General features: G+C 70.8%; 48 protein-coding genes (2 of these 48 running past the window's edge). 19 read left to right on the top strand and 29 right to left on the bottom strand.

Translation table 11 applies throughout. The features are described from left to right. From JHE00_RS28235 to JHE00_RS28215, 5 genes are all read left to right on the top strand, one after another. A protein-coding gene (locus tag JHE00_RS28235) for a ribonucleoside-diphosphate reductase subunit alpha (RefSeq protein WP_307832153.1) crosses the window boundary here: on the top strand, positions 1 to 2,593 show its 3' portion. Its footprint begins 269 nt before the window's first position; only the last 2,593 of its 2,862 coding nucleotides appear in the window; its start codon lies off the left edge, out of view; the stop codon is at positions 2,591 to 2,593. A 13-nt stretch (positions 2,594 to 2,606) separates the two neighbouring features. Then, positions 2,607 to 3,656, top strand: a complete 1,050-nt coding sequence (locus JHE00_RS28230) for a ribonucleotide-diphosphate reductase subunit beta (RefSeq protein ID WP_200323856.1) — start codon at positions 2,607 to 2,609, stop codon at positions 3,654 to 3,656. Positions 3,657 to 3,778: 122 nt separating this feature from the next. Further along, the gene (locus tag JHE00_RS28225) at positions 3,779 to 5,230 is read left to right on the top strand and encodes a cytochrome P450 (RefSeq protein WP_200323854.1); all 1,452 of its coding nucleotides are present in this window, start codon (positions 3,779 to 3,781) and stop codon (positions 5,228 to 5,230) included. Positions 5,231 to 5,400: 170 nt separating this feature from the next. Continuing rightward, positions 5,401 to 7,269: an EAL domain-containing protein gene (locus tag JHE00_RS28220; RefSeq protein ID WP_200323853.1), complete on the top strand. Its 1,869-nt coding sequence runs from the start codon at positions 5,401 to 5,403 to the stop codon at positions 7,267 to 7,269. 2 nt (positions 7,270 to 7,271) lie between these two features. Further along, positions 7,272 to 7,721: a peroxiredoxin gene (locus JHE00_RS28215; protein ID WP_200323851.1), complete on the top strand. Its 450-nt coding sequence runs from the start codon at positions 7,272 to 7,274 to the stop codon at positions 7,719 to 7,721. 222 nt (positions 7,722 to 7,943) lie between these two features. On the opposite strand, the gene JHE00_RS28210 is transcribed toward JHE00_RS28215, so the two are convergent. Further along, on the bottom strand, positions 7,944 to 8,162 hold the full coding sequence (locus JHE00_RS28210; RefSeq protein WP_200323849.1) for a hypothetical protein: 219 nt from the start codon (positions 8,160 to 8,162) through the stop codon (positions 7,944 to 7,946). 738 nt (positions 8,163 to 8,900) lie between these two features. Between JHE00_RS28210 and JHE00_RS28205 the strand changes: the two genes are divergently transcribed. Further along, a complete protein-coding gene (locus JHE00_RS28205) occupies positions 8,901 to 9,926 on the top strand; it encodes a hypothetical protein (protein ID WP_200323847.1) in 1,026 nt (341 codons plus the stop codon). A gap of 4 nt (positions 9,927 to 9,930) precedes the next feature. Here the strand turns inward: JHE00_RS28205 and JHE00_RS28200 are convergent, their stop codons facing one another. The 3 genes from JHE00_RS28200 to JHE00_RS28190 all read right to left on the bottom strand — a co-directional run bounded on the left by JHE00_RS28200 (position 9,931) and on the right by JHE00_RS28190 (position 13,111). Next, a complete protein-coding gene (locus JHE00_RS28200) occupies positions 9,931 to 10,821 on the bottom strand; it encodes a 1-aminocyclopropane-1-carboxylate deaminase/D-cysteine desulfhydrase (RefSeq protein ID WP_200323845.1) in 891 nt (296 codons plus the stop codon). A gap of 72 nt (positions 10,822 to 10,893) precedes the next feature. Beyond that, positions 10,894 to 12,447 carry an alkaline phosphatase D family protein gene (locus JHE00_RS28195; RefSeq protein WP_200323843.1) on the bottom strand — a complete coding sequence of 518 codons (1,554 nt, stop codon included), beginning with the start codon at positions 12,445 to 12,447 and terminating at the stop codon, positions 10,894 to 10,896. 19 nt (positions 12,448 to 12,466) lie between these two features. Beyond that, positions 12,467 to 13,111 (bottom strand): SH3 domain-containing protein, encoded by a 645-nt coding sequence (locus tag JHE00_RS28190; RefSeq protein ID WP_200323841.1) that lies wholly within the window; start codon positions 13,109 to 13,111, stop codon positions 12,467 to 12,469. Positions 13,112 to 13,264: 153 nt separating this feature from the next. Between JHE00_RS28190 and JHE00_RS28185 the strand changes: the two genes are divergently transcribed. After that, on the top strand, positions 13,265 to 16,180 hold the full coding sequence (locus JHE00_RS28185; protein WP_307832151.1) for an AfsR/SARP family transcriptional regulator: 2,916 nt from the start codon (positions 13,265 to 13,267) through the stop codon (positions 16,178 to 16,180). A gap of 140 nt (positions 16,181 to 16,320) precedes the next feature. Next, a complete protein-coding gene (locus JHE00_RS28180) occupies positions 16,321 to 17,424 on the top strand; it encodes a DUF8814 domain-containing protein (protein WP_230425065.1) in 1,104 nt (367 codons plus the stop codon). Between the two features lie 148 nt (positions 17,425 to 17,572). Here the strand turns inward: JHE00_RS28180 and JHE00_RS28175 are convergent, their stop codons facing one another. The 3 genes from JHE00_RS28175 to JHE00_RS28165 all read right to left on the bottom strand — a co-directional run bounded on the left by JHE00_RS28175 (position 17,573) and on the right by JHE00_RS28165 (position 21,509). Further along, complete coding sequence (locus tag JHE00_RS28175) at positions 17,573 to 18,757, bottom strand: LCP family protein (protein ID WP_200323835.1); 1,185 nt, start codon at positions 18,755 to 18,757, stop codon at positions 17,573 to 17,575. Positions 18,758 to 18,933: 176 nt separating this feature from the next. Next, positions 18,934 to 19,629 carry an alpha/beta fold hydrolase gene (locus JHE00_RS28170; protein ID WP_372440503.1) on the bottom strand — a complete coding sequence of 232 codons (696 nt, stop codon included), beginning with the start codon at positions 19,627 to 19,629 and terminating at the stop codon, positions 18,934 to 18,936. 11 nt (positions 19,630 to 19,640) lie between these two features. Further along, a complete protein-coding gene (locus tag JHE00_RS28165) occupies positions 19,641 to 21,509 on the bottom strand; it encodes an ABC transporter ATP-binding protein (RefSeq protein ID WP_200323833.1) in 1,869 nt (622 codons plus the stop codon). Between the two features lie 176 nt (positions 21,510 to 21,685). On the opposite strand from JHE00_RS28165, the gene JHE00_RS28160 reads away from it, so the two are divergent. After that, on the top strand, positions 21,686 to 23,008 hold the full coding sequence (locus JHE00_RS28160; protein WP_200323831.1) for a glycosyltransferase 87 family protein: 1,323 nt from the start codon (positions 21,686 to 21,688) through the stop codon (positions 23,006 to 23,008). Here the strand turns inward: JHE00_RS28160 and JHE00_RS28155 are convergent. The 6 genes from JHE00_RS28155 to JHE00_RS28130 form a co-directional block, all read right to left on the bottom strand. Continuing rightward, complete coding sequence (locus JHE00_RS28155) at positions 22,995 to 23,204, bottom strand: helix-turn-helix domain-containing protein (RefSeq protein ID WP_110339417.1); 210 nt, start codon at positions 23,202 to 23,204, stop codon at positions 22,995 to 22,997. The two genes, JHE00_RS28160 and JHE00_RS28155, sit on opposite strands and share 14 nt — an antisense overlap. 191 nt (positions 23,205 to 23,395) lie before the next feature. Then, positions 23,396 to 25,024 (bottom strand): ABC-F family ATP-binding cassette domain-containing protein, encoded by a 1,629-nt coding sequence (locus tag JHE00_RS28150; protein WP_200323829.1) that lies wholly within the window; start codon positions 25,022 to 25,024, stop codon positions 23,396 to 23,398. Positions 25,025 to 25,163: 139 nt separating this feature from the next. After that, the gene (locus JHE00_RS28145) at positions 25,164 to 25,832 is read right to left on the bottom strand and encodes an acVLRF1 family peptidyl-tRNA hydrolase (protein WP_307832150.1); all 669 of its coding nucleotides are present in this window, start codon (positions 25,830 to 25,832) and stop codon (positions 25,164 to 25,166) included. 7 nt (positions 25,833 to 25,839) lie between these two features. Next, positions 25,840 to 27,405: a deoxyguanosinetriphosphate triphosphohydrolase family protein gene (locus JHE00_RS28140; RefSeq protein WP_200323827.1), complete on the bottom strand. Its 1,566-nt coding sequence runs from the start codon at positions 27,403 to 27,405 to the stop codon at positions 25,840 to 25,842. A 22-nt stretch (positions 27,406 to 27,427) separates the two neighbouring features. Then, positions 27,428 to 28,105 carry a response regulator transcription factor gene (locus tag JHE00_RS28135; RefSeq protein WP_307832149.1) on the bottom strand — a complete coding sequence of 226 codons (678 nt, stop codon included), beginning with the start codon at positions 28,103 to 28,105 and terminating at the stop codon, positions 27,428 to 27,430. Next, the gene (locus JHE00_RS28130) at positions 28,106 to 29,341 is read right to left on the bottom strand and encodes a sensor histidine kinase (protein WP_200323825.1); all 1,236 of its coding nucleotides are present in this window, start codon (positions 29,339 to 29,341) and stop codon (positions 28,106 to 28,108) included. A gap of 122 nt (positions 29,342 to 29,463) precedes the next feature. Between JHE00_RS28130 and JHE00_RS28125 the strand changes: the two genes are divergently transcribed. Beyond that, the gene (locus JHE00_RS28125) at positions 29,464 to 30,663 is read left to right on the top strand and encodes a sensor histidine kinase (protein ID WP_200323822.1); all 1,200 of its coding nucleotides are present in this window, start codon (positions 29,464 to 29,466) and stop codon (positions 30,661 to 30,663) included. Positions 30,664 to 30,836: 173 nt separating this feature from the next. Here the strand turns inward: JHE00_RS28125 and JHE00_RS28120 are convergent, their stop codons facing one another. The 7 genes from JHE00_RS28120 to JHE00_RS28090 are packed head-to-tail and all read right to left on the bottom strand — an operon-like array spanning position 30,837 to position 37,184. Further along, entirely contained in the window at positions 30,837 to 31,232 is a 396-nt protein-coding gene (locus tag JHE00_RS28120; RefSeq protein WP_200323820.1) for a metal-sulfur cluster assembly factor, read from the bottom strand. Next, entirely contained in the window at positions 31,229 to 31,675 is a 447-nt protein-coding gene (gene sufU / locus JHE00_RS28115; RefSeq protein ID WP_200324100.1) for a Fe-S cluster assembly sulfur transfer protein SufU, read from the bottom strand. The genes JHE00_RS28120 and sufU overlap by 4 nt, the downstream gene beginning before the upstream one ends. 2 nt (positions 31,676 to 31,677) lie before the next feature. After that, complete coding sequence (locus tag JHE00_RS28110; protein WP_200323818.1) at positions 31,678 to 32,967, bottom strand: cysteine desulfurase; 1,290 nt, start codon at positions 32,965 to 32,967, stop codon at positions 31,678 to 31,680. Between the two features lie 40 nt (positions 32,968 to 33,007). Further along, positions 33,008 to 33,778, bottom strand: a complete 771-nt coding sequence (gene sufC, locus JHE00_RS28105; RefSeq protein ID WP_200323816.1) for a Fe-S cluster assembly ATPase SufC — start codon at positions 33,776 to 33,778, stop codon at positions 33,008 to 33,010. 34 nt (positions 33,779 to 33,812) lie between these two features. Then, positions 33,813 to 34,985: a Fe-S cluster assembly protein SufD gene (gene sufD, locus JHE00_RS28100; protein WP_200323814.1), complete on the bottom strand. Its 1,173-nt coding sequence runs from the start codon at positions 34,983 to 34,985 to the stop codon at positions 33,813 to 33,815. Position 34,986: 1 nt separating this feature from the next. Then, a complete protein-coding gene (gene sufB / locus JHE00_RS28095) occupies positions 34,987 to 36,435 on the bottom strand; it encodes a Fe-S cluster assembly protein SufB (protein ID WP_200323812.1) in 1,449 nt (482 codons plus the stop codon). Further along, positions 36,432 to 37,184 (bottom strand): helix-turn-helix transcriptional regulator, encoded by a 753-nt coding sequence (locus JHE00_RS28090; RefSeq protein WP_200323810.1) that lies wholly within the window; start codon positions 37,182 to 37,184, stop codon positions 36,432 to 36,434. The genes sufB and JHE00_RS28090 overlap by 4 nt, the downstream gene beginning before the upstream one ends. Positions 37,185 to 37,285: 101 nt before the next feature. Here JHE00_RS28090 and mptB point away from each other — a divergent pair, with 101 nt between their 5' ends. From mptB to JHE00_RS28065, 5 genes are all read left to right on the top strand, one after another. Then, entirely contained in the window at positions 37,286 to 38,938 is a 1,653-nt protein-coding gene (mptB, locus tag JHE00_RS28085) for a polyprenol phosphomannose-dependent alpha 1,6 mannosyltransferase MptB (protein WP_372440508.1), read from the top strand. A 24-nt stretch (positions 38,939 to 38,962) separates the two neighbouring features. Further along, the gene (locus JHE00_RS28080; RefSeq protein ID WP_200323808.1) at positions 38,963 to 39,886 is read left to right on the top strand and encodes an ABC transporter ATP-binding protein; all 924 of its coding nucleotides are present in this window, start codon (positions 38,963 to 38,965) and stop codon (positions 39,884 to 39,886) included. 68 nt (positions 39,887 to 39,954) lie between these two features. Beyond that, positions 39,955 to 40,680 carry an ABC transporter permease gene (locus JHE00_RS28075; RefSeq protein WP_200324096.1) on the top strand — a complete coding sequence of 242 codons (726 nt, stop codon included), beginning with the start codon at positions 39,955 to 39,957 and terminating at the stop codon, positions 40,678 to 40,680. Between the two features lie 156 nt (positions 40,681 to 40,836). Beyond that, a complete protein-coding gene (locus JHE00_RS28070; protein ID WP_200323806.1) occupies positions 40,837 to 41,820 on the top strand; it encodes a COX15/CtaA family protein in 984 nt (327 codons plus the stop codon). Positions 41,821 to 41,976: 156 nt separating this feature from the next. Next, positions 41,977 to 42,918 (top strand): acyl-CoA desaturase, encoded by a 942-nt coding sequence (locus tag JHE00_RS28065; protein ID WP_200323804.1) that lies wholly within the window; start codon positions 41,977 to 41,979, stop codon positions 42,916 to 42,918. A gap of 66 nt (positions 42,919 to 42,984) precedes the next feature. Here JHE00_RS28065 and JHE00_RS28060 read toward each other — a convergent pair whose 3' ends face one another. From JHE00_RS28060 to JHE00_RS28035, 6 genes are read right to left on the bottom strand one after another with little or no spacing between them, the layout of a single operon-like run. Further along, positions 42,985 to 43,950, bottom strand: a complete 966-nt coding sequence (locus JHE00_RS28060; RefSeq protein WP_200323801.1) for a DUF6528 family protein — start codon at positions 43,948 to 43,950, stop codon at positions 42,985 to 42,987. A 60-nt stretch (positions 43,951 to 44,010) separates the two neighbouring features. Continuing rightward, positions 44,011 to 44,883, bottom strand: a complete 873-nt coding sequence (locus JHE00_RS28055; RefSeq protein ID WP_200323799.1) for an ATP-grasp domain-containing protein — start codon at positions 44,881 to 44,883, stop codon at positions 44,011 to 44,013. After that, positions 44,880 to 45,209 (bottom strand): hypothetical protein, encoded by a 330-nt coding sequence (locus JHE00_RS28050; RefSeq protein WP_200323797.1) that lies wholly within the window; start codon positions 45,207 to 45,209, stop codon positions 44,880 to 44,882. The genes JHE00_RS28055 and JHE00_RS28050 overlap by 4 nt, the downstream gene beginning before the upstream one ends. Then, positions 45,202 to 46,779 carry a phosphatase PAP2 family protein gene (locus JHE00_RS28045; protein ID WP_307832148.1) on the bottom strand — a complete coding sequence of 526 codons (1,578 nt, stop codon included), beginning with the start codon at positions 46,777 to 46,779 and terminating at the stop codon, positions 45,202 to 45,204. The genes JHE00_RS28050 and JHE00_RS28045 overlap by 8 nt, the downstream gene beginning before the upstream one ends. A 46-nt stretch (positions 46,780 to 46,825) precedes the next feature. Then, positions 46,826 to 47,506, bottom strand: coding sequence for a DUF3159 domain-containing protein (locus JHE00_RS28040; protein WP_200323795.1), 681 nt, complete (start codon positions 47,504 to 47,506; stop codon positions 46,826 to 46,828). A 38-nt stretch (positions 47,507 to 47,544) separates the two neighbouring features. After that, entirely contained in the window at positions 47,545 to 48,525 is a 981-nt protein-coding gene (locus JHE00_RS28035) for a DMT family transporter (protein WP_200323793.1), read from the bottom strand. Positions 48,526 to 48,691: 166 nt separating this feature from the next. On the opposite strand from JHE00_RS28035, the gene JHE00_RS28030 reads away from it, so the two are divergent. Beyond that, entirely contained in the window at positions 48,692 to 49,663 is a 972-nt protein-coding gene (locus tag JHE00_RS28030; protein ID WP_200323791.1) for a quinone oxidoreductase family protein, read from the top strand. Positions 49,664 to 49,709: 46 nt separating this feature from the next. Here the strand turns inward: JHE00_RS28030 and JHE00_RS28025 are convergent, their stop codons facing one another. From JHE00_RS28025 to JHE00_RS28015, 3 genes are all read right to left on the bottom strand, one after another. Then, on the bottom strand, positions 49,710 to 50,306 hold the full coding sequence (locus tag JHE00_RS28025; protein WP_200323789.1) for an FKBP-type peptidyl-prolyl cis-trans isomerase: 597 nt from the start codon (positions 50,304 to 50,306) through the stop codon (positions 49,710 to 49,712). A 22-nt stretch (positions 50,307 to 50,328) separates the two neighbouring features. Next, positions 50,329 to 52,689 carry an ATP-binding domain-containing protein gene (locus JHE00_RS28020; protein ID WP_200323786.1) on the bottom strand — a complete coding sequence of 787 codons (2,361 nt, stop codon included), beginning with the start codon at positions 52,687 to 52,689 and terminating at the stop codon, positions 50,329 to 50,331. Between the two features lie 91 nt (positions 52,690 to 52,780). Continuing rightward, a complete protein-coding gene (locus JHE00_RS28015) occupies positions 52,781 to 53,761 on the bottom strand; it encodes a heme o synthase (protein ID WP_200323784.1) in 981 nt (326 codons plus the stop codon). Between the two features lie 318 nt (positions 53,762 to 54,079). On the opposite strand from JHE00_RS28015, the gene tkt reads away from it, so the two are divergent. The 3 genes in view from tkt to JHE00_RS28000 are tightly spaced (at most 35 nt apart) and all read left to right on the top strand, a layout consistent with a single transcriptional unit that may run on beyond the window. After that, positions 54,080 to 56,170, top strand: coding sequence for a transketolase (gene tkt, locus JHE00_RS28010; protein ID WP_200323783.1), 2,091 nt, complete (start codon positions 54,080 to 54,082; stop codon positions 56,168 to 56,170). Positions 56,171 to 56,205: 35 nt separating this feature from the next. Beyond that, complete coding sequence (tal, locus tag JHE00_RS28005) at positions 56,206 to 57,321, top strand: transaldolase (RefSeq protein ID WP_200323781.1); 1,116 nt, start codon at positions 56,206 to 56,208, stop codon at positions 57,319 to 57,321. A gap of 7 nt (positions 57,322 to 57,328) precedes the next feature. Then, on the top strand, positions 57,329 to 57,671 hold the beginning of the coding sequence (locus JHE00_RS28000; RefSeq protein WP_200323779.1) for a phosphoglucose isomerase-related protein. It continues 1,277 nt past the right edge of the window; only the first 343 of its 1,620 coding nucleotides appear in the window; its start codon is at positions 57,329 to 57,331; its stop codon lies off the right edge, out of view.

The following is a 57,671-nucleotide window of genomic DNA, read 5'->3' as shown; positions in this document are numbered from 1 at the left end:
CCAGGACATCGTGGAGCTCACGCTCATGCGGGGCGAGCACCACAAGATCGCCCGCGCCTACGTGCTCTACCGCGAGGACCGCACCAGGGCCAGGGAGGCGAGGGAGACCGAGCGGCCCGCGCCCGAACCGGAGCCCGAGCTGTCCGTCAAGGCCGAGGACGGCACGCTGACACCGCTGGACTGGGCCCGCGTCACCGAGGTGGTCACCCAGGCCGTCGCGGGGCTGGCCGACACCGCCGCCGAGCCGGTGCTGGCCGAGACGCGCCGCAACATCTACGACGGCATCACCGCCGACGAGCTGGCACTGGCCCAGATCATGGCGGCCCGCACGCTGGTCGAGCAGGAGCCCGGTTACTCCTACGTCAGCGCGCGCCTGCTACTGGACAAGCTGCGCGGCGAGGCGCTCACCTACCTCGCCGGCACGCCGCGACTGGCCGACCAGGACGAGATGGCCGAGTCCTACGGTGCCTACTTCCGCGACTACGTGCGCCGCGCCGTGGAGCTGGAGCTGCTCGACCCCGAGCTGGAGCGCTTCGACCTCGACCGCGTCACCGCGGCGCTGCGTCCCGAGCGCGACCTCGACTTCGGCTTCCTCGGCCTGCAGACGCTGTACGACCGGTACTTCCTGCACCACGACGGCACGCGGTTCGAGCTGCCGCAGGCGTTCTTCCTGCGCGTCGCGATGGGCCTGGCCGTGCGTGAGGACGACCGGGAGGCTCGGGCCATCGAGTTCTACGAGCTGCTGTCGACCTTCCACTTCATGGCGTCCACGCCGACGCTGTTCAACTCGGGCACCACGCGCCCGCAGCTGTCGTCGTGCTTCCTGACCACCGTCGACGACGACCTGGACGCGATCTTCCAGGGCTACCAGAACAACGCGCTGCTGGCGAAGTACTCGGGCGGGCTGGGCAACGACTGGACCCCCGTGCGCGGCCTCGGCGCCCACATCAAGGGCACCAACGGCCAGTCGCAGGGCGTGGTGCCGTTCTTGAAGATCGCCAACGACACCGCGGTGGCCGTCAACCAGGGCGGCAAGCGCAAGGGCGCGGCGTGCGCGTACCTGGAGACGTGGCACGTCGACATCGAGGAGTTCCTCGACCTGCGCAAGAACACCGGCGACGAGCGCAGGCGCACCCACGACATGAACACGGCCAACTGGGTGCCCGACGAGTTCCTGCGCCGCGTCGAGGCCGACGCCTCGTGGACGCTGTTCTCCCCCGACGAGGTCGCCGACCTGCACGACCTCTACGGCACCGCCTTCGCCGAGCGCTACCGCGAGTACGAGGCCGCGGCCGACCGCGGCGAGATCAAGGTCTTCCGCCGGGTGCGGGCCGTGGAGCTGTGGCGGCGGATGCTCACCATGCTCTTCGAGACCGGGCACCCGTGGATCACGTTCAAGGACCCGTGCAACCTGCGCTCGCCGCAGCAGCACAACGGGGTGGTGCACTCGTCCAACCTGTGCACCGAGATCACGCTCAACACCAGCAGCGACGAGGTGGCCGTGTGCAACCTCGGCTCTGTGAACCTCGCCCGCCACGTCACGCGCGACGGACTGGACGTCGAGCGGCTCGAGCGCACCGTCACCACCGCCGTGCGGATGCTCGACAACGTGATCGACATCAACTTCTACACCATCGAGCCCGCCCGCAGGTCCAACCTGCGGCACCGCCCGGTGGGCCTGGGCCTGATGGGCCACCAGGAGGCGCTGTTCGAGCAGGGCATCGCGCTCGCCACACCGGAGGCCGTGGAGTTCGCCGACCGCAGTATGGAGCACCTGAGCTACTACGCCATCGCGGCGTCGTCGCGGCTGGCCGCCGAGCGCGGCACCTACGAGACGTTCGACGGTTCCCTGTGGAGCAGGGGAATCCTGCCGCTGGACTCGCTGCGGCTGCTGGCACAGCACCGCGAGGGCGACGCGCTCGATGTCGACTTCTCGTCCACTCTGGACTGGGACTCGCTGCGCGAGCGCGTAGTCGCCGACGGCATGCGCAACTCGAACGTCATGGCCATCGCGCCCACGGCGACGATCTCCAACATCTGCGGTGTCGGCCAGTCGATCGAGCCGCTGTTCCGCAACCTGTTCGTGAAATCCAACATGTCCGGCGACTTCACCGTCGTCAACCCGCACCTCGTGCGCGACCTCAAGGCGCGCGGGCTGTGGGACGAGGTGATGGTGTCGGACCTGAAGTACTTCGACGGCAGCCTCGGCGCCATCGACCGCGTGCCGGACGAGCTGAAGGCGCTCTACGCCACGGCGTTCGAAGTGGACAGCCGCTGGCTCGTGGACGCCGCCTCGCGCAGGCAGAAGTGGATCGACCAGGCGCAGTCGCTGAACCTCTATCTCGCCTCGCCGAGCGGGCGCAAGCTCGACGAGCTGTACCGCTACGCGTGGCACAAGGGCCTCAAGACCACCTACTACCTGCGGGCGCAGTCGGCCACGCACGTGGAGAAGAGCACGCTGCGCGGCACCGACGGCAAGCTCAACGCCGTCGCGCCCTCGGCGCCGGTGCCCGCCACCGCCACGGCGGTGTCTCCGGAGGCCGAGCCCGCCGCGTGCCGGATCGAAGACCCCGACTGCGAAGCCTGCCAGTAAAGGACGAATCCCCGTGACGACATTCGAACCCATCATCCGCGGCGCCGAGCGGGTCAGCGTCGACGACAAGGCGATGATCAACGCCCGCGCCGACGTCAACCAGCTCCTGCCGCTGAAGTACGGCTGGGCGTGGGACAAGTACCTCGCCGGGTGCAACAACCACTGGATGCCCACCGAGGTCGCGATGCAGGCCGACATCGCGCTGTGGAAGTCGACCGACGGCCTCACCGAGGACGAGCGTCTGATGCTCAAGCGCAACCTCGGCTTCTTCGCCACGGCGGAGTCGTTGGTGGCCAACAACATCGTGCTCGCGGTGTACCGGCACATCACCAACCCCGAGTGCCGCCAGTACCTGTTGCGTCAGGCCTTCGAGGAGGCCGTGCACACGCACACGTTCCAGTACATCTGCGAGAGCCTCGGGCTCAACGAGGGCGAGCTGTTCAACGCCTACCGCGAGGTGCCCTCGATCGCCGACAAGGACGCGTGGGCGCTGCGCTACACCCAGAACCTGGAGAACCCGGACTTCGCCACCGGCACCACCGAGGCCGACCAGAACCTGTTGCGGGACCTGGTCGCGTTCTACGTGGTGTTCGAGGGCATGTGGTTCTACACCGGGTTCGCGCAGGTGCTCTCGCTCGGCAGGCGCAACAAGATGGTGGGCATCGCCGAGCAGTACCAGTACATCCTGCGCGACGAGTCGATCCACCTGAACTTCGGCATCGACTGCATCAACCAGATCAAGATCGAGAACCCGCACCTGTGGACGCCGGAGTTCCAGCAGGAGATCCGCGAGATGCTGACCGAGGCCTGTGAGTTGGAGGTCGCCTACGCGCGCGACACGATGCCGCGCGGCATGCTCGGGCTCTCGGCGGCGCAGTGCGAGCAGTACATGCACTTCATCACCGACCGCAGGGCCCGCCAGCTGGGGCTCGCCCCGATCTTCGGCGAGGACGAGAATCCGTTCCCGTGGATGTCGGAGGCCATGGACCTCAAGAAGGAGAAGAACTTCTTCGAGACGCGGGTCCTGGAGTACCAGAGCGGAGCGGCGCTCGACTGGGACTGAGCCGGCTCTCCGGGGGCGCCCGTCGCGGCGTCCCCGGGGGCGGCACCCGTCCGGCGGAACACTCTTGTCACGCTGCCAATAGTGCGGCACCGTGGAGTGGGCCCAACGAGGAGATGGTCGCCATGGTGACAGCCGTCGACAGGATGACCGAGACACTCCGCGAGCGGATCCCGCCGCTCACGGCCGTACCGCTGCCCCGCGCGGTCGACGAGCGCGTGCTCCGCAGGGCGTGGCCGTCGAGCGACCTCGCCGCACCACCCGAGGGCAGCGGGCTCAAGCCCATCCCGGGCGACGCGGGCCCTCCACTGCTCGGGCACACGGTGCGCCAGATGCGCTACGGCGTCACCTACGGGCTGCGGCGCCACGCGCGGTACGGGCCGGTGTGGTGGTCGGGCGCGTTCGGCAAACGCATCGTGACGCTCACCGGGCCCGACGCCACGCAGATCGCGCTCGTCAACAAGGACAAGGCGTTCAGCCAGGAGGGCTGGAAGTTCTTCATCGAGCGCTTCTTCAACCGCGGCCTGATGCTGCTCGACTTCGGTGAGCACCACACCCACCGCCGGATCATGCAGGAGGCGTTCACCCGCGACCGCCTCGTGGGCTACGTCGACAGCATGGGACCGACGCTGCGCGAGGGCGTCGCCTCGTGGGACAGCACACCGAACCCGCGCCTGTACTGGGCGCTCAAGCAACTCACCCTCGACGTGGCCACGCGGGTGTTCATGGACATGCCCAGCGGCGACGACGCGCTGAAGATCAACCGCGCCTTCGTCGCGTGCGTGCGCGCCGCGACGTCGGTGGTGCGCTACCCCTTGCCGGGCGGGCGCTGGCGCGCCGGGCTCAAGGGCAGGCGGCTGCTGGAGCGCTACTTCGCGAGCAACCTGCCCGCCAAGCGCGCCGGCGAGGGCCGCGACCTGTTCTCCGCGCTGTGCCACGCCACCACCGACGACGGCGAACGCTTCACCGACGACGACGTGATCAACCACATGATCTTCCTCATGATGGCCGCGCACGACACGTCCACGATCACGTCGACCGCCGCGGCCTACTACCTCGCCAAGCACCCCGAGTGGCAGGAGCGAGCCCGCGAGGAGTCGCTCGCGCTCGGCGACGACCTGCCCGGCACGGAAGCGCTCGACGGGCTGACGGCTCTGGATCTGGTGATCAAGGAGTCCCTGCGGCTCGTAGCGCCGGTGCCGAGCATGTCGCGCAAGACGATCAAGGACACCGACGTGCTCGGCTACCACCTGCCTGCGGGCACGCTCGTGGGCGTCTCGCCGTCGGTGAACCACTTCGACCCCGCGTACTGGACCGACCCTCACACGTTCGACCCCGAGCGGTTCAGCGCCGAGCGCAGGGAGGACAAGTCGCACCGGTTCGCGTGGATGCCCTTCGGCGGCGGCGCGCACAAGTGCATCGGACTGCACTTCGGCACGTACGAGGTCAAGGCGCTGCTGCACGAGATGCTGCGGCGTTACCGCTGGAGCGTGCCCTCGGGCTACCGGGTGCGCTGGGACTACGTGTCGCTACCGGTTCCGGTCGACGGGCTGCCGATCCGGCTCCAGCGAATATAATCACCGAGCGTGAACTCCGAGCAGGCGAGAACCACTCGGACAGCCGGTAGACATGGTGCGGCCTGCATGATGCGGTTGCAAGGCTCTCGGTCGACTCGGGGCCGACGTGTGCCGCCTGGCGGATCGCACGTGCTCCGAGCAGGCCATCAACGCTTCTGGAGAGGTGCAGGTTGCCGGAGCCTGGTGACACACCAGGGTTGGCGGACATCGCTCGCCGTTGGGCGGCACAGCTCGCCGACACGGACGGGGTCGCGCTTTCCAGCGGCGACCTCGAACGCATGCTGTTGTCCGTCGCCGAAGAGGCCTACGCGCAGGCGGCCACCGCCAAGGACGCGGCCATCGAGCGGTTCGCCGACCTCTACTCCTGTTCGCCTGTCGGGCTGCTGCTCGCCGACGAGCAGGGCAACGTCCTCGACGTCAACCCCGCGCTGATCGAGCTGCTCGGTTACCAGCCCGACGATCTCATCGGCAGGCCGCTCACCGGCCTCGGCGCCACCGATTCCGACAACGAGGCACTGCTGTCCGGCTTCGAGGACCTGCGCACCATGGCCCGCTCCCGCCAGCGAGAGCCGCTCGAGCTCGAACACGCCGTCGACGGTCCACTCAGGACATACGTGACGATCGCGGGCCTGCCTGGCGACACGCCGGGCACGATCTTCCCGGTGCTGATGGTCGAGGACGTCAGCGAGCTGAGCCTGCTGCGCGAGACGCTGCGCAAGCAGAACGTGCAGGACCCCCTCACCGGCCTGCCCAACCAGCGCAGCTTCGGCAACAAACTCGAGGCCACGCTCGCCGCGCCCGCCGACGACCGGCTCGCGCTCGTGTACTTCGACATCGACGGCTTCAAGGTCGTCAACGACGGGCTCGGGCCCGGCGCTGGCGACGAAGTGCTGCGGCACGTCGCGCGCAAGCTCGCGGACACCTTCACCGACCACGACGCGTTCGTCGCCCGCCTCTCCGGCGACGGGTTCGCCGTGCTGATGCGCGGCCGGTTCACCAGGGCGGAGGTCGTGACGCTCGTCGAGGAGGCCATGACCGAGCTCGCCGAACCGGTCTACGTCGCCGACCGCGGCATCGGCGTGAGCGTGAGCGTCGGCATCGTCGTGCGCGACGCGACCGGTGGCACCCAGGAGAACCTGCACCGGGCCGCGGAAATCACCCTGCACCGCGCCAAGGAGAACGGCAGGGCGCAGTGGATGATGTTCGAGGAGGAGCTCGACAACCGTGACCGGCGGCGCTACGGCATCGGCGCGGTCATCGGCGGGGCGCTGGAGAACGGCCAGTTCCAGCTGGAGTACCAGCCCACCGTGAAGCTCGACGGCTCGGCCGAGGTCGCCGTGGTCAACGCCGTGCTGCGCTGGAACCACCCCGAGCACGGGCTGCTGAACCCCGAGGAGTTCTTCCCGCTCGCCGACACCACGGGCATGGCACTGAGCCTGGGCCGCTGGCTACTCACCACGTCGATGGCCGACGCGGCCGAGTGGCACGACGAGTACCCGAGCGCGCCCGATCTCTGCGTCCGGCTGCCGCTTCGGCTCGCGATCGACCCGAACCTGGTCGGCATCATCCGCGACCAGCTGGAGCACACCGGCCTGCCTCCGCAGAAGCTGCGGATCTGCACCGACGCGGCCGCGCTGACCGACCCGCGGGGCGAGGTGCTGGAGACGCTGGCGGTGCTCGCCGACCTCGACGTCAAGATCACGCTCGCGGTCTCGGCCGGGTCCGACCTGGAACTGATCCGGCTGCACAAGCTGCCGGTCGGCTTCCTGATCCTCGCGGGCCCGCTCATCGACGCGCTCGCCGCCGACGGGCCCGAGGCCGACAACGCCCGCAAGCACCTCATCGCCTTGCTGGAACGGGCCAGGGCACTGGGCGTCAAGCGGATCGGCGCCGAGGGCGTGCACACGCTCGAACACGCGCACCGGCTGCGCGACCTCGGCATCATCGCGGGCAGGGGCAGGCTCTACGGCCGCGCCGCCCCCGCGCCCGAGATCCGCACGCTGATCGAGTCGAACGCCCCCGAGCACGTACGATCGTGACCATGAAACAGGGAGATCAGGCACCGGACTTCACACTGCCCGACGAGAACGGCGAGCAGCGCACCCTCTCGGAGTTCCTGGAGACCGGCCCGGTGGTGCTGTTCTTCTACCCCGCCGCGATGACGAGCGGCTGCACGGCCGAGAGCTGCCACTTCCGCGACCTCGCCGCGGAGTTCAAGGAGGTGGGCGCCCACCGCGTCGGCATCAGCCCCGACGCGGTCGACAAGCAGCTCGCCTTCAGCGCCCAGCACGACTTCGACTACCCGCTGCTGTCCGATCCCGACGGTGCCGTGGCCACGCAATTCGGGGTGCGCCGCAAGTTCGGCCCGCTGCTCACGCGGCGGCACACGTTCGTCATCGGCACCGACCGCACGGTGCTCGCCGTGATCAAGAGCGAGCTGCGCTTCGCCGTGCACGCCGACAAGGCGCTCGAGGCACTGCGCGCGAGCTAGGCGGGTTCATTCTGGGTGGTCCGTCGCGGAGCATTCCGTGCTCCTCGGCGGCCTCACAAGCGGTCCTTCAAGCCCGCGAGCACGCGTGCCAACAGCTCGGGCGTCGGCGTCGCCCACTGCTGGCGCAGCGGCGTGTCCGCTGCCGGCCACAAGGGCTGGGTCGGGATGTCGTCGACGAGATCGCCTCTGATGAACCCGGCGAGCCCGTCGCGACGATGGGCGTCAGCGCAAGCCACTGGGCAGCCACAGCGAACTCGGCGCTCGCCGGGTGGTCGTCGGCGCTCCGGGCGCGCCATGCGGCGGCAGTTCCAACAACGCAGCGATGACGTCGGCGACCGTGCCGTGTTCCTGCCACACGGGATCACCAGAGGGGTACGCCCCGGCCCGGAACCGCGCCGCGACGGCCTCGGTCATGTCCTGGAACGCGTAGGTCTCAACCACGTCGCCGTGCTTGCGTTCGGCATGGATCGCTGTGACCGCGTCGCCATCACCGTCACACAGATGGAGAAACCGAAACCCGGCCTCGACGCTGCGTTTGATGGCCGCGATGTGCGGCTTCTCCTCTCGTGTCACCGTCGGCCTTCGACGTGGTGAGCGTCGGCGCTGCCGGAGTTCGGGGCCAACGACGGGACCACCGCCGTCGAGGCCCTGGCCGCCTTGGTCTCGGGGCCCTGAGTTGCGGACTCGGCAGGGGATGTGTGACGAAACAACCGCCGGAACCACGACAGCTTGCGGTGACGACGGCGCGGCAACGCAGTCTGCAGAGTGAACCCCGGCGAGCCAGTGCGGGCGCGAATGCGAGCCCGGCAACGCAGGCAGCACGGTCCTGGCGGAGTCGCGAGCGGTACTGGGACCACCCGGTAGCCGCATACGGCCGCAGGATCAGTCCCTGTTCGGAAGGCGTGCCCGGCTTCGTCGTCGGTGACCGCGTGGTCACGGCCGTCCGCTGCGCTGGTAAACCATGAGATGAACCATTGCTCAGCTCGCGGTGCCATCGTTCACCTCTTTCATGTCCGTTCAAAGCGTGTCGCAGCACCACAAAACCCCAGTTCGGACGACCATTCCACCCTGGTCGGCAGTGATCTTGACGCACATATTTTCCCTGTTGAACTGGGATAAAATGCATCGCAGTGGAAACTACGTAGGGTCCGCGCAGTCGACGCCGGAAAGGGGCAGAAGATGCCGACCGCGATCCGCAGCGTGCGCCAGCAGCAACGGCAACTCAGCGCCGAACTGCGCGCCCGGGCCAAGACCTGGGCCGAGATCGCCAGCGAGTTCGCCGAGCGCTACCACGTCAACATGCGGGCGGCGTTCCGCCTGGCACACGGCTGGAGCCAACGCGAAGCCGCCGACTCCTGGAACGAGCGCTGGCCCGCCGATCCCAAGACGTTCAAGAACTTCTCCTACTGGGAGCAATGGCCAGCCGACACCGGCCACGCACCCTCCCTGGAGGTACTGAGCCGGCTCGCCGAGCTCTACACTTGCCAGCTGGCTGATCTCGTCAGCGACGTCGCCGACTTCCGCTCGGCCGACGAGGCCTACCGCCACAACGAACAACTCTCCGTTTTGGACAACGCTGGAAACACCGACTCAGCGATGCGTGAATTCGTGACGCGACTCGACCAGATCGACGTCCACGAACTGGCAACGATGGTCACCACCTGGGCCCGGAGCAATGGCAATAACGTCAACCGTCGGGCGCTGCTGCTGAAGGTCAGTGCTGCCTTGTCGCTGGCCTCAACCAGCCCGGCGCTTGCCGATGACGTCGAAGACAGTCCCGCTCCGGTCGCCCCGCCGCTCGACGACTTCTCCGGCATCTGGCACAGCCGCTACGTTTACCCCAGCACCGGCCGCGCCAAGAACTTCACCGGCGAGCACTACGTCGTCATGCGCCAGCACGGCGACCGGCTCATCGGTCAGAGCCTGCCCCACTCGATCGGCTCGCGTATGCGTCTGGAACTGGCCGTGCACAAGTCGGTCGCCACCGGCACCTGGCGCGAACAGACCTCACCAACTGGCTACTACAAGGGAGCGACCTACCACGGCACCATGCAACTGGTCATCGATCCGGCCGGCCGCCGGATGACCGGCCTGTGGCTCGGCTTCGGCCGCGACTTCACCATCAACAGCGGCCAATGGGAACTCGCCCTGTCCGAGACCACGATCTCGAAAGCCGCCCAGCGCGGCTACCACGACAAGGCGTAACGGCTCAGCTCAACACCGCCACGACCGTCGAACCGCGTGCGAACGCACCGGAGGCAACACGATCGAACAAGCCGTACATCATCTTTGCCTCATACACCCAGTCCAGCGTGATGCCGTGCCGTGTATCGAAGTCCGCGATGAAACTTCCCAGCTCGGGCTTATGCTTCGCGTAGCCGCCGAAGTGAAAGTCATGGACGAGAGCCCAATTCGCTGTCTCCACTCCGAAACCCTCACCCTGAAGCCGCCGCACCTCCGCGTCGAGGAACTGGCCACCCTTCAAGACAGCGAACCCGAGAGCGCGCTGGTTTCCGGTGAGCCCCGCAGCGATCCCAGCCACGGTGCCGCCGCTGCCGGTTGCACAACAGACGACGTCGAAGTCGATCTCGATCTCACCGGGAAGCTCAGCGCAGCCGCGCACACCCGGTCCGTTGCTGCCGCCCTCCGGCACCACACAGCAGGGTCCGAAATCGTCGACCAGCGCCGCCAGCACATCCGGCTCAGTTTTGCGCCGGTATGTCGTGCGGTCCAGGTAGGTCAACGTCATTCCCCGGTCAACGGCGTAGACCAGCGACTCGTTCAGCGGCAGATGCTCCTCGCCCCGAATGACACCAACGGTCTCGAACCCGAAGTAGTACCCCGCTGCGGCCATCGCCCGAACATGGTTCGAGTACGCACCACCGAAGGTCAGCAGACGACTGTGCCCCTGCTCCTTCGCTGCCGCCAGGTTGTACTTCAACTTCCGCCACTTGTTGCCTGATACCTCAGGATGAATCAGGTCGTCCCGTTTGAGGTAGACGCGCACCTCGTGCTCGTCCAGACGGAGGTCGCGCAGCTCCACCAGCGGCGACGGCAACACGACAGCCAGCCCACCCGTATCCGGCTCCGTCGTGCCCATAAATCAAGGGTAGGTCAAGCTGGTCGTGCGCTGTCCGACTCGCCCACCGGGGCGCCGGTGGGTGCGCGCGAGCTAGGCGGGTTTCAGTCCCGGCGTTCCCGCCTCCACGACGTAGCTGGCATCGGTGGTGATCTCCACCTTCGCCGGGTCCTGTTCCAGCGCGTCGGACACCACGCGGAAGTCGGCCTTGAGTTCGCCGGACGTCGCGGTGACCCGCACGTAGCCGCGTTCTCCCTGGCAGTACTTGATGTGCGGGTTGTTCGCCAGCCACTGTTCGCTCGGCGGTTCCGCGCCCGCACTCGTGCTCGACACCGATGTGGTGACCAGCTCCGAGCCGACCACGGCGCTGTCGTGGTCGAAGTAGTCCTGGCGCAGATCGGCCGCCCAGTGCCGGTGGACGTCGCCGGTCAGCACCACCATGTTCGGCACCCCCGCGTCCACCCAGCCCTGGGTGATGCGGTCGCGCGAGCCCTCGTAGCCGTCCCAGGCGTCGGTGTCGTCGCACGTGTCCTTGTCGCCGTCGCCGTCGCGCTGGGCGAAGAACACCTGCTGACCGAGGAAGTCCCACGTCGACGGCTGCGTGGCGAACGCGTCGAGCAGCCACTTCTCCTGCTCCGAGCCGGTGATCGTGCGGTCGGGGTCGCGCATCACGGAGCAGCTGTCGTCCTCGGCCTGCGCGTCGCGATGCTGGCGGGTGTCGAGCAGGTGGAACCGGGCGAGCTGACCCCACTGGAACCGCCGGTACAGCTGGATCTTCGCGCCGTCCGGCACGGCCGACGAGCGGATCGGCATGTTCTCGTAGAACGCCTGGAACGCCTCCTCCTTGCGCTGGGTCCCGGCGGGGCTCGACGTCGAGTTCCAGTTGTTGACCACCTCGTGGTCGTCGAACACGACGAGCCACGGCGCCGCCGCGTGCGCGGCCTGCAGGTCGGAGTCCGTCTTGTGCTGGCCGTAGCGGGCGCGGTACAGGGCGAGCGTCGTGGTCTCGTCGGTGACGGCGAGCCCCCGCACCTTCAGCTCCGGTTCCCGCCCCGACGGCTTCTCGTAGATGTAGTCGCCGAGGAACAGCACCAGATCCGGGTCGTCGTCGGCGATGCCGCGGTGCGCGTGGTACCAGCCCTCCTCCCAGTGCTGGCAGGACGTGAAGCAGTAGGTGAGGCTGTCCACCGCCGAGTCCGCCGCCGGTGCGGTGCGGGTGCGGCCCGCGGGCGAGAGGTGGCCCTCGGTGCGGAACCGGTAGAAATAGTCCCTGCCCGCCTCGAGCCCCTCGGGCTCCACGTGCACGCTGTGCCCCATCGCGCGCGAGGTGGACACCGTGCCGTTCTGCACCACCGAACCGAAGTTCTCGTCGGTGGCCAGCTCCCACTCCACGTCGTAGGCCGCGTCCGGCATGCCGCCGAACCCGTCCTCGTTGAGCGGCGCGGGCGCGAGGCGCGTCCACAGCACGACGCTGTCCGGCAACGGGTCACCCGAGGCCACCCCCAGTTGAAACGGGTCTCGGATTGCCGGTGCCGACGCGGCGGTCCTGGATCGTGCCCAGGCGGGCAGGGACGTGGGCAGCGTGACGGCTCCCGCCGCGGCCGCGACGCCGCCGAGCAGAACCAGCCGCCGGTTCACCTGTGCCATCGCGTGCCTCCGTTCTCGTTCACGCCGCGTAGTCGGTGATCGCGGGCCCACAGGACTCGAGATCGGGGTCGCTGTCGGAATAGTTGGCCACGCACACGCGGTAGTGGATCCATTCGCCCGAGGCCACCTCGACGGGACGCTCGACGTCCGTGCCGTTGCCCTCGGAGTTCCAGGCGTACTGCGGGCCCGCCCCGCCGTCGAGCCAGTACGTGACCACCGCGGACCTGCCGTCGGCTGCCTGGTCGTACACCACGAACCGCGGATCCGCGGAGTCGAACACCGCCTCACCGGCGCACGAGCCCGACGAGCACCGGGCGCTGCCGGTGCCGACGCCGCAGTCGGGCGCGGTCTGGGAGTCGGCGATCCGGACGTAGGCGCCCGAGACATATCCCTCGAGTTCGGGCACGTAGTCCCAGCGCGTGGTGGTGCCGACGGGACCGGAGACCTCGGGTCCCGTGGTGCGGCAGTCGATGCTCACCGCGGTGCCGTTCGCGACCTCGCCGACGTCGGTGGAGCTGGTGCTCGCCGCGCGGCGGACGGTCAGCGCCTCACCCCCGGTCTCGACCGTGCCGTCGACGGCCGCGGCCGCGGGCGGAGCCGCCAGTGCCAGTGCCGCCGCGGCGGCCAGTGCGGCGGCGGCGATGCGGATCGGTGAGCGCGCCATGTCCTCGAGCGTGCGGGACGGGTGTACATGTTTCGTACAAGGTGGCCTGTTCAGCGTTCACCAACCGGCCTACCTTTGGCACTGTCGGACCGTGCGGTCTGGACCTACGATCCGGGTTTGACCTGGTCCGCGCAGCGCTGGGGGTGGTCGAGCGTGACCGCGACTCTCTTCCGCCTGCTCGGCCCGCTCGAGGTCGTCGTCGAGGGACGGGCGGTCCCGCTCGGCGGGCGCAAACCCCGCATGCTTCTGGCCGCCCTGCTGCTGCAACCCGGCGTGACCGTGTCGAAGGACCATCTCGCCGAGGTGTTGTGGCCCGACTCCCCGCCCGCGTCCGCTGCCGCGAACCTTCGCACCTACGTGCACTTCCTGCGCGCCAGACTCGAGGGCAGCGGCGCGGGACTCGAGCGCAGCTCGTCCGGTTACCTGCTCACGGTGGAGCCGGGGCTGCTCGACACGACGCTGTTCGAGGACCGCCTCGCCGAGGCCCGCACGGCGCTGGGCGGCGCCGATCCCAGGTCCGCGCTCGCGCTGCTGACCGAGGCCGAACGGCTCTGGCGCGGCCCCGCACTCGCGGACCTGCCGCACAGCCACACGTGGGGCGCGCCGCTGGCCAGGCTCGCGGAGCTACGCCTCGGCGCGCACGAGCTGCGCCTGCGCACCCGCGTCGATCTCGGCGAGTACGAGGAGGCGGTCGCCGAGCTGCGGGGACTGCTCGAGAAACACCCGCTGCGCGAGGAGTTCTGGCTCCAGCTCGTCCGCGCACTCGACCTGGGAGGGCGCAGGGCCGAGGCGGTGACCGCCTACACCGAGGCCGAGCAGGTGCTGCGGGACGAGCTCGACGCCCGGCCCGGCCCCCGGCTGCGCGAGCTGTACGCCACCCTGAGCACCGCGCCCGCGCCCACGCGGCCGCCCCCGCCCGCTCCTGCCCAGGCGCCCGGGTGCAGGCTGCCGCTGAATCTGCCCGACTTCACCGGCAGACGGGACTGCGTCACCGAGCTGGCCGGGCTGATCCGGCGGCGCGGCACCGAGGGCCTGCCCACCGTCGCCGTGCTGTCCGGCCCGCCGGGGGTCGGCAAATCGGCCGTCGCCGTCCACGTGGCCCACGCCGTGCGGGAGGAGTTCCCCGACGGGCAACTGCACCTCGCCCTCGGCGGCACGACGGCCACGCCGCGCAGGCCCGGCGACCTGCTGGCCGAACTGCTGCGGGCGCTGGGCGTGCCGGACTCCACACTGCCGAGGCAGCAGACCGAGCGCGCCGCGCTGCTGCGGGCCCGGTTGACGACGGCGCGGTTGTGCGTCGTGCTCGACGACGCGGCCGACGCCGCACAGGTCCGGCCGCTGCTGCCCGGCGCGGGCACCTGCGCCGTGCTCGTGACGAGCCGCGCCCGCCTGCCCGACCTCGCCGGCGCCACGCCCGTCGAGCTCGACGTGCTGCCGCCCGCCGAGGCGAAGGGCCTGCTCACGGCCGTCGTCGGCGAGGACCGCGCGGCCGCCGAACCCGAGGCCGCCGACGAGCTGCTCGACTCGTGCGGGCACCTGCCACTCGCGATCCGCGTCGCGGGCGCGAAGCTCGCGCACCGGCCGGGCTGGACACTGCGGATGTTCGCCGACCGGCTGAGCGACGAACGCAGGCGACTCGACGAGCTGCGCGTGGGCGACCTGGCCGTGCGCGCGAGCGTGACCCTGAGCTACGACCAGCTGCCCGGCAGCGCCGCACGGGCCCTGCGCGGGCTCGGCTGTCTCGGCGCGGTGCGCTTTCCCGCCTGGGCCGCGGCGGCGGTGCTCGACCGGGTTCACGCCGACGACGTGCTGGACGTGCTGCTCGACGCACACCTCGTGGAGCCCGTCGGCACGGACGCGGCGGGCCGGCCCCGCTATCGCCTGCACGACCTGCTGCGCTGCTACGCCGCCGAGCGCGCCGAACACGACGACGGCGAGGCCAGACTCGACGTGGCGCGCAGGGTGCTGGAGGGCTACCTCGAGCTCGCACTGGAGGCCACCGAGCGCATGCCTGTGCGTTTCTTCGGCCTGCTGCCCGCGCGCGACGACCGGCGCTGGGTCCCCGACGAGTCGGCCGGGCTGCTCGCCGATCCGGTGGCGTGGTTCGAGGCCGAGCACCACACCGGCGTCGCCGCGGTGTCGCTGGCCGCGCGCCTGGGCCTCGACGACCTCGCCTGGCGGCTGGCCGCCGCGTTCCTGCCCTACTTCGACCTGCGCGACCACCACGACGACTGGATGAGCACCCACCGCATCGGACTCGACGCGGCCAAGCGCACGGGAGACGCCCGCGGGCAGGCGATCCTGCTGCGCAACCTCGGGCAGCTGCTGATCTACCAGGACGACTACGACGGCGCGCTGGCCTCGTTCATGCGCGCGCACGCGCTGTTTCTCGCGGAGGGCGACGAGCGCGGCGCCGCGGTGGCGCTGACCGGCAGGACGACCGTGCACCGCATCCTCGGCGAGCACGACGCGGGTCTGCGGTGCTGCCACGAGGCGCTGACTCTGTTCGCCCGCACCGGCGACCGGCACGGCGAGGCCGTGGCCAGGCTCGCGATCGGCAGCCTGTGGCTCGCGCGCGGCTGCACGGCGACGGCCGACCGCTGGTTCAGCGAAGCCAGGGAGCTCGCCGCCGAGCTCGGCGACCGGCACCGCCAGGCCCACGCCCTGCAACGGCAGGCGCTGCTGCACCAGCGCCGGGGCAGGCTCGGCGCGGCCAGGCAGCAGCTCGACGAGGCGATCGCGATCTTCACCGAGCTCGGCGACGACCGGTGCGTGGGCTACGCACACCAGAGCCTGGGCGAGCTGTGCCTGTGCAGCGGCGACCTGGCGCACGCGCAGCTGCTGCTCGTGAACTCGCTGTCGGCCACCCGGCTCTCGGGCGACCGGCGGTCCGAGGCCGAGGTCAGCGAGCGGCTCGGCGAGCTGCACGACGCGCTGGGTCAGCCGGAACGCTCCCGCCGCTACTACGCGAGCGCGCTGGCGCTGTGGCGGGAGCTCGACATCACAGAGCGCGCGCAGCGGCTGCTGCCCGGCCGGCGCGACGACGCATACACGGCGGGCAGAGCCTGAACATCCTTTTTGTACAGATCGTGTACCTCCCTGACCGAGACTGCGCCGCGTACCCCACCGGCGAGCTCGAAGGGAACCCCCGAATGCGCGGCCGCAGACTCCTTCCTCTCCTGGCGACCCCACTGGTCGCCCTCACCCCCATGATCGCCACGGCGGTCCAGGACACCGGCCCCTCCTGGACCGCCGAGGTCTCCACTGTGGATGCCGACGACACCGGCGTCCGCCACGACGGCACGGTGCTGACCACGACCCGGCCCGGCACCGGGTATCTCGTGCTGGCGCAACGGGATCTCGACCGGCCTGTCAACCGCGTCGTCGCCGACGTCGACGCGGTCGTGCCCGACGGCACGTCCGTGCGCGTGGAGGTTCGCGGCCTCGACGGCGACCGCTGGACGCAGTGGACTCCCGCGGGTTCCACTCTGGACCGCGCGGTCACCACCGTGCAGGCCCGCGTGGAACTCACGGCCACCGCCACCGCGGCGCCCGAGGTGCGCTCGGTCGGACTGCGCGGCGAGCAGGCGCCGGCCGCCCGCGCCGAGGTGGCCCAGGACGCGCTGACGTACGAGGTGTTCGCGACCCGCGAGGGCCTCGTCGGCGGCACCACGGCCAACGGCCACGTGATCACCGAGCGCGACCACTTCGTGGCGCTGCCGTCGGGCCGGTCACTGTCCCCGAAGGACACCGGCGACTACTCGGTGCGCGTGTGCCTCACCGACGGGAGCAGGTGCGCGTACGCGGCCGTCTGGGACGTCGGCCCGTGGAACACCAAGGACGACTACTGGAGCCCGTCGGACGAGCGGGAGATGTGGACCGACCTGCCGCAGGGCACGCCGCAGGCACAGGCCGCGCACGAGGACGGCTACAACGGCGGCAAGGACCAGTTCGACCGCACGGTCGCCAACCCAGCGGGGATCGACCTCGCCGACGGCACGTTCTGGGACGGCCTCGGCATGGACGACAACGGCTGGGTCAACGCCACCTATCTCTGGACGGGCTCAGGCGAGACCGGCGAGATCACCACCGACGGAGGGCCGCTCACGGTGCGCGCGGACGTGAGCACCGACTCCGGCGACGTCGGGCTCGCGGGCAACCGCGCGGGGGTGCCGCTCGAGTGCCAGGCCACGGGCACGTCGGTGACCGGTCCGGAGGGCACCACCGATGTCTGGTACCGCATCGGGCCGGGTCACCACGTGTCGGCCGCCTTCGTCGACGCGGGCTCGGCGGGCGACGTGCCCGCCTGCTAGCGGGCGCGCCGACGCCGTCGGTTCCCGCTCGGACCGGTCACCGTCGGCCACCGGCTCGGCTCGGTGGTGTTGCCCTCGGCGCCCGCCGCGTGGAGCACAGCGACGGAGTCCGGTCCGAGCGGGACCGAGCACCACCGCCGGACAGGCGCTAGTCGACGATCGCGCTGTCGGGCACCGGGGTGTCGTTGCGGAAGGCGTCGAACAGCTGCTGCGACTTCTCCTCGTCCCAGTACTCCGCCGAGCTCGACGTGGTGGGCATCGTCGTGGTCACCACACCACCGTCGGAGATACCGCGCATGGCCCACGCCAGACCCAGCAGGTTGTGCAGGTGGTCGTCGGTGTCCATCGTCAGCGCGTCCGGCGCGTCGGCCAGCAGCGGGAACACGGAGAACGGGTTCAGCAGCGTGCCGGGGCTCGCCATCTGGCTGGCCATCGCGCCGATGAACTTCCGCTGGTTGGCCACCCGGTCGAGGTCCGAACGCGGGGTCGCCGTGCTGTAGCGCATCCGGACGAAGCCCAGCGCCTGAGCGCCGTCGAGCGTCTGCGCTCCCGCGGGGATGACGAGGCCGGTCTTGGTGTCGCGCATCTCGTCGGGGATGTCCATCTCGACCCCGCCCATCGCGTCGACGAGGTTGGCGAACCCGCCGAAGCCGATCTCGGCGTAGTGGTCGAGCCGCAGGCCCGTGGCCTGCTCGATGGTCTGCGCGAGCAGCGGCGCGCCGCCGAACGCGAACGCCGCGTTGATCTTGTTGGTGCCGTAGCCAGGGATCTCGACCTGCGAGTCGCGCGGCAGGCTCAGCAGCGTGGGCGCGGTGTCGTTGTCCGGGATGTGAGCGATCATGATCGTGTCGGTGCGCTGACCGCCCGCGTCGCCGGTGCTCAGCTCCGCCTGCTGGTCGGCGTCGAGGCCCGCGCGCGAGTCGGAACCGACGATGAGCCAGTTGGTGCCCGCGGCGGCCGCGGGCCTGCCCTCGTACTCGCCGGGCAGCGCGTCGATGCGGTTGATGGAGAACTCGAGATAGGCCCACACCGCGCCGAGGAACAGCACGAACACCAGCAGCAGGCACATCAGGACCTTGCCGAACGACCAGCGCCTGCGCTTGGGTTTCGGCGGAGCCGGCCGCTCACCGCCCGGCGGCGGCTGGTGCGGCGGGCCGTCGGGCAGCGGCGCCATCCGGGTCGGCTGGTGTGGACGTTGCGGCGGGCCCTGGCGCGCCCGGTCGCTGCCGGGCACGGGCAGCATCTGCGCGCTCTGGTGCTGCCTGGGGCCACGGGGCGGGCGGCGGTTGCCGCCCGGGGGCTGCTGGCCGCCGTAGTGTCCGCCGTACGTCATCGCCGTCTCCCGATCGGTGTCGTGCCGCGTCCGTGCGGGACTACTAAACCGCACGGCCCCCGACAATGGACGCATGGTCCCCCGATCGGGTTGTGTCCGACACGCCGCTCAGTGACAGCCCAGGTCGGAGCCTCTTTTTCAGAGCCGGCGTCCCGGTCGAGCCCGGCGTGCCCCGCTCAGAGCGCGAGTCGCAGTCGCAAGTCCGCCGGAGCGCTCCACGCCGAAGCGGGCACACCGTCCTGACCCGGCCAGTCCAGCTCCCCCGCCGCGAATCCCGTCACGAACCGGTTCCACACCGCGGACTTGCGCAGCATGGCGTGGCCCTCGTCGGCCACCTCGAACCGCGCGAGCCTGGCCGCCGTGCCCGCCGCGCGCCTGGCGTAGGCGTGGGAGGCCTCGGGGCTGGTCATCCGGTCGCGCGTGCCGTGGGCGATCAGCACCGAGCGGTCACGCACCGGCTCCACCGGCTCACCCTCGGGAGTCCACGGTGCGAGCGCGCACACCGCGGTCACCGCCGGGTCGTCGGCCACCCGCAGCGCGACCCTGCCGCCCATCGAGTGACCGACCAGCAGCACGGGCACGTCGGGAGTCTCGGCGCGGATCCGGTCGAGCGCCCAGCGGGCGTCGCGCACCGGGTCGAGTGTGGGCGCGTTCCACCCGCGCACGCGGTTGCGCAGCAGCCGCACCTCGAGCCCCTGAGCCGCACCGGCCGCGTGCAGCGCCTTCGCGAAGGGCACCATCCGCAGGTAGGCGAGCCGCCAGGGCCGCACGACGGCGGTTCCGTGTTCCGACCCGCCGTGCAGCACCAGTGCCACCGCGCGCGCCGGAACCGGCGACCGCCGGACGGCCATCGCCGGTTCGTCGTCGATCACTCACGTCCTCCTCACGCCGCGGTGGGCGCATTCTGGCGGAACTGCGTCCGGTGCAGTTCCGCGTACCGGCCTCCCGCGGCGAGCAACTGCTCGTGCGTACCCTGCTCCGCCACGCGGCCTGCTTCCACCACCATGATGCGGTCAGCGGCCCGGATGGTGGACAGCCGGTGGGCGATAACGATCGCGGTGCGCCCGTCGAGCGCGTCGGTGAGGGCCTCCCCGACCGCGGCCTCGGACTCCGAGTCGAGGTGGGCGGTGGCCTCGTCGAGCACCACGACCCTGGGCTGCGCCAGCAGCAGGCGGGCGATCGTGAGCCGCTGGCGCTCGCCGCCGGAGAGCCGGTAACCGCGCTCGCCGATGACCGTGTCGAGCTGGTCGGGCAGCGACCGCACCAGCGCGGTGAGCCTGGCCCGGTCGAGGGCGTGCCAGATCTCGGGGTCGGTGGCGCCGGGCGCGGCGTAGGCGAGGTTGTTGCGGATCGTGTCGTGGAAGAGGTGCCCGTCCTGGGTCACCACGCCCACGGTCTCGCGCACCGAGTCGAACGTGAGGTCCCTGACGTCCACACCGGACAACCGTACGGTTCCCGCGTCGACGTCGTAGAGACGCGGCACCAGCGAGGCGATGGTGGACTTGCCCGCGCCGGACGAGCCGACCAGCGCCACCAGCTCTCCCGGCTCGGCCCGCAGGCTCACGCCGTGCAGCACGTCCTCGCCACCCCGGTTGTCCAGTGTGGACACGTCTTCCAGGGAGGCCAGCGAGTACTTCTCCGCCGAGGGGTACGCGAAGCGCACGTCGTCGAGCTCCACCGACACGCCACCCGAGGGCAGCGCCCGCGCGTCGGGCTTCTCCCTGATCATCGGGTCGAGGTCGAGCACCTCGAAAACCCGCTCGAACGACACGAGCGCCGTCATCACGTCCACCCGCACGTTGGCCAGCGCCGTCAGCGGCGTGTACAGCCTGGTCAGCAGCAACGCCAGCGCCACGACGGTGCCGGGCGCGAGGTCGCCGCGCAGCGCCAGCCAGCCGCCGAGCCCGTAGACCAGCGCCTGCGCGAGCGCGGACACCAAGGTCAGGCTCGTCATGAACCAGCGCGTCAGCATCGCGGTGCGCACCCCGATGTCGCGCACCCGCCCGGCCCGCGCGCCGAACTCGTCGGCCTCCGCGCGCGGCCTGCCGAACAGCTTCACGAGTGTGGCCCCCGGCGCCGAGAACCGTTCCGTCATCTGCGTGGTCATCGACGCGTTGAGCTCGGCCGACTCCCGCTGCAGGTCCGCCATGCGCCTGCCGAGACGCCGCGCGGGCAGCACGAACACCGGCAGCAGCACCAGTGCCAGCAGGGTGACCTGCCAGGACAGGGTGACCATCACGGCCAGCGACAGCACGAGCTGGATCACGTTGGTGACCAGGCCCGACAACGTGGCCGTGAACGTGCGCTGCGCGCCGATCACGTCGTTGTTGAGCCTGCTCACCAACGCGCCGGTGCGGGTGCGGGTGAAGAACGCGACCGGCATGCGCTGCACGTGCTCGTACACCGCGCGGCGCAGGTCGAGGATCAGTCCCTCGCCGATGCGCGCCGACTGCCAGCGTTCGGCCAGCCCGAGTCCCGCGTCGGCGATGGCAAGTCCCGCGATCGCCAGCGCCAGCAAGATCACGATCGAGGCGACTCCCCCACCGACGATCTCGTCCACCACGCGGCCGGCGAGCAGAGGCGTGCTCACGGCCAGCACGGCGGAGACCACCGTCAGCCCGAGGAAGATCCCGAGGCGGGCCCAGTGCGGCCGGGCGAAGCTCGCGATGCGACGCACGGTTCCCTTGCGCAGCCCCCTCGGCGCGTCCGCCGATCTCATCGCGCCACTCATCAGTGTCCAGGTGTTATCCATGCGTCCCCAGCCTCTCCGTGCTCCGCGCCGAGCGTGCAATATCTCGACAATACTTGAGATCTTGCACCCATATGCCCTGGACAACACAGTGTCCTACGTGATCCTTCCCGCAGCCGGGAAAAATTCTCCCCCGGTCGCCTCCTGGCGGTCGTGGCCCCTCGCTAACCTGGCGCACCATGGGGAGTCGCGGGGTCGGACAGTGGATACGCCAAGGCTGGGCGGAACGCCCGCTGCGCCTCGACCTCGCGCTCTACGCCATCGCCGCGGGTTACGCGCTCGCGCTGGCACTCACCGACAAGCACTACGGCTTCCGGATCTGGGCGAACTTCGCCGTCGCCGCCTACACCCTCGCGCTGGCGCACACGTGCTGGCTGCGGCTGACGCCGCGCCGCGAGGGCGGCTGGTGGCGCTCGCGCTGGCTGGGGATCGGCGCCGTCGGAGTGGTCGGCATGCTGGCCCCGCTGGTGTTCCTGCTCGTGCGCAGGCTCACGGGCGTGGACTGGCTGGAGACCCCGTGGTCGTGGAGCGCGCAGCCCGAGGTGTGGGTGATCGAACGCTCGGCGAGCCTGTTCCTCGACACCGGCACGCCCTACGTCGACGTGGGCGCGCTCGGCAGACCCCCCGAGGTGAACGACTACACGCCCTACGGCCCTGTGATGACGGTGTTCGGACTGCCGAGGGCGCTCGCGGGCGGCACGCCCGTCACCGACGTGCTGACGGACGCGCGGCTGTACTTCGCCCTCACCGCCGTGCTGTGCGCGTGGGGCGCGTGGCGGCTGCTGGGCAAGCCGAGGATTCCGGTCCGCGCGGCCCAGCTCGTCGCGGTGTTCCCGCTCACCGCTCTGACGTTCGCGACAGCGGGCCCCGACCTGGCGATCGTGAGCCTGCTCGTACTGGGTGCCGCACTGGCCGCAACGGACCGGCCGGCGCTCTCAGCCGTCGTGCTGGCGCTGGTCACAAGCGCGAAGCTCATCGTCGCGCCCGCCGCCGTCGTACTCGGGATCCTCGTGCTCGCCCGGCTGGGGCGGCGTGCCCTGCTGCGCTTCGTACTGGTGCTGCTCGCCGTCTGCGCGGCGGTGAACGTGCCGGTGTACCTCGTGCATCCGGAGGCGTTCCTCGAGCACGTGATCCGGTTCCCGGCCGGACTCGGAGCGGTCACCTCACCCGCGGCGAGCCCACTTCCGGGTCATCTCATCGCCAGCGCCGGTCCGATCGGTAAGGCGTTCACGTTCGGGCTGCTCGGTGCAGCGGCTCTGGCGATCATGTGGTGGATCATCCGGCGACCTCCCGTCACCGGTGGGGACGCACTCCTTCGTATCGCGGTCGGCCTGGGCACCTTCACGATGCTCACGCCGGCCACCCGATTCGGTTATCTGGTGTATCCGGTAGTCCTGTTGGGCGCGATGTTGTGTTTCCCGAGCCGGGAGTCGGCCTCCCGCGTCGCCGCGACGCCCGGCGCCGGCACCTCGTCCGAGTCGACTCCCTTTACTTCTTCTTGACGCGCGTCGCGCCGCCGCGACCGCGGAGCTGGACCCCGGATTCCGAGAGGACCCGGTGCACGAAACCGTAGGAACGGCCCGTGGACTCCGCGAGTGAGCGAATGCTCGCCCCCTTCTCATATTTCTTCTTCAGGTCGGCGGCCAACTTGTCGCGCGTGTTTCCGGTGATCCGCGCACCCTTCTTCAGGTCTGCCACGTCGATCCACCTTCCGCCCGTATGGTGTTTCGGGCCACATTCGACCCCTGCCGCCGCAATGATCGAACACTGAGCGGCGGAATGCCAGACGACGGGCCAAAAACCTTCCGAAACTGCGAAGATATTGGGCCGATTCAGTGTTTGCCGAACATCAACTAACGATCTGGACGGCTATTTGGCATCAAGCCAACTCACGCGAGCTGCACAAGTTCCAGATAATCAGGGGACCAGTGGTCTTCAGTACCGTCCGGTAGCAAGATCACGCGTTCGGGTTCCAACGCCTCGACCGCACCCGGGTCGTGCGTCACGAGTACGACCGCTCCGGTGTAGCTGCGCAACGCGTCCAGCACCTGCTCGCGGCTCGCCGGGTCGAGGTTGTTGGTGGGCTCGTCCAGCAGCAGCACGTTCGCCGCGCTCGACACCAGACCCGCCAGCGCCAGGCGGGTTTTCTCGCCACCAGACAGGGTTCCGGCCGGCTGGTCGAGCTGTTCGCCGGTGAAGAGGAACGAGCCGAGCAGGTTCCGCAGTTCCTGCGCTCCCGTGTCGGGCGCGAGATGGCGCGTGTTCTCCCACACCGTCGCGTCGTGGTCGAGAGTCTCGTGTTCCTGGGCGTAGTAACCGAGACGCAGACCGTGACCCGGCACCACGCGGCCCGTGTCGGCGGGCTCCATGCCGCCGAGCAGCCGCAGCAGCGTGGTCTTGCCCGCACCGTTGAGCCCCAGCACGACCACCTTCGAACCGCGGTCGATCGCCAGGTCGACGCCGGTGAAGATCTCCAGCGAACCGTAGGACTTCGACAATTCCTCGGCCGTGAGCGGCGTCCTGCCACACGAGGCGGGTGCGGGGAACTTGATGCGCGCCACCTTGTCGGACTGGCGCTCGTCGTCGAGGCTCGCGAGCATCTGCTCGGCCCTGCGCGCCATGTTCTTCGCGGCGACGGCCTTGGTGGCCTTGGCACCGAGTTTGGCCGCCTGCTGCTGCAGCGCCGAGGCCTTCTTTTCGGCGTTGGCACGCTCGCGGCGGCGGCGCTTCTCGTCGGTGGCGCGCGCCTCGAGGTAGCGCTTCCAGCTCATGTTGTAGTTGTCGAGCTCGCCGCGGGTCGCGTCGAGGAACCACACCTTGTTGACGACCTCGCCCAGCAGCTCGACGTCGTGGCTGATCACCACGAGCCCGCCGTCGTGGGACTTGAGGAAGCCGCGCAGCCAGTTGATCGAGTCGGCGTCGAGGTGGTTGGTGGGCTCGTCGAGCAGCAGGATCGTGCCCGACTTGCCGCCCGCGCCCGCCTCGGAGGCCGCGAACAGGATGCGGGAGAGCTCGACGCGCCTGCGCTGGCCACCCGACAGGGTGCGCAGCGGCTGGGTGAGGATGCGCTCCTCGAGTCCGAGGTTGGCGCAGATGCGGGCGGCCTCGCTCTCGGCGGCGTACCCGCCCAGCGAGGAGAAGCGCTCCTCGAGCCTGCCGTAGCGGCGCACCGCCTTGTCGCGCTCGTTGTCGTCGACGAGCTCGGCCATGGCGGTCTGGGCCTTCTCCATGTCCCGCACGAGCACGTCGAGGCCTCGCGCGGACAGGACGCGGTCCTTGGCGCTGACGGACAGATCGCCCTCGCGCGGGTCCTGCGGGAGGTAGCCGATCTCGCCGCCGTGCTGGACGGCGCCCGCGTAGGGCTCGCCCTCGCCGGCGAGCACCCTCAGCGTGGTGGTCTTACCCGCGCCGTTGCGGCCGACCAGGCCGATGCGGTCGCCGGGCTGGATGCGCAGTGCGGTGTCGGAAAGGAGCACGCGCGAACCTGCGCGAAGCTCGAGGCCGGTGGCCGTGATCAAGGAGAACTCCGTGGCGTCGAGGCGGAAACTAGGGCAGCGTGAACAACCCGCTCGGGGCGGGGCTGCTACTCGAGGCGAACGACCACGACAGCCAGTGTACGGACCGGGGTCCAGTGGCTTTACCCGGCGGTGATCGGACTCACCTGAGCACGATCTCCACGGCGAGCGTCCGCCGCGCCGCGTCGTCGAGCACGGTCCTGCGCGGCTCGGCGATGTCGAGCACCCGAGGGGCCGCCAGCGCGAACAGCGGGGCCAGCCTGCGGTCGGCGCGCAGCTCGTCGAGTGCCTTGCGATCGCCGCCGAGCACCACGCCGTCCAATTCGGACACGTGCGGCAGCAGGACCTCGGCCGCGTCGTCGGCGGCCGCGCGCAGTGCCTGCCGTGCCTGGCCCTCCCTGCGGCGCGCGAACCGCTGCTGCGACCACCCGCCCGCCGCGTTGCGGCCGTGGACGAGTCGCCGGTCGGTTCGCGAGAGCACCACCTCGCCCCGCTGCGCGACGCCGACGCTGTGCCCGCCGAGCCGCACGAGCAGCAGGCCGATCCTCCGGTCCAGACTGGCGTGCTCGACCAGCGGCGCCACGGCGAGCCCCTCGTGCTCGCGGTGCTCGCCCTCGACGCCCAGCGGTGGGAACGGCACGGCCGCGGTCGCCGTGGTGCCGTTGCCGCCGGTCACCACCACCTCCTCGGCCCCCAGCACCGTGCTCACCACGCCGTCGTTGCGGGTCGCGAAGCGCTCGAACCACCCGGCGAGCCGGTCGGGCTCCACCTCGACGGCACGGCCGCCGCCCCGCACCTGCCGCGCGCTCACCGGACTCTCACAGAACGAACGACTCCGACCACGGCTGCGCGGCGTGGCCCGAGATCGCGTCGAGCATGCTGGCCGCCTGACGGTCGGTCAGCGAGGCCACGAAGTCCACCACCGCGCGTCCTCGCGCGAGCGAGCGCACGGCGTCGGCTCCGCTCACCGGCTCCCCCGTGGCCCCCACCAGCAGTTCGGGCGAGCGGTCGGCGAGCGCGGTGTACTCCAGGTGCGCCAGCGCCACGAGGTCGTGCAGCCTGCGCGGAAGCCTGCGGGCCTCGTCGCGGTCGGTGAGCCACGCGTCGAGCGCGTCCACGAGGTTGGTGATCATGCTGGCCTGGCCGCGCTGGTGCAGGGCCAGATCCGGCCGCTGCAGCACGAACCGGCGGTGCACGAACTTCAGCACCTGCACCTCGTGCCACTGCGCGGTCCGCAGCGTGACGTGCCCGGTGCGCGTCGGCGGCGCGGGCGTCACCAGCACGCCGTCCACGAGGCGCGCGGTCCAGCGAGCCGAGAACGTGGCCATCGCCTGCTCGGCTTCGATCGAACCGTCGAACGGGATGGCCAGCAGATCGTCGACCAGCTCCGCCCGCACGCGCGCCACAGCGTGGGCGAACGCGTCGTCGTCGACCACCCACGAGTCCTTGAGGTGCATGCGGCGGCGCAGGTACTCCAGCGAGCGCCCGGGGTTGCGGTGCTCGTCGTGCAGCGCGGCCGAGGGCAGGTCCGCGAGCTCGCCCGCGTGCGCGAGCCACTGGCCGAGCTCGGTGGCGACGGCCGCGTGCTGCAGCACGCCGATGCGGTGGAAGTCCTGGATGTCGTGGATGGCGTAGGCGATGTCGTCGGCCAGGTCCATCACCGAGGCCTCGACGGTCTGCTGCCAGCGCTCGATCAGCCCCGCGAACGGCGCCCGCGAGTGCTCAAGGTCCTCCAGCTCCGTGGTGTAGGCCGAGAACTTCACCGAGCCCGTGCCGGGCGCCTCGTCCGGTTCGGCGGCTCCCCGGGGCGGGATGCTCAGCGCCGCCGGGTGCGGGTCCGGATAGTGCAGCCGGGCCCACGGGTACTTCAGCAGCGCGGCGCGCACCGCCGCCGTCAGGTTCAGCCCCTGCGGCGTGGGCCCGCCGACCTCGGTCTTGGTGACGATGCGAAACGTCTGCGCGTTGCCCTCGAAGCCGTCGGGCAGCCCGTAGCGGTGCCGCGCGACGCGGTCGAGCACCTGCTCGCCGAGGTGGCCGAACGGCGGGTGCCCGAGGTCGTGGCCCAGCGCGGCGGCCTCGGCGACGTCGGGGTCACAGCCGCCGAGCTTGGCGACGATCTCGCCCGTGTCGCCCTGCGCCGTGACGCGCTCCGCGATCGCCCGCGCCACCTGCGCGACCTTGAGGCTGTGGGTGAGCCGGTTGTGCAGCAGCCCCGACCCGCCCGCGCTGACGACCTGGGTGACACCGCCGAGGCGAGCGAAGAACGGCGAGGCCGCGATCCGGTCGCGGTCGAGCCGGAAGGGACTGCCGATCAGGTCGGCGAACCCACCCGACTCCGCGGCCTCGTCCCTGCGCCGCGCCCTGGCATCGCGCTCGTCGTTCATGCGCACAACCGTAACGGAGCGATCAAGCCCCGCCCGCCCCGTCGAGCGGCGACACGAAACCCGACTCGTAGGCTTCGATCACCGCCTGTGTCCGGTCGCGCGCGCCCAGCTTGCCGAGCACGTTGCCGACGTGGGTCTTGACGGTCTGCAGGCCGAGGAACAAGCGCTCCGCGATCTCCACATTGGACAAACCGGACGCCATCAACCGCAGCACCTCGGCCTCACGCTCGGTGAGCCTCGCCCCGCTCAGCGCATCCCTGGCAGTGCCTGGAGCGTTCCTGGCGGCGAGCCTGCGGATCGCGGCGGGGAACAACAGCGAGTCACCGGCCAGCACGGTGCGCACCGCGGCGACGATCTCCTCCGGTCGCGCACGCTTGAGTAGAAAACCGCTCGCGCCCGCGCGCAGTGCGTCGTAGACGTAGTCGTCGTTCTCGAACGTCGTCACCACCACGACCTTCGGCGGAAACTCCGATGTGGACAGCAGGTGCTCGGTAGCCCTGATGCCGTCCACCGTCGGCATGCGCACGTCCATCAGCACGACGTCGGGCCGGTGCCGCGACACCAGCCCCGGCACCTCGGCGCCGTCGGCGGCCTCGGCCACCACCGTCAGGTCCGGTTCGGACTCCAGGATCGCCCTGAGCCCCGTGCGCACGAGCTGCTCGTCGTCCACGAGCAGCACCCCGATGCGGTCGCCGTCCACTCACCCTCCCCCTCGGGTCCCGGTCGGCAGCCACACAGCCACCTCCCAGTCCGCTCCGTCGCGGCCTGCCCGCAGCCTGCCGCCCAGCACCTCCACGCGCTCGGTGATGCCCGGCAGCCCGCTGCCGCCGCCTTCGCGCGCCGTTCCGTCCGCCGAGCCTGCCGGGTTGCGCACGCTCAGCGCCAGCTCGCCGTCCGCCGTGCACACGCGCACCGTGACGGGCACCTTGCCCGCGTGCCGGAGCACGTTGGTGAGGCATTCCTGCACGATGCGGTAGGCCTCGCGGGACACGACGGGCGCGACCGCGGCGTCGAGGCTCACCTCGTCGGCCACGTCGAGGCCCGCTGCCCTGGTCGCCGACAGCAGCGCGGGCAGCTCGGCCAGCCCCGCCTGTGGCGCGCGCCCCGGCGTCTCGTCCCGCAGCAGGCCGAGCACGTGGTCGAGGTCGTCGAGCGCGGCGCGGGCGGAGTCCTCGATCGCGAGCAACGCGCGTTCGGCGGTGTCCGGATCGCGGCGCAGCGTGCGGCGGGCGGCTCCGGCCTGCAGCGACACGACGCTGAGCGCGTGCCCCACCGAGTCGTGCAGCTCGCGCGCGAGCCGGTTGCGTTCGGCGAGCTGCCCCGCGCGGCGCTCCAGGCGCTCGATGCGCTCGGCCGCGGGCAGTCCGAGCCACGCCGTCGCGGCGCGGACCAGCAGCGCGCCGGTGGCGGAGACGAGCGGGAACAGCAACACGAGCGCGAACAGCAGGACCGCGGGCAACCACGCGCTCGCCCAGCCTCGGGGCACCGGGAAGGGGCTTCCCGGCGCGCCGAGGCTGCCCGTGAACGGGGCCGCCACGGCGAGCCCGAGCAGCGCGGGCACCAGCAGGCTCAGCAGGCTGACCAGAGCGCCCAGCAGCACGTGGCAGCAGAACATCGCCGCCGCGAGCAGGCGTGCGCCCCCGCCCGTCGCGGACGGATCCGCCTCGGGCACCGGATCGTCGAGCAGCTCACGGACGGCGGCGGTCTCGAGTGCGCGCACGGGCGGCAGCAGTCCCGTCCCGGCGAGCACCACCAGTGCCGCCACACCGCCGATGGCGAGCGAGACGCCGACGTCGGCGGACACGGGAACGATCGAGGGCACCACCACACCCGCGAAGAGCAGGTACGGCGCCGAGAGCGCCCCGCCGAGGATCAGATACGTCCAGCGGCGGTACGTCGTGCGGCTCGTCACCGGGCCGAGGATCCGCCGAATCACCCGACGATCCTCGCAAAACCTCCCCCGCCGCGCCTCCCTCCTCAGCGGGAGATCCGAGCCGAGGCGACCCCTGACTAAGGTGATCCCGCCGAACAGCCCCGCGCCGACGAACGAGGTCCCCCATGCTCGCCCCGCTGATCGCGAGGTTCTTCGACCGCAACGCGACGCCGGTGCGAGTGGGACTGCTGGCCGCGGTGAGCGCCGGCTATCTCGTGGTGCTCGCGCGGCCCGACGAACTGGCGGGCCCGGTGGGCTGGTCGCTGCTACTCGGCGCCATCGCCGCCGCGTGGTTCTCCCCGCGCTTCCCGCTGGCCAGCGCTCTGGCGCAGACCGGGCTGCTCGCGGTGGGCGAGTTCCTGGCCGCCGACAACATGATCCCGCTCAAGGTGCTGGCGAGCTTCGCGCTGTTCGAGCTGGCCATGCGCCGCAGCGGCTGGGCGCTGCCGCTGGGCGCGACGGCGCTGTCGGCCGTCTCTGTGCTCGTCGGCCTCACCCACGCGACCCGTACGCCCGTGGAGGTCGCGTTCCAGGCCTCGCTCGTGGTTGGCGGGCCGCTCCTGCTGGGCATCTACATCCGGGCCGCGAACGCGCGCGCGAGGGAGGCCGAGGCGCGGGCCGCGGAACAGGAGCGGCTGCGCCGGTCCGAGGCGCGGGTGGTGCGCGTGGCCGAGCGCACGGCGATCGCGCGGGAGCTGCACGACCTCGTCGCCCACCACGTCGCGTCGATCGTGCTGCGGGTGGGCGTGGCACGGCACCTGCTCGACGGCAGCGACGAACCGATGCGGCAGGTGCTCGACGACGTCCACGACACCGGGTCGAGCGCGCTCGCCGACCTGCGCAGGCTCGTGGCGGTGCTGCGCGACCCCGAGGCGCACGACACCGCGGGCGGCGACCTGGTGGACCCGTCGGAGCTGCCCGTCGCCGTCGCCGCCGTCGTGGACCGCGCGCGTCAGGTGGGGTTGCACGTCGACGCCACGGTGGATCCCGCGCTGGCCGGACTCGACACGGTGCGGGGGCTCGCGGTGCTACGGCTGGTGCAGGAGGGACTCACCAACGTGGCCAAGCACGCGGGGTCGGCGGCGCACGTGTGGCTCACCGCCGAACTCGACGGCGGTCACGTGCGGCTGGAGATCGCCGACGACGGCGACGGCGTCCCCTCCGACACGGGCTCGGCCGAACACACGGGCCACGGCCTGACGGGCATGCGCGAGCGCGTCGCCCTGCTGGGCGGCACGCTGCGCGCGGGCCCGGAGGGCACCGGCTGGCGCCTGAAGGTCCACCTCCCGGTCACGGAACCGGACCGGACCCCCAGCCTCCCGTAACCGCGAGCCGTGCCCGCAGTCGCGAGTCCCCCACCACAGCGCGCGAGTCCCCCGCTCCGGCAGCCGAGTTGCCCGTTCGGGAGTACCGAACGGGCAACTCGCGGGCTGGAGCGGGGGACTCGCGGGCTGGAGTGGGGGACTCGCGGACTGGAGTGGGGGACTCGCGGGCTGGGTCAGACCGTGAAGCCGAGGGCGCGCAGCTGCTCGCGGCCGTCCTCGGTGATCTTCTCCGGGCCCCACGGCGGCATCCAGACCCAGTTGATCCGGAAGTCCTTGACCAGGGTGCCGCTGCCGGTGAGCACCGACGCGGTCTGATCCTCGATCACGTCGGTCAGCGGGCAGGCCGCCGACGTCAGCGTCATGTCGATCGTGGCCGTGTTGTCCGGCTCGACGCGGATGTCGTAGACGAGACCGAGGTCGACGACGTTGATGCCGAGCTCGGGGTCGACCACATCGCGCATGGCCTCCTCGACGTCCTCGATCTTGGCCACCTCGGCCGAGGGCGGCGGGGTCTGCTCCGGCAGATCCGCGGCGGTCCTGCCCTCGCGGTGTTCGGGCGTCTCGGTCATGCTTCCACCTCGTTCGACGTCCGGGCCAGTGCGTCCTTGAACGCCATCCAGCCGAGCAGTGCGCACTTGACTCTCGCAGGGTACTTCGCGACTCCGGCGAAGGCGACGCCGTCCTCCAGCACGTCCTCGTCCGGCTCGATGTTGCCGCGTCCCTGCATCAGCTCGACGAAGGCGTCCATCGTGGTGAGCGCCTCGTCGACGGTGTGGCCGGTGACCAGGTCGGTGAGCACCGACGTCGAGGCCTGGCTGATCGAGCAGCCCTGTCCCTCGTAGGAGACGTCGGAGACCTTGCCGTCGGTCACCTTCACCCGCAGCGTCACCTCGTCGCCGCAGGTCGGGTTGACCTGGAACGACTCGGCGTCGAACGGGTCCCGCAGGCCACGGCCGTGCGGGTTCTTGTAGTGGTCCAGGATGATCTCCTGGTACATGCTCTCGAGATTCACCGTCACGCCACCCCGAAGAAGCGCTGCGCCTCGCGGACGCCGTTCACCAACGCGTCCACTTCGGACAGTTCATTGTAGAGGTAGAACGTGGCACGCACCGTCGCCGGGACACCGCACGAACGGTGCAGCGGCCACGCGCAGTGGTGACCGACTCGCACCGCGATGCCCAGGCTGTCCAGCACCTGACCCGCGTCGTGCGGGTGCACGCCGTCGACGACGAACGCCACCGTGGCGCCCCGGTCCACCGTGTCCGGCGGGCCGATGATCCGCACGCCGGGGATCTCGGCGAGGCCCGTGAGCGCCCGCTCGGCGAGCAGGTGCTCGTGGGCCGCGACCCGGTCCATGCCGATCGCGTTCAGGTAGTCGACCGCCGCGCCGAGCCCCACCGCCTGCGAGGTCATCGGCACGCCCGCCTCGAACTTCTGGGGCGGAGGCGCGAACGTGGAACCCTCCATGCGCACCAGCTCGATCATCGAGCCGCCCGTGAGGAACGGGGGCATGGCCTCGAGCAGCTCCCTGCGGCCGTAGAGCACACCGATGCCCGACGGCGCGAGCATCTTGTGCCCGGAGAACACCGCGAAGTCCACGCCCAGCGCCGTGAAGTCCACCGGGAAGTGCGGCACGGACTGGCAGGCGTCCAGCAACACCAGCGCGCCCACCTCGTGCGCCTTGCGCACCAGGGGTTCCACCGGGTTGACCGTACCGAGCACATTGGACTGATGCGCGAAGGCGACGACCTTCGTGCGCTCGGTGATCAGCTCGTCGAGGTTCGACAGGTCCAGCCTGCCGTCCTCGGTCACCCCGAACCAGCGCAACGTCGCCCCGGTGCGCTGGCACAGCTGCTGCCAGGGCACCAGGTTGGCGTGGTGCTCCATCTCGGTGATCACGATCTCGTCGCCGGGACCGACAGCAAAGGACGCGACAGCCCTTCCCGGATCGGTCGCGGCGTTGCCCATCGCGTAGGCGACGAGGTTGATGCCCTCGGTGGCGTTCTTGGTGAACACGAGCTCACCCGGCGTCGCACCGACGAAGTCGGCGATCTTCGCGCGGGCGTCCTCGTAGGCGTCGGTCGCCTCCTCGGCGAGCTGGTGTGCGCCCCGGTGCACCGCGGCGTTGGCGGTCTCCAGGAACCGCCGCTCCGCGTCCAGCACCTGCACCGGTCGCTGAGACGTGGCCCCGGAGTCCAGGTACACCAACGGTTTCCCGTCACGAACGGTGCGGGACAGGATCGGGAAGTCGGCGCGCACGGCGGCGACATCCAAAGGCGTGGTGTTGGCCGTGGTGGTGGTCATCGCGCCAACTCCTCTCTCGGGCCAGTCGGGAACGCTGCTGTCACACCTTGGCGGGCTCGGCCTTGTCGGTGTACTTGACGTAGCCGTTCTCCTCCAGCTCGTCGGCGAGCTCCTTGCCGCCCGACTCGACGATGCGGCCACCCGCGAACACGTGCACGAAGTCCGGGTGGATGTGCTTGAGGATGCGGGTGTAGTGCGTGATCAGCATGACGCCGACCTCGTTGTTCGCCTTGTACTCGTTCACCGCGTCGGACACCACGCGCAGCGCGTCGACGTCGAGGCCGGAGTCGGTCTCGTCGAGCACGGCGATCTTCGGCTTGAGCAGCGCCAGCTGCAGGATCTCGTGGCGCTTCTTCTCACCGCCGGAGAAGCCCTCGTTCACGCTGCGCTCGGCGAACTCCGAGGAGATGTCGAGCTTGCCCATCTCCTCCTTGACCTCCTTGACCCAGTGCCGCAGCTTCGGGGCCTCGCCGCGCACCGCGGTGGCGGCCGAGCGGAGGAAGTTCGACATCGAGACGCCGGGCACCTCGACCGGGTACTGCATCGCGAGGAAGACACCGGCACGGGCCCTCTCGTCGACGCTCATCTCGAGCACGTTCTCGCCGTCCAGCAGCACCTCGCCGGACGTCACCGCGTACTTGGGGTGGCCGGCGATCGCGTAGGACAGCGTGGACTTGCCGGACCCGTTGGGGCCCATGATCGCGTGGGTCTCGCCCGAGCGGATCGTCAGGTTGACGCCCTTGAGGATCTGCTTGTTGCCCTCGTCGGTGACGACCTCGGCGTGCAGATCCTTGATCTCCAGTGAGCTCATGCTTCTCGTTTTCTCTCGTCAGTTCGGGTGTGGGTCAGGCGCCGACGGCCTGCAGCTCGGCCTCGATCGCGGCTTCGAGGCGCTCGCGCACCTCGGGCACGTCGATCTTCATCAGGATCTCGTGGAAGAACCCGCGCACGACCAGCCTGCGCGCCTGCTCCTCGGCGATTCCGCGCGACTGCAGGTAGAACAACTGCTCGTCGTCGAACCTTCCCGTCGCGCTCGCGTGACCCGCGCCCGTGATCTCGCCGGTCTCGATCTCGAGGTTCGGCACGGAGTCGGCCCGCGCGCCCTCGGTGAGCACCAGGTTGCGGTTGAGCTCGAACGTCTCGGTGGCCTCCGCGGCCGCGCGGATCAGCACGTCGCCGATCCAGACCGAGTGCGCGCCGTCGCCCTGCAACGCGCCTTTGTAGAGCACGTTCGACTTGCAGTGCGGCACCGCGTGGTCGACGAAGAGCCGGTGCTCCTGGTGCTGGCCGGCGTCGGCGAAGTGCACGCCGAGCATCTCGACGTCGCCGCCGGGGCCCGCGAAGGTGGCGGTGGGGCTCACGCGAACCAGGTCACCGCCGAGCGTCACGACCACGTGCTTGAGCCGCGCGTCGCGACCGAGCCGCAGGTGCTGCTCGGACACGTGCACCGCGTCGTCGGCCCAGTCCTGCACGCTCAGCACCGTGAGCTGCGCACCGTCGCCGATCACGAACTCCACGTTGTCGGCGTAGGTTCCCGAGCCGACGTGGTCGAGCACGACCGTCGCCTGGGCGAAGGCCTCGGCCCGCACCTGGACGTGACCGTAGGCGGTCTTGCCTTCGCCGGGCCCCGTGAGCCGGATCAGCGACGGCGCCGACGCCACCGTGTCCTTCGGCACCGTCACCAGCGTGGCGGAGTCGAAGGCGGAGTACGCCTGTGCCGCGATGCGGTCGCTGGGGACACCGGCCTCGCCGAGGCGCTCGTCGTCGCGGGCGACGTTCTCCACGCGCACCTCGGGTGCGGCGTCGGCGTCGACCTTGACCTCGCCGGAGGCGGCCGCGGAGCCGTCGTGCAGGCCCCGCAGCCGCTTCATCGGCGTGAACCGCCAGTTCTCCTCACGACCGCCGGGGACCTCGAAGGCCTCGACGTCGTAGGAAGCGAACCGCTCGGCGCGGGAGGCGGCCGGAATGGTCGCCTCCGCAGCCTCTGCTGTGCGCGCCGCGTCGTTCGTCACCGTCATGTCAGCCGACGGCTCCTTCCATCTGCAGTTCGATCAGGCGGTTGAGCTCGAGTGCGTACTCCATCGGGAGCTCGCGGGCGATCGGCTCGACGAAGCCGCGCACCACCATCGCCATGGCCTCGTCCTCGGACAGACCACGCGACATGAGGTAGAACAGCTGGTCCTCGCTCACCTTGGACACCGTGGCCTCGTGGCCCATCGACACCTCGTCGTTGCGGATGTCGACGTAGGGGTAGGTGTCCGAACGCGAGATGGTGTCCACCAGCAGCGCGTCGCAGACCACGCTCGAGCGCGAGTGGTGCGCCCGCTTGGCGACCTTGACCAGGCCGCGGTACGAGGTACGGCCGCCGCCGCGCGCCACCGACTTCGACACGATGGTCGAGGACGTGTGCGGCGCGAGGTGCTCCATCTTGGCGCCCGCGTCCTGGTGCTGGCCCTCGCCCGCGAACGCGACCGAGAGGACCTCGCCCTTGGCGTGCTCGCCCATGAGGAACACCGACGGGTACTTCATCGTCACCTTGGAGCCGATGTTGCCGTCGATCCACTCCATGGTCGCGCCCTCTTCGCACTTGGCGCGCTTGGTGACCAGGTTGTAGACGTTGTTCGACCAGTTCTGGATCGTCGTGTAGCGGCAGCGGCCGCCCTTCTTCACGATGATCTCGACGACCGCGGAGTGCAGCGAGTCGGACTGGTAGATCGGCGCGGTGCAGCCCTCGACGTAGTGCACGTAGGCACCCTCGTCGACGATGATCAGCGTCCGCTCGAACTGGCCCATGTTCTCGGTGTTGATCCGGAAGTAGGCCTGCAGCGGGATGTCCACGTGCACGCCCGGCGGCACGTAGATGAACGAGCCACCCGACCACACGGCGGTGTTCAGCGCGGAGAACTTGTTGTCACCGGCCGGGATGACCGAGCCGAAGTACTCCTTGAACAGCTCCGGGTGCTCCTTGAGCGCGGTGTCCGTGTCGAGGAACTGCACACCCTGCTGCTCGAGGTCCTCGCGGATCTGGTGGTAGACCACCTCGGACTCGTACTGGGCGGCGACACCGGCGATGAGGCGCTGCTTCTCCGCCTCGGGGATGCCGAGCCTGTCGTAGGTGTTCTTGATGTCCTCGGGCAGCTCTTCCCAGCTGGTGGCCTGCTTCTCCGTGGACCGAACGAAGTACTTGATGTTGTCGAAGTCGATCCCCGAGAGGTCGGCCCCCCAGTTGGGCATGGGCTTGCGCTCGAAGAGCTTGAGGGCCTTCAGTCGTGCTTCGCGCATCCACTCCGGCTCGGACTTCTTCTCGGAGATGTCAGTGACGACCTCCTCGTTGAGCCCACGTCGGGCGCTCGCGCCCGCGGTGTCCGGGTCCGACCAGCCGAACGCGTACTTGCCAAGAGAGTCGATGGTCTCTTCCTGGCTGAGTGGCGTGGTGGTGGGATTGCGCTGCTCGGCAGCGGCAGTCATGCGGTGGTCCCTCCATTCGGAGATCGTGCTTCGTCACCCGGCTTGTCGGCGGGCACGTGCGTGGTACACGCGGCGTCGCCGCGTGCGATCGTCGCCAGTCGCTGCACGTGTGTACCGAGCAGCTTGGCGAATGCTTCCGTCTCGGCCTCGCACAGTTGCGGGAACTCGGCTGCGACGTGAGCGACGGGGCAGTGGTGCTGGCAGAGCTGTTCACCCGCGCCGACCTGCCGGGTCGACGCAGCGTAACCCTCCCTGGTCAACGCCGTTGCCAGGGCCTCCGCCCTGGACGCCGGCGCGCCCTCGCCGGTGACCGAGTCCTGGTACGGCTCGACGAGTGCCGCCACGCGGCGCTCGGCGAACGCGCGCACCGCGTCCTCTCCCGCGTGTTCCGCGAGGAAGCGGACGGCGGCGACCGCCAGGTCGTCGTAGGCGTGCCCGAACCTCGCCCTGCCCTGCTCGGTGAGCAGGAAGAGCTTGGCGGGGCGGCCCCGGCCCCTCGGCCCTCGCCGGGAGGCTTCCCGGGTCTCGGCCTCGGAGTCGGCCAGCAGCACGTCGAGATGACGACGCACCGCCGTCGGGCTGATGCCGAGCTGCTCGGCCACCGCCACGGCTGTCATCGGGCCCTGCTCGAGCAGCAGCCGGGCGACCTCGTCGCGGGTCCGGCCCTCGGCCGTCACCTGAGCAGGCACACCGCCGACAGCCGATGGCTGGCCGCCACCGTGCTGGTCGAAGGTCTCCTGCTTTTTCACAACATAAGTGTGTCGTATTTCCTCGCGGACGGCAAAGACCCTCGAAATCCGAGTGACCGGACTCACGTGGACAACCACTCGATACGCTCTCGACCGTGGCTCTGGGTAAAGGCGGAACGCAACAGCAGACGGACGGTGATCTCGCGGTCGCCGGAGCCGTCGAGGCGCCCACCCTCTCCCCCGTGCACCCCGGCGACCCGGAACCGCTGAACGCCGAGGAGTCCCGAGGGCTGCGCGTCGTGCGCTGGCTCGGGATCGTGGGCGCGCTCTTCCTGGCGTTCGGATCGCTCGGCGCGGGTGCGGCACCGATTCTCAACCCGGTGTTCGACATCCCGGTGCTGCGGCTCTTCGCCCGCATCCCCACGGTGTCGCTGGCGATCGCCTTCGCCGGCATGGGCATGATGGTCGCCGGCTGGCTGCTGCTCGGCCGGTTCTCGAGGCCGGGCCGGACGCGGCTCGCCAGCCCTGGCCAGCTCTACCGCACGCTCGCGATGTGGACGATCCCGCTGCTGGTCATCCCGCCGCTGTTCTCCCGCGACGTCTACAGCTACCTCGCGCAGAGCGCGATCGTGCACCGCGGCATGGACCCCTACGCGCTCGGCCCGGCCCAGGCGCTCGGCGTGGCCGACCCGCTCACGGCGGGCGTGTCCAACATGTGGCGCGAGACGCCCGCTCCCTACGGTCCGCTCTTCCTCGACGTCGGCAGCTGGATCTCCGGCCTCGTCGGCACGCAGGTCGCCGTCGGGGTGCTCCTGATGCGCGGACTGGCGCTGGTCGGCCTCGCGCTCATCGTGTGGTCGCTGCCCCGGCTCGCCCGCCGCTTCGGCGTGCAGCCCACCACCGCGCTGTGGCTCGGCGCCGCCAACCCGCTCGTGCTGTTCCACCTCGTCGCGGGCGCCCACAACGAGGCGCTCGGCATCGGACTGATGCTCGCGGGCCTCGAGATCGGCATCCGCAAGCTGCCGATGCGCGTGTCCGGGGACAGTCCACCACCGCTCGCGAAGGGCGAGCTGATGTGGATCGTGCTCGGCGCCGTGGTGATCACCGGGGCCGCCATGGTGAAGATCCACGCGGTCGTCGCGCTCGGCTTCTTCGGGGTGATGATCGCCAGACGCTGGCACGGCAAGCTCATGGACCTGGTGAAGGCGGCCGCGCTGATGACGCTCGTGTGCGTGGCCGTCACCGCCGGGATCTGCTTCGGCACCGGCCTCGGCTTCGGCTGGGTCAGCGCGCTGGGCACCCCCGGCATGGTGTGGAACTGGATCTCGCCGCTGGCCGAGCTCGGCCAGCTCGGCGGCATCCTCGGCATCACACTCGGGCTCGGGAACCACACCGCGGGCGTGATCGCGATCCTGGGCATCCTCGGCTACGCGGTGGCGGGCGCGATCACCGTCAAGTTCCTGTGGGACAGCTTCCGCTGGCGGTACCGGCCGATCATCGGCCTCGGCGTCTCGCTCGGCGCGTTCATGGTGCTGCACGTCGCGATGCAGCCGTGGTGGCTGCTGTGGGCCGTGATCCCGCTCGCCGCCTCGGCGGGGACCTCGCGCTTCCGCGCGGTCGCCACCGCGGTGAGCGCCGTGCTGGCGATGGTCATCCCGCCCACCGGGAGCACTTTCGACGGGCGCTCCTACATCGTGTCCCAGGCCTACATCGCGGGCGGGATCGTGCTCCTGCTGACGCTGGTGATCGTCTGGCGCGCCGCTCCCATGCTGTTCTCGCCCAGGCTCGGACAGACGCGGCACGAGGTGGCCTGAGGTCACGCCGTACCCTTGACAGCTGTGAGTGCAGCCGTCGAGATCACCGGGCTGGTGAAGCGCTTCGGGGCGGTCACGGCGGTTGACGGACTCGATCTGAAGATGCCGAGGGCCAGCCTGCTCGCCCTGCTGGGCCCCAACGGAGCGGGCAAGACCACCACCGTCGAGATCTGCGAAGGCTTTCTGCGGCCCGACGCCGGCACCGTGCGCGTGCTCGGTCTGGACCCCGCGAGGGACGGTTCCGCGCTGCGTCCTCGCATCGGCGTGATGCCGCAGGGCGGCGGCGCCTACCCGGGCGTGCGGGCCGAGGAGATGCTCCGGCTCGTCGCCGCGTGCGCGGCCTCCCCGCTCGACCCCGCGTGGCTGCTCGACACCCTCGGACTCGCCTCAGCCAAGCGCACCCCGTACAAGCGGCTCTCCGGCGGCCAGCAGCAGCGGCTCTCGCTCGCGTGCGCGCTCGTCGGCCGCCCCGAGCTGGTGTTCCTCGACGAACCCACCGCGGGCATGGACCCGCAGGCGCGGCGCTTGGTCTGGGATCTGCTCACCGCGTTGCGCGGCGACGGCGTGAGCGTGCTGCTCACCACCCACCTCATGGAGGAGGCCGAGACGCTGGCCGACGAGGTGGTGATCGTCGACGACGGCAACGTCATCGCACAGGGATCGCCGAGCGCGCTCACCGCCGAGCACGCCGAGGACGCCCAGCTGCGGTTCAAGGCGCGGCCCGGACTCAACACCGACCTGCTCACCGCCGCGCTGCCCGAGGGCTACCTCGTGCGCGAGTCGTCGCCCGGCGGCTACCGCGTGGCCGGGCTGGTCAGCCCGCAGGTGGTGTCGACCGTCACCGCGTGGTGCGCCCAGCAGGGAGTGCTCGCCGAGGAGCTGCACGTCGGCAAGCGCGACCTGGAAGAGGTCTTCCTCGAGCTGACCGGACGGGAGCTGCGGACGTGACGGCGACAGGCGCCCGGTTCGAGCCCGGCACGTTCACCCCGGCCCCCGGCGCGGGCCGCTACGGGCGGATGCTGCTGACGCACGCGCGGGTCGAGACGAGCCTCACCCTGCGCCACGGCGAGCAGATCCTGCTCACCCTGCTCATCCCGCTGGCGCTGCTGGTGGGGCTGAGCCTGCTGGACTTCCTGCCGACCGGCGAGATCGGCTCGCTCGAGCGCGTCGACTGGGTCACGCCGAGGATCCTGGCGCTGGCCGTGATGTCGTCGGCGTTCACCGGCCAGGCCATCGCGCTCGGCTTCGACCGCCGCTACGGCGTGCTCAAGCGCCTCTCGGCGACCGCGCTGCCCCGGTGGCTGCTCGTGGCGGGAAGGCTCGTGGCCGCGCTGGTCGTCGTCGCGTTGCAGGCCGTGGTGATCGGTGTCGTCGCGGCGCTGCTCGGCTGGTCGCCCTCGGGCGCGGGCCTCGGGTTCGCCGTCGTGCTGCTGGTGCTGGGCACGCTGGCCTTCGGCGCACTCGGCGTGCTGCTGGGCGGGGCGCTGCGGGCCGAGGCCGTGCTGGCGCTGGCCAACATCGTGTGGTTCGTGCTGCTGCTCGCGGGCGGGATCCTGATGGCGCCGTCGTCGCTGCCCGGCGCGCTCGGTGACGTGGTGGCGCTGCTGCCCTCGGGTGCGCTCGCGGAAGGACTGCGCGAAGCGCTCGTGGAGGGCACGTTCGCCTGGGGTCCGGTCGCGACGCTGGCGGTGTGGGCCGTCGCGGCTGGCGCTCTCGCGACCCGTACGACGAAGCTCACGTAAGGACCCGCCCAGAAGGGGATCTTCTCCCCAATACTTCTACTGGCCAGCCACTTCCCCGCCGCCACCCAGACGGAGACGCACGCCGCCTGTTACCTGGCCGACTCTGCCCGCCCCACCCGGAAGGCGGCGCCGCGCGCCGCTCTACTATCTAGTGTCGTGCAACTGACTTCGCTCGTCGCCCGGCTGCCGTACCCGTCTCGTGCGGTGCAGCGGGCACTCGCGATCGCCGCCATCATCACGCAGGGCGGCATCGGTGTCACCGGGTCCATCGTGCGGGTCACCGGCTCCGGCCTCGGTTGCCCCACCTGGCCCCAGTGCTTCGAGGGCAGCATGTTCCCCGTCGAGCACCCCGAGTACGAGACGCTCACGCAGTGGATCGAGTTCGGCAACCGCCTGCTCACCGGCGTGGTCGGCATCGTGGCGGCGCTGTGCGTGCTCGCGGCCTGGCGGATCCAGATCGCCCACCCCGAGCGCAAGCGCCTCGTCAAGCTCGCCTGGACGATGCCGGGTGGCGTCGTGGCCCAGGCCGTGATCGGCGGGATGACCGTGCTCGCCGGTCTGCTCTGGTGGACCGTGGCCGTCCACTTCCTCGTCTCGGCCATGCTGGTGTGGCTCGCCACGCTGCTGTTGCACGCGTTCAACGAGGGCGACGAGCCGCCCCGCTGGCGGGTGGCCGAGAGCGGCAAGACCCTGATCGTGACGCTCGTCGTCGCCATGGCCGGGCTGCTCGCCGCGGGCACCACCGTCACCGGCGCTGGCCCGCACGGCGGCGACCCCGACACCCCGCGCCTGCAGGCGCCCATCGAGACGCTCACGTTCGTCCACGGCGCCTTCCTGGTGGTCTATCTGATCGTGCTGGCCGTGCTCGGCCTGCAGTGGCTGCGCACCGGCGCGTCGAAGCGACTGTGGCGCCGCTACACCGCTGTCTGGGTCGTGGCCCTCGCGCAGGGCGCCCTCGGCAGCATCCAGTACGCGCTGGGCGTGCCGGAGAACCTCGTCTCGCTCCACGTTCTGGGATCGGCCGCCGTGATCGTGGCCACCGCGGCGCTCTGGTGCGCCGCCCGCGATCGTGGCCCCGTCACCAGCCTCAAGCCCGTCCCCGCCGACGCAGCGCCCACGGGCGCGGCGGGATCCCGCTGACGTCACCGTCCGGCATCCGTCACACTGCCGTCATCCCAGTGCCGGACGGCTGTTGAAGCACGCCGTTACCCTCTAGCGTGACCGGAGATTTGTCCGAATGATCGACTGCGCACTCCACCACCTACTCCCCTCCCCGATGCGAGGTCGCACCGAACCATGAGCACCGCAAGCGTGTCCGGAAGTAACACAGCGCCGAAGCCGATCATCGGCGAGGAGCGCACGACCGGCCAGATGATCGTCCTCAAGGCGTTCCTGCTGATTCCGTTCCTCGCGCTGGTCACCGCGGTCCCGTTCGCGTGGGGCTGGGGACTGAGCTGGGTCGATCTGGGCCTCGCGGCCGTCTTCTACACGGTCGCGACGCTGGGTGTCACCGTCGGCTACCACCGCTACTTCACGCACGGCGCGTTCAAGACCAACCGCCCGCTGCGCGTCGCGCTCGCCATCGCGGGCAGCATGGCCGTGCAGGGCTCGGTGATCTTCTGGGTCGCCAGCCACCGCAGGCACCACGCGTTCGCCGACCGCGAGGGCGACCCGCACTCGCCGTGGCTGTTCGGCGCCTCGCCCACCGCGCTGGCCAAGGGTTTCTGGCACGCGCACATGGGCTGGATGTTCAAGCGCGAGGTCACCAACTACGAGCGCTTCGCGCCCGATCTGCTCGCCGACAACGACCTGCGCGTCGTCAACCGCTACTTCTGGCTGTGGATCACCCTGAGCCTCGCGCTGCCCGCCATGCTGGGCGGTCTGCTCACGTGGTCGTGGTGGGGCGCGGTCACCGCGTTCTTCTGGGCCGGACTCGTGCGCATCGCGTTCCTGCACCACGTGACGTGGTCGGTGAACTCGATCTGCCACATGTTCGGCGAGCGTCCCTTCATGAGCAGGGACCGGGCCGCCAACTTCTGGCCGCTGGCGATCCTGTCGATGGGCGAGTCGTGGCACAACTCCCACCACGCCGACCCGACCTGCGCGCGTCACGGTGTGCTGCGCGGGCAGCTCGACGTCTCCGCCCGCCTCATCTGGATCTTCGAGAAGTTCGGCTGGGCCACGAACGTCCGCTGGCCCAAGCCCGAGCGGCTGGCCGCCAAGCGCGTGGCCACCTGACCCGCTCGCGACGACGAACGGCCCGGTCCCCACTCGGGGGCCGGGCCGTTCGTCGTCCGCCTCGGCTCAGTCGTGCCACCAGCGGGCCTTGTAGATCCACGCGCCGCGCAGCGTGAGCTCGTCGTGCGGCCGGTCGAGCCGCACCGTGTCGCCGCACCACGTGCACAGGTGGTCCTCCTGCGGGGCGACGGTGAGCACCTGGCCGGTCCTGGGATGGGTGGTCACGCTCTTCACGTGCTCGCGGCTGATCGCGCCCGCGCCGGGATAGTTCCGCGAGAACGTGCCCCGCGCCTTGTCGAAGAGCAGCACCTCGGACTCGGTGGTCACCCACAGCTGGTGCGGGCGACCCGGAACGGGCTGCAGGTCGTGCCCGCCCGTGCTGGGCAGCGGCACCACGCGCTCCGCCGTGAGCTCCGGTTCGGCCGGAGTGCCGCCGACGCGCAGGGCCACGAGGTCGTGGGTGCCGAGCGCCCAGAGCACGCCGCGCCGCTCGTCCCACACTGCGCCGTGCCCGCCCTCGAGCGGGTACTCGGCGTAGTGCGTGGAACGCGAGCCCTGTGAGGCCGTGTAGACGCGCAGCCAGCCGCCCGTGCTGGCGGCCACCGCCACGTTGCCGTCGGGCAGCAGCTCGATGCTGTGCGGGTTGTTCGCGCCGTCGACGTCGGCCGCCCAGTACGCGCCGGTGCCCTGCGGATAGGGCACCACGGCGGCGAACCCGCCGGAGGCGGTGGTCAGCAGATAACGCCGTCCGTCGCGTTCGGAGAGCTTGGCCTCGTCGGGATTGGTCCACGCGTCGGCGAGGTCGCCGAGGCCGTTGTCGTCGCCGGGCGCCCAGGACCAGCTGAACTCGCGTGCGGTCCAGGCGTCCTGGTCGGCGGGCAGCACCAGGATCCGCTTGGACGCCTGCTCGGTGAGCACGATCGAGCCGCTCGGGCGCCCGTGCTCAGGCGCAGCCGATGCGGCGGGCAGTGGCGCGGCCACGGCGAGGGCCGCGAGCACCGGTACGAGGGACGCTTTCCAGAGTCGTCGCATACCCGAAAGCCAATCGCGAACACCTGTCGTCGTGGTGACGCCAGGCTGAAAATCTGGCGATCAGCCGAGTTCGCGACGCACCGCGGACGCGAACCGCGCGGCGGAACCGGGGCCGGCCTGCCGGAACCCGAGGCTCGGCTCGGCCAGTTCGAGCTCCAGGATCGCGGGAGTGCCGCCGTCGGTGCGCACCACGTCGACGCGCGCGTACAGCAGCTCGGAGCGCCCGATGCCGAAGCGCGCGGCAGTCGCGTCGAGCACGTCCTCGGCCAGCGCGCGGTACGCGGCCTCGGGTTCGGCGAGACCGAGTTTCTCGGTGACGAACAGACCGGACTCGTCGTACTGCGCGCCGGTGAGCATCGCGCCCTTGGTGAAGGCGTGCGAGTACCCGCCGCCGAAGAACACCAGCGCAGTCTCGCCCTCGCGGTCGACGTCGTGCTGGTAGGGCTGCAGCAGCACGGAGTGACCCGCCTCGCGCAGTGAGCTCAGATGCGCCGTCGCCTCGGCCCGCTGCGCGGTTCCGAAGCGCGCGGCGCCGCGCGAGCCCGCGCCGACCGAGGGCTTCACCACGACGTCGCCGTCCGGCCAGTCCGGAGCGTCGCCGGGACCGAGCAGCTGCGTGGGCACGATGGGAATTCCCGCGCCGGCGAGGTCGAGCAGGTAGGCCTTGTCGGTGTTCCAGCGCACCACGTCGGCGGCGTTGCGCAGCGCGGCGACCGAGGCACACCAGTCGAGGAAGGCGTCGCGGCGCGCGGAGTAGTCCCAGGTGGCCCGCAGGATCACCAGGTCGGCGTCGGTGAAGTCCTCGCCGGGGTCGTCCCAGACGGCCCAGCGGGTGCCGACGCCGACGTCGGCCAGCGCCAGCTGGGCACCCGCCTCGTCACCATCGCCCTCGGGCAGTCGCGCGCAGCCGACGAGGATCGCGGTGCGGCTCACCGCCGGGCGCGGGGGCCTGCCATGCGGCGCCGGTGCTCGGCACCGATCGCCGTGGCGTTGACCGTCGCGGAGTCCCACGTGGCGGATTCGAGGTCCTCGACGGCCTCCACCAGTGCCTCGCCGGTCTCGGGACTCGGCACCACCACGTCGCCGAGCGCGCCGTCGGCACCGACGAGCACGACCCTGGCCCCGGCCCTGCCGATGCGCTCCACGACGCCCTTCGACGGCTTGCCGTGCTGCGCGACGAACGCGCGGGCGGCGGCCAGCTGGCGGGAGGTGGGGGCGGCGGGCGCCTCGGTCTGTTCGGTGCTCTCGGTGTCAGCCACGCCGCGAGTCTAGGCGGAGCTGATCGAGTGCGGCGTCCACCGCGCGCGCGAAGCGGCCGACGTCACCGGCGGCCAGCACGCCGATGCTGACCTCGTCGCCGTACTCGAGCACGGCGACGGCCGCGGGCGCGTCCGCCGGCAGCGCCGGGATCGCGACCACCGCGGCCACGGGAAGTCCGAGCACGAGCGAGGCCGCCTCCCCGCCGGAGCTCACCGTGACCGGCACGGACTCACCCGCCAGCGCGTCGGCGAGCCCGCCGGGCAGTCCCTCCGTCGGGACCTCGCGCTGGTCGAGCCGCACCGTCGCGAACCCGCCGGGAACGCCCGTCCAGTGCGCAGGCTCGCTCGCCCCGCCCGCCCACAGCGACGGGCCGCCCAGCACGTCGGTGGCCAGCGCCACGACCGACTCACCGGCCAGCACGGGATGCGCGAGCAGCACCACGGCGGCGACGTCGTCGCCGATGCCGGTCACCACGGCCAGCCGCCACAGCGGCCGGTCGCGCGGCAACGGTTCGGCGGCCAGCGCGGCGACCAGCCGGTGCAGCGCGGGCATCCCGCCCGGTGTGCCGTCGGGCCGCGACACGTCGAAGCTGCGCACGTGCCACGCCCAGTTCAGGTGGGCGTGCTCGGCCCAGTGCGGTGGGCGGGCCCGCCGGGGTGGCCGCTGCCGCAGCCGGGGCCACACCGGCAGCCGGGCGGCGAGCACGGACCGCGCCTGCTCGGGCGAGGGCACCCGGCCGCCGGAGGTGTCGAGCAGCACCAGGGCTCCCGTCGGCCGCGCACTCGCGGCGAGCAGGCGAGCCTCGTCCGGAGTCAGGCGATCGCACCGGCGTCTGCCGCCGCTGGTGAGGGCGATGCCCACCCACACCACGAGCACTCCGCCGACGGCGTCGAGCCAGTAGTGGTTGCCGGTCGCCACGATCACCACGAACGTCACCAGCACGTGCACGGCACTGACCACCTGCACCAGCAGTCCGCCGGAGATGCGCGCGAGCACCACCGACACCCACAGTGCCCAGGCGATGTGCAGCGACGGCATCGCGGCCAGCTGGTTGGCGTTGTCCACCATCGGCGAGCCCCACGAGCCCCACGTCTGCCCGACGCGGACCGTGTCGACGAACCCGGCGTCGGGCAGCATCCGCGGCGGAGCCACGGGATAGAGCCAGAACACGGCGAGTGCCACCAGGTTCAGCAACAGGAAGGAGTTGCGGACCCACGAATAGTGTTCGGGCCGCCGCGCGAAGACCCAGACGAGCAGCACGAGCGTCGTGACGATGTAGGTGAAGGCGTACTCGTAGTTCGCCACGACCATCAGCCAGCCCTGCTCGGCCAGCCACCGGTTCGCAGGCAGCTCGAAGTCCAGTCCCAGCAACCGTTCCAGCGCCAGGATCGCCTCGCCGTTCGCCAGTGCGCGGGCGAAGTTGGCCGGTAGCGGCAGGAACTTGATGATCAGGTAGACGCCGAACAGCCCGAGGCCGAACAGCAGCTCCAGCCACCACCGTGCTCGCCGGACCGTACCGACGGAACTACCGTCGGTCAGTCCTGTCCCGCGCGCACCGGTAGTGAGCACAACTCCGTATACCACGCCGGGGCGTGGCTGTGCGGATCACGACATTTCAGACCGCGGCGGGTCTGGCCGCCCAGCGCAGCGTGACGCCCGGAAGTCGTTGCAGCGCGCGCCAACCGTGCCCGGCACAGACCGCGATGGTCAGCGCCGTGAGCAACCCGCTCAGCACGCCGCGCGAGAACAGTCCCGCCTCGACGCTCCAGTGCAGGAAACCGACGGTCATCGCGGCGTCGATGAGCCGCGACGCGCCCCACAGCAGGGCGACGTTGACGAACACGCGGCGCACGGCCTTGTTGGCGAACAGCTCGGCAGGCAGGTGCACGAAGTCCTTCGCCAGCCGCGCCGTGATGGGTTTACCCAGCGCCGCGCTGCCCACGAAGAGCAAAAACATCAGCACCGAGCCCACCGCGGGCTGGATGACGTAGACCACGGCACTCGACGTGACGAGCGCGAACGCCGCTTTGCTCGCGAGCATGCCGGTACAGAGCAGCAGGGTGCGGGGAAGCTCCTTGCCGAGCGCGCGGCGGGTGGCGAGCACGACGGCACACCAGCCGAGCACCGCGGAGAGTGCGGCCACGAGGCCGACGTAGTGCAGCAGGAGCATGAGCAGCACGGTGGGGATGATCGCCGTCTCGAGCGCGATGACGAGCGCCCTGACGACGGTGCTGCGTAGATGGGGAACTTCAACTATGAGGTGATGTCGTTGGGGAGACGACGATCGATGGTGCACGGGTCAGGCCTCCATTTGCCTGGCTTACCCGGCCGCGACTACTGGGGGCAGGTGTCTGACCCGGAATGGGTGGCCCGAGCGGCGGCCGATTTAGCGACTTTACCCCGATCGGGGTAGATCCCGCGCGCCGTAGTGCGCGACGTCTCCTGCTGAACGGTCGGTGAGTGCGCGAGCCCCACCACGCCGATGATCAGCAACGATGCCGCCGCGGCGGACGCCGCGAGTGCCGCGGGCTGGGTGGATGGGGAGGCGTGGAAGGCCAGCAGACCGAGCGTGTAGCTCGCCGCCGGGTTGACGATGGACATCACGGCGATGGCCGCCGACAGCGACCCCGAGCCATACGCCTGCTGCCCCAGCAGCAGCCCGCACAGGGTCGACACGGCGAGCACGTAACCCGGCCAGTCGAGCGCGGTGGCGAGCACTCCGCCGTCGAGCAGGGAGTCGGCCGTCAGCTTCATCATCGCCGCGCTGATCGCGTAACAGATCCCGGCCGAGGCGGCGATAAGCGCGCCGTAGAGCAGCGGGCCGCCCCGCTGGGCGAGCTGCACCAGGGTCACCACGGTGGCCGCGGCGACGAGCACGGCGACGAACAGCCGGTCGCGGTCGGCGGAGCCGGCCAGCGGCGCGGCGCCCTCGACGGTGAGGATCAGCGCGACGCCCCCGGTGACGGCGAGAGCGGCGAGCCAGTCACGCAGCGTGGGCCAGCGCCGGATCGTGGCCGAGGCCATCGGCAGCGCGAACAGCAGCTGCGTCACCAGCAGTGGCTGGACGAGCGCGATGGAGCCGAGGTGCAGCGCGGCGGCCTGGGTGACGAAACCGAGGAGGTTGGTGGCCCAGCCGATCAGCCAGACCCGCTGAGTGAGCAGCCTGCGCACGAGCCACACGACGGGAATCTGGTGGCGGGCGGCGCGGTGCTCGGTGTCGCTGTCCGCGGCTCGCAGCACGGCGCGGCGTTGCAGCGCGGCCGACGCGGCGAAGAGGAACGCCGCGGTGAAGCCGAGGAAGACAGGCACCAACACGTCTAGTACCAGCGTTTCGGGCCGGGAAAGGATTCCGGCCGAGCCGACGGCGGTCCCCGGTTCAGCCGGTTCCCGAAGCGTACCGCCGCCCCCGTGCACGGCGCCGACCAGGAAGGGACGATCCTTCGAGCGGGAAGACGCGAGCGAACCGAGAACGGAGATTGGCATGCCCACGGCGATTCGGATTCGGCAGACCGGAGGTCCAGAGGTGCTGGAGCCCACCGAGGTCGAGGTGGGGCCGCCCGGGCCTCGGGAGGTTCTGGTCGACGTCGCCGCGGCCGGGGTGAACTACATCGACACCTACCAGCGCGCCGGGATCTATCCGATGGCGCTGCCGTACACGCCCGGCCTCGAGGGCGCGGGCACGGTGTCGGCGGTGGGCTCCGAGGTCGGCGAGGTCGCGGTGGGCGACCGCGTCGCCTGGCAGGGGCACCCCGGCGGCTACGCGCAGCAGGCGCTCGTGCCAGCCGACATCGCGGTGCCGGTGCCCGACGGCGTTGGCGACGAGGTCGCCGCCGCGACGGTGCTCCAGGGCATCACGGCGCACTACCTGCTGAACTCGACCTACGCGGTGAGCGAGGGCGACACGATCCTGGTGCACGCGGCCGCGGGCGGGGTGGGCCTGCTGCTCGTGCAGCTCGCGAAAGCGAAGGGCGCACGCGTGCTCGGCACGGTGTCGACGGAGGAGAAGGAGCGGCTGGCGCGCGAGGCGGGTGCCGACGAGGTGATCCGCTACACCGAGCGGGACTTCGCTGAGGAGGTCCGGCGGCTCACCGACGGTGAGGGTGTCGCCGTGGTCTACGACGGCGTCGGCGCGTCGACCTACGAGGGCAGCCTCGCGAGCCTGCGCAGGCGGGGACTGCTGGCGTTGTTCGGTGCGGCGAGCGGTCCGGTGCCCGCGATCGACCCGCAGCGCCTCAACGCGGGTGGCTCGCTGTTCCTCACGCGCCCGAAGACCGACGACCACGTGGTGACGCGCGCCGAGCTGGAGTGGCGGACGGGCGAGGTGTTCGGCGCCGTCGCCGACGGCACGCTCGACATCCGGATCGGCGCGAGGTACCCGCTCGCGCAGGCCCGCCAGGCGCACGAGGACCTGCAAGGCCGCCGCACCACCGGCAAGGTGCTGCTGCTGCCCTGACCCGGAGTGGGCCGCCCCTCGCACGGGGCGGCCCTCACGGGGTGGTTCAGCCGGCGGCGGTGACCGAGACGGCCTCGGCGACCACGACCAGGCTCTCGCCGGCCAGCGGGTTGCCGCTCTGCGCGCCGTAACCGAGGTCCGGCGGGAGCACGAAGAGCTTGCTGGCGCCCTGCGTGATGCCGGTCAGACCCTCGCTGAGGCCCTCGATGTCCTGCTGCTCGCCGAGCTGGACCGACACGGGCTGGCCCTGGGCGAAGGTGTTCTCGCCGACCTGGCCGTTGGACCACGCGACGACCTGGAGGTTCACCTCGACGGTGTCGCCGGGCCCGGCACCCTCGCCTGCGCCTTCCTGCAGGTCGCGCGAGACGACCTCGGCCGGGGCGGCGCAGTCCGTCGGGACCTCCACGCGCGGCTGCTCGCCCGCGGTGTCGACGGTGATGTCCTCGGCGGTGCACTCGGCGGCCGCCTGGCCGGAGGCCTGCGAGTCGTTCGCCGGGGCGGACTCGGACACGGACACCGGGGCCGGCGAGTGCGTCGGCTGCTCGCCGGGCTGCAGGTCGGTCGGCTCCTCACGGGACGGCGAGCACGCCGCGAGAGCCGTGGCGACGGCCGCCACGATCATGATCTTGCCAGCATTGCGCATGATGGACACCCTAGCTGGGCGCCTACCGGCCGTTTTCCGCGCCTGACAGGGCGCCCATCCGCGGTCCCGTGTGGACGATCCCGAGCCGTTTGGTGGCCCTCGTCAGCGCCACGTACAGATCGTTGAGGCCCCGGGCCGACTCGGCCACGACCTCGTCGGGAGCCACCACCACGACGGCGTCGAACTCGAGCCCCTTCGCGCGGTCGACCGTGAGCACCGACACTCTCGGGTTGTCGTCCTCGGCGGTGGTGCCACCCGCCCCGGCCAGCTCGGCCGACAGCGATCCCTCCAGGTCCGCGGGCACGAGCACGGCCACGGTGCCGCCCTCGACTCCGGCCAGCTCAACGTCCACAATGGAGCGAATCTCGCCCGCGACGTCCGCGCGCGGCACCGGGCGCTGCCAGGGCTGCTCCCCCGTCTCGCGCACCGACGTGGGCGCGCGCAGCTCCGGATCGATCTCGGCGAGCACGCCCGCGGCGAGGTTCATGATCTCGGCGGGTGTCCGGTAGTTCACCGTCAGCTCCCGCAGCCGCCAGCGGTCCGCGACGTAGCGGTCCAGCACACCGCCCCACGACGACGTGCCAGCGGGCGAGCCGGTCTGCGACACATCGCCCACGATCGTCATCGAGCGGCTCGGGCACCGGCGCATGAGGATGCGCCAGTCCATCTGCGAGAGCTCCTGTGCCTCGTCCACGATCACGTGGCCGAACGTCCACGTGCGGTCCTGCGCGGCCCGCTGCGCCGCCGTCAGCCCGCTCGCGGCGTCCTGCCGCTCGGCGAGCAGGTCGGCGTCGAGGACGTCGCTGACGCGGATGCGCTCCTCGTCGAAGATCTCCTCGTCCTGGTCCAGGATGTCGAGCACGCCCTCGGCGTAGGCCCGGTCCTCGCGCTCGCGCTGCGCGCGCCGCGCCCTGATCGCGGTGTCGTCCTCGCCGAGCAGCTCGGCCAGCTCGTCCAGCAGCGGGACGTCGGCCGGCGTCCACAGCGAGCCTGGCAGCCGCAGCAGCACGTCGCGCTCGTCGTCGGCGAGGTGCCCGCGGGTGGCGGAGTCCAGCCGCTCGGGCGACGTGAGCAGGTCGCTCAACAGCTCCTGTGGCGTGATCTTGGGCCACAACCCGTTCAACGCGGTGAGCACGGTGGGGTCCTCGGCCAGCTCCTGCCGGATGGTGGCGAGGTCACGTGCGTCGAGCAGGTCGCCGTCGTCGCTCTCGTCCTCGGCGAGCGGGATGTCGGGCACGTTGTCGAGCACCACCGACTCGAGCCGCTGCACCGACTGCTCGGCGAGCGCGTCGAGCAACCGGTCGAGGAACACCCTGCGCGCGAGGTTGTGCGGCTTGAGGGTGCCCCTGGCCTTCTCCCTCGCCCGCTCGCACACGCCTCGGTCGAGCGTGAGGACCTCGCCCTCGACGAGGATCTCCAGCGCCTCGTCCGGCACCGTCTGGCGGTCGCGCACGGCCGCGGTCAGCACGTCGACCATCGCGAGCCTGCCCTTGATCTCGGCGGCCTCCGGCGAGTCGGCGCCCGTGGCGGCGAGGCCGGGAAAGAGCTCGCCGACGGTCGAGAGGAGCACGCCCGTCTCGCCCAGCGACGGCAGCACCTGCCCGATGTAGCGCAGGAACGTGCTGTTGGGCCCGACCACGAGCACGCCGCGGGTGTCGAGCTGACGCCGGTAGGTGTAGAGCAGGAACGCCGCGCGGTGCAGCGCCACGGCGGTCTTGCCCGTCCCAGGCCCGCCCTGCACGACCATGACGCCGCTGAGGTCGGCGCGGATGATGCGGTCCTGTTCGGCCTGGATCGTGGCCACGATGTCGGACATCGCGCCCGTGCGCCGCTGCTCCAGTGCGGCGAGCAGGGCCGCCTCCCCCGCGAGTCCGAGGTGGTCGCTGCTCCCGGCGGAGCCGAGGTCGAGGATCTCGTCGTCGACGCCCACGACCCGGCGGGTGAGCGTGCGGATGTGGCGCCTGCGCTGCACGCCGTCGGGCGACGCGGCCGTCGCGAGGTAGAACGGCCGCGAGACGGGGGCGCGCCAGTCGATCAGCAGCGGCTTGTAGTCGTCGGACTCGTCGAAGAGGCCGAGCCTGCCGATGTAGATCGGCGAGTCGTCATCGTGCCCCTCGGAGAAGTCGAGCCTGCCGAAGCACAGGCCCTGCTCGACGGAGCTGAGCTGGGCGAGCCGGTCGCTGTGCGTCGCCGTCGCGGCCTCCCGCTCGGCCTGGGCCTGCGGCCCGCTGCCTCCCGAGCGCAGCGCCTCGGTCAGCCGCCGCTCGGCGAGCTCCCGCTCGGCGTCGAGCTTGCCGTAGAGCAGCGACACGTACTCCTGCTCGGCGGCGATCTCAGCGGACTTCCCGGCGCTGTCGGTGCCGTCGTTCGGGGACACGGACAAGTGCGGCCTGCTTTCGGATGGGGAATCGGTGGCCGAGTCATAACGAACACGGCCCGGGAAGAATTCCCCGCGACGCGATCCCGCGCGGAGCTCAGAAAGGCAGGCCGAGCACCGGCAGGCCGATGGCCGAGTCGACGGCCAGCGCGCAGAACACGATCATCAGGTACGTGTTGGACCGGTGGAACAGGGCCATCGGCTTGGTCTCCACGCCCCGCTGCACGGCCGCGTACAACCGGTGCGCGTAGAACAGGAACCAGGCACCGGCCACCGCGGCGAACGCGGCGTAGAGCCAGCTCGTCGCGGGCGCCAGCAGCAGCGTCCAGCCGACCATCACCCACGAGTAGATGACGATCTGCTTGGCGACGTGCTGCGGCGTGGCCACCACGGGCAGCATCGGGACGCCCGCGCGCTCGTAGTCCTCGCGGTACTTCATGGCCAGCGCCCAGGTGTGCGGCGGCGTCCAGAAGAAGATCACGCCGAACATCACGAACGCGGGCCAGGAGACGGTGCCCTCGACGGCGGCCCAGCCGATGACCACGGGCATGCAGCCCGCGGCGCCGCCCCACACGACGTTCTGCGGCGTGCGCCGCTTGAGCACGAGTGTGTAGACGAAGATGTAGAAGAGGATCGTGGCGATCGCGAGCAGCGCCGCCAGCAGGTTCACGGTGACGAAGAGGACCGCGAACGAGGCGACGCCGAGCGCGAGCCCGAAGACCAGCGCGCCGCGTCTGGGCACGGAGTCGCGCACCAGCGGACGCCGCTTGGTCCGGTTCATCACCTTGTCGATGTCGGCGTCGATCACGCAGTTCAGCGCGTTGGCGCTGCCCGCAGCCATCGTGCCGCCGAGCAGCGTGGCCAGCACCAGCCACGGCGACGGGATCTCCCTGCCCGCGAGGAACATCGCGGGAATGGTGGTCACGAGCAACAGCTCGATGACCCTCGGCTTGGCGAGGGCGGCGTACGCGCCGACGACCTGCCGGACACCTCGCCGGCCACCGGAAGGGGACTCACCGGTGGGATGCACGGCGCTGGTGTTGTCACTGCGGCCGTGCGCAGCGTGCACCAACGACATCTCGCTCCCTGCGTCAGATCGGGGTTGGCATCGGGTCGCGGTCGGCGACCCAGCTGCCGTGACAGATCGTAGTAGAAGCCGTTTCGAGGCTCGGACCGGCATCGCGCGGAGGAGACGTGGATCGCACCGGGCTCCGCCCGTTGGTGGCCCCGCGAGCGCACCGGGTACCTACTAGGCTGGCGCCCGTCGGCCCCGGAATACGCGCCACCTCGAACGATCGGCGGTCCATCCGTTCCTGATCGATTAAGATAGGTGGCGGCCGGGCCACCGGGTAACCACGAAGAGCCACCACGTGACATCGACTCAGGAGCCAGTTCAGTGTCGGAAAACGTCGAGAACAACCCCCTGCTGCGCCGGAACTACCCCGCGGACTGGACCGAACTGGACACCCGAGCGGTGGACACGGCTCGGGTGCTGGCCGCCGACGCCGTCGAGAACTGCGGCAGTGGTCACCCGGGCACCGCGATGAGCCTGGCGCCGGTGGCCTACTCGCTCTACCAGCGCGTCATGCGCCACGACCCCACCGACCCGGAGTGGCCCGCGCGCGACCGGTTCGTCCTCTCGGCCGGCCACAGCAGCCTCACGCTCTACATCCAGCTCTTCCTCGCGGGCTACGGCCTCGAGATGGCCGACCTCGAGCAGCTGCGCAAGTGGGACTCGAAGACCCCGGGCCACCCGGAGTACCGGCACACCGCGGGCGTGGAGACCACCACCGGCCCGCTCGGCCAGGGCCTGGCCAACGCCGTCGGCATGGCCATGGCCGCCCGCCGTGAGCGCGGCCTGCTCGACCCCGACGCCCCGCAGGGCGAGAGCCTGTTCGACCACCACGTCTACGTGATCGCCTCCGACGGCGACATCGAGGAGGGCGTCACGTCCGAGGCCTCCTCGATCGCGGGCCGCCAGGAGCTCGGCAACCTCGTGGTGATCTACGACGACAACAAGATCTCCATCGAGGACGACACCAACATCGCGCTGTCCGAGGACACCGCGAAGCGCTACGAGTCCTACGGCTGGCACGTCCAGGTCGTGGACGGCGGCGAGGACGTCGTCGCGTTCGAGCAGGCCATCGAGGCCGCCAAGGCCGAGACCTCGCGCCCGTCGTTCATCCTGCTGCGCACCGTGATCGGCTACCCGGCGCCGGAGAAGATGGGCACCGGCAAGGCCCACGGCGCCGCGCTGGGCGCCGACGAGGTCGCCGCCGTCAAGAAGATCCTGGGCTTCGACCCGGAGCAGAACTTCCACATCGACGACGAGGTCCTCGCCCACACGCGCCAGGCCCTCGAGCGCGGCAAGGCCGAGCACGCGACGTGGCAGGAGCTGTGGAACGCCTGGGCCCAGGCCAACCCGGAGCGCAAGGAGCTGGCCGACCGGCTGCGCACGCGTTCCCTGCCCCAGGGCTGGGAAACGAAGCTGCCCAGCTGGGAGCCCGACGCGAAGGGCGTCGCCACCCGCAAGGCCTCCGGTGAGGTGCTCTCGGCCGTCGCCGACGCGCTGCCGGAGCTGTGGGGCGGTTCGGCCGACCTCGCCGAGAGCAACAACACCACCATGAAGGGCGCCGACTCGTTCGGTCCCGTCAGCGCCTCCACCGACATGTGGAAGGCCAACCCGTACGGCCGCACGCTGCACTTCGGTGTCCGCGAGCACGCGATGGGCTCGATCCTCAACGGCATCGCGCTGCACGGCGGCACCCGGCCCTACGGCGCCACCTTCCTGATCTTCAGCGACTACATGCGGCCCGCGGTGCGGCTCGCCGCGCTGATGAAGGCGCCCGTCACCTACGTGTGGACGCACGACTCCATCGGGCTCGGCGAGGACGGCCCGACCCACCAGCCGATCGAGCAGCTCTCCGCGCTGCGCGCCATCCCCGGCCTCAACGTGGTGAGGCCCGCCGACGCCAACGAGACCGTCGCCGCGTGGAAGGCCGTGCTCGAGGACAACGACACCCCGTCCGGCCTGGCGCTGACCCGGCAGAACGTGCCGGTGCTCGAGGGCACCAGCACCGAGGGCGTCGCCAAGGGCGGCTACGTGCTCGCCGAGGCCTCCAACGGCACTCCCGAGGTCGTGCTCATCGCCACCGGTTCCGAGGTACAGCTGGCCGTGGAGGCCAGGAAGACCCTCGAGGCCGAGGGCGTTGCCACCAGTGTGGTGTCCATGCCCTGCGTCGAGTGGTTCGACGCACAGGACCAGAGCTACCGCGACGCGGTGATCCCGCCGACCGTCAAGGCCCGCGTCGCCGTCGAGGCCGGCATCGCGCAGCCGTGGTACCGCTTCGTCGGCGACGGCGGCGAGATCGTGTCCATCGAGCACTTCGGCGCCTCGGCGGACTTCAAGACCCTGTTCCAGGAGTTCGGCATCACGGCCGACGCCGTGGTCGACGCCGCCCGCCGCTCACTGCAGAAGAACTCCTGACTCGGAAACTCCCGACTATCAAAGGGGATCACGTCATGAGCAACACCGACCGGCTGGCCGAGCTCTCGCAGGCAGGCGTGTCGATCTGGCTCGACGACCTGTCGAGGGAGCGCCTGAACTCCGGCAACCTCGCCGGGCTCATCCGCGACCAGCACGTCGTGGGGGTCACCACCAACCCGACGATCTTCGCGGGCGCGCTGTCCGACGGCGAGGCCTACGACGAGCAGGTTCGTGAGCTGGCGGCGCGCGGCGCGGACCTCAGCGCCGTCGTGCGCGAGCTGACCACCACCGACGTGCGCAACGCCGCGGATCTCTTCCGCGACGTCTACTCCGCCACCAACGGCGTCGACGGCCGCGTGTCCATCGAGGTCGACCCGGGCCTCGCCCGCGACACGGACAAGACGGTCGCCGAGGCGCAGGACCTGTGGAAGACGGTGGACCGCCCCAACGTCCTGGTGAAGATCCCCGCCACCGAGCAGGGTCTTCCCGCGATCACGCGGACACTGGCCGAGGGCATCAGCGTCAACGTCACGCTGATCTTCTCGGTCGAGCGCTACCAGGCGGTGATCGAGGCCTACTTCGCCGGCCTGGAGCAGGCCAAGGCCAACGGCCACGACCTCACCGACATCCAGTCCGTGGCGTCGTTCTTCGTGTCCAGGGTGGACGCCGAGGTCGACAAGCGCCTCGAGACCATCGGCACCGACGAGGCGCTGGCGCTGCGCGGTGAGGCCGCCATCGCCAACGCCCGCCTGGCCTACGCCGCCTACGAGGAGCTGTTCGCCTCGCAGCGGTGGACCGCGCTCAAGGCCGAGGGCGCCAACCCGCAACGTCCACTGTGGGCCTCGACCGGGGTGAAGAACCCGGACTACTCCGACACCCGCTACGTCGACCAGCTCGTCGTCGCAGGCACGGTCAACACGATGCCGGAGAAGACGCTGTTCGCCGCGGCCGACCACGCCGAGATCGTGGGCGACAAGGTGAGCGGCACCGGCGCGGGGGCGCAGGAGGTCTTCGACAAGCTGGCCGCGGCCGGCGTCGACATCGCCGACGTGTTCCTCACGCTGGAGAACGAGGGCGTGGAGAAGTTCGACAAGTCCTGGGCCGAGCTGCTGGACACCGTCACCGGCCAGCTCGACAAGGCGAAGGGCTGATCGGGCGATGGCTGGGGAGCAGACTTCGGTCACGATCGAAGACGCCGCGCTCGACACGGCGGCCTCCGCACTGATCGACGAGCTCGTCGCCGGCTCGGTGGCGAGCAAGCTCGGTGCGCAGGACCCCACGTTGTGGGGAGCCGACGCGGAGTCCGAGGCCGCCATCCGGCTGTCGTGGACCACGTTGCACAAGAGTTCGCGTCCGCTGATCGGTGAGATCGAGGCTCTGCGCACCGACCTGCGCTCGGAGGGCATCGACCGCATCGTGCTCGCGGGCATGGGCGGCTCGTCGCTGGCTCCTGAGGTGATCACCGGCACCGAGAGCGTCGCGCTCACGGTGCTGGACACCA

Origin of the sequence: Prauserella cavernicola (assembly GCF_016595675.1) — a bacterium.
GTDB classification, from domain to species: Bacteria; Actinomycetota; Actinomycetes; order Mycobacteriales; family Pseudonocardiaceae; genus Prauserella_A; species Prauserella_A cavernicola.
This window is presented reverse-complemented; position numbering and strand designations above follow the sequence as displayed.

What these genes read in the sequence shown, in the direction of transcription:
- JHE00_RS28225 (WP_200323854.1), top strand. Translation starts at nt 3,779, where the DNA reads ATGGTGACAGCCGTCGACAGGATGACCGAGACACTCCGCGAGCGGATC.
- JHE00_RS28215 (WP_200323851.1), top strand. Translation starts at nt 7,272, where the DNA reads ATGAAACAGGGAGATCAGGCACCGGACTTCACACTGCCCGACGAGAAC.
- JHE00_RS28205 (WP_200323847.1), top strand. Translation starts at nt 8,901, where the DNA reads ATGCCGACCGCGATCCGCAGCGTGCGCCAGCAGCAACGGCAACTCAGC.
- JHE00_RS28200 (WP_200323845.1), bottom strand. Translation starts at nt 10,821, where the DNA reads ATGGGCACGACGGAGCCGGATACGGGTGGGCTGGCTGTCGTGTTGCCG.
- JHE00_RS28195 (WP_200323843.1), bottom strand. Translation starts at nt 12,447, where the DNA reads ATGGCACAGGTGAACCGGCGGCTGGTTCTGCTCGGCGGCGTCGCGGCC.
- JHE00_RS28190 (WP_200323841.1), bottom strand. Translation starts at nt 13,111, where the DNA reads ATGGCGCGCTCACCGATCCGCATCGCCGCCGCCGCACTGGCCGCCGCG.
- JHE00_RS28180 (WP_230425065.1), top strand. Translation starts at nt 16,321, where the DNA reads ATGATCGCCACGGCGGTCCAGGACACCGGCCCCTCCTGGACCGCCGAG.
- JHE00_RS28175 (WP_200323835.1), bottom strand. Translation starts at nt 18,757, where the DNA reads ATGACGTACGGCGGACACTACGGCGGCCAGCAGCCCCCGGGCGGCAAC.
- JHE00_RS28165 (WP_200323833.1), bottom strand. Translation starts at nt 21,509, where the DNA reads ATGGATAACACCTGGACACTGATGAGTGGCGCGATGAGATCGGCGGAC.
- JHE00_RS28160 (WP_200323831.1), top strand. Translation starts at nt 21,686, where the DNA reads ATGGGGAGTCGCGGGGTCGGACAGTGGATACGCCAAGGCTGGGCGGAA.
- JHE00_RS28140 (WP_200323827.1), bottom strand. Translation starts at nt 27,405, where the DNA reads ATGAACGACGAGCGCGATGCCAGGGCGCGGCGCAGGGACGAGGCCGCG.
- JHE00_RS28125 (WP_200323822.1), top strand. Translation starts at nt 29,464, where the DNA reads ATGCTCGCCCCGCTGATCGCGAGGTTCTTCGACCGCAACGCGACGCCG.
- JHE00_RS28120 (WP_200323820.1), bottom strand. Translation starts at nt 31,232, where the DNA reads ATGACCGAGACGCCCGAACACCGCGAGGGCAGGACCGCCGCGGATCTG.
- JHE00_RS28110 (WP_200323818.1), bottom strand. Translation starts at nt 32,967, where the DNA reads ATGACCACCACCACGGCCAACACCACGCCTTTGGATGTCGCCGCCGTG.
- sufC (WP_200323816.1), bottom strand. Translation starts at nt 33,778, where the DNA reads ATGAGCTCACTGGAGATCAAGGATCTGCACGCCGAGGTCGTCACCGAC.
- sufD (WP_200323814.1), bottom strand. Translation starts at nt 34,985, where the DNA reads ATGACGGTGACGAACGACGCGGCGCGCACAGCAGAGGCTGCGGAGGCG.
- sufB (WP_200323812.1), bottom strand. Translation starts at nt 36,435, where the DNA reads ATGACTGCCGCTGCCGAGCAGCGCAATCCCACCACCACGCCACTCAGC.
- JHE00_RS28075 (WP_200324096.1), top strand. Translation starts at nt 39,955, where the DNA reads ATGCTGCTGACGCACGCGCGGGTCGAGACGAGCCTCACCCTGCGCCAC.
- JHE00_RS28065 (WP_200323804.1), top strand. Translation starts at nt 41,977, where the DNA reads ATGAGCACCGCAAGCGTGTCCGGAAGTAACACAGCGCCGAAGCCGATC.
- JHE00_RS28060 (WP_200323801.1), bottom strand. Translation starts at nt 43,950, where the DNA reads ATGCGACGACTCTGGAAAGCGTCCCTCGTACCGGTGCTCGCGGCCCTC.
- JHE00_RS28030 (WP_200323791.1), top strand. Translation starts at nt 48,692, where the DNA reads ATGCCCACGGCGATTCGGATTCGGCAGACCGGAGGTCCAGAGGTGCTG.
- JHE00_RS28025 (WP_200323789.1), bottom strand. Translation starts at nt 50,306, where the DNA reads ATGCGCAATGCTGGCAAGATCATGATCGTGGCGGCCGTCGCCACGGCT.
- JHE00_RS28015 (WP_200323784.1), bottom strand. Translation starts at nt 53,761, where the DNA reads ATGTCGTTGGTGCACGCTGCGCACGGCCGCAGTGACAACACCAGCGCC.
- tal (WP_200323781.1), top strand. Translation starts at nt 56,206, where the DNA reads ATGAGCAACACCGACCGGCTGGCCGAGCTCTCGCAGGCAGGCGTGTCG.